We start from the raw sequence: 57671 nt of genomic DNA, 5'->3' as shown, positions 1-57671 counted from the left end.
TCGGGATAGAAACCCTGCATGGACGACGGGCCCGTCGCGAAAACGTAGACGTGCCTGCGGTCTGCGGCGTAAGCGCCGCGGAGCCTGATCGGCTGCGTGAGCGTGAGCGTGGGTTGGGGCGTCATCTTGCCCGCCACCCATGCTTGGTTCCTGGGCTCGACGCCGAAATGAGCGGGAGGCGGCGCCGCTATCGCTTGGCCATTGTAGGGTTCGGCGTCACGAAGCAGAGTCCGCCGCCGCTCCTCTCCCATGTAGTCCCAAATGGCCTCGCCATCTTTCGGGACATAGGCATCGAGATAGACCAGATTGGCGATTTTCTCGGGCGCCGCATCCGCGACGCCCGTAACGATCATTCCGCCGTAGGAGTGGCCGCACAGGATGATTTGATCGAGGTCCTGCCACTTGATCACATTCAGAACGTCCTGAATGTGGGTGTTAAGATCGATCTTGTCGTCCAGAAGGTGCGACCGCTCGCCCAAACCCGTAAGGGTTGGCGTATAGACCTCATGTCCTTTGGACCGCAGCCGCCTTGCCACCAGATCGTAGCACCAACCGCCGTGCCAGGCCCCATGAACTAGTACGAATTTTGCCACTTGGTTTACCGGTTCGTCCTTGATGACACATTTGTGGTTCGAGCTTCGTATGTCGCGTTGCGCCGCGTCTTCAGCGCATGTTGATAAAGCGGTTCTCCAGCGTGCCGATGCCATCGATCTCGATGCGCACGACGTCGCCAGCCTTGAGATATTTCGGCGGATCAAAGCCGATGCCAACACCGACAGGAGTGCCGGTTGCGATGATGTCGCCTGGCTTCAACGTGATGCCTTGCGACAAAGTCGCGATGATTGTCGGGATGTCGAAGATGAGCTGCGATATCCTGGAATTCTGGCGCAGGTCTTCATTTACGAAACAGCGGATGCCGGCAGTCCCTAGATCGAGATCATCCCTGGTCACCGCCCAGGGACCCATCGGGCAGAACGTGTCCTGCGACTTGCCAATCAGCCATTGGCTGTATCTGCCTTGCAGGTCGCGCGCAGTGACATCGTTGACGATCGTGTAGCCCCAGACGTGATCAAGCGCTTCCGCCTTCGATATCCCGCGACCGCCCTTGCCTATGATGACGGCGAGCTCCGCCTCATAGTCGATTGCCGTCGAAACCGAGGCATCGATCATCACATTGGCGTGGTTGGCGACAACCGATTCCGGAACCTTTGAGAAGATGATCGGGTGTTTCGGGATTGCGCCGGCGCCGGCGCTGGAATCGAAGCCGCTGCGCGCAAACTCGTGTGCGTGCTCGTGATAGTTCTTGCCGACGCAGAAGATGTTGCGCCGCGGTTGGGGGATCGGCGCTTCGATCTCGACCTGCGCCAGCGGGATCGGCGACTGCGTGCGGGGCATCCGGGCGCCGTTGTGTTCGATCAGCGCTAGGACGCCGGCCTTGGCCTGATCGGCTGCAAAATCGAAAGGCGCGACGGTCTGGGAATCGAGATCGACCAGGCCTACGCGACGTTCGCCGGCGATCGAAAAAGTCGCGACCCGCATCCATATCCTCCTGAACCTTTTTTGAGCCAATGTTTGGCCCTTTCAATACACGCTAGCGCTGATTGGTTCATGCTTCAAGAGGATTTTGTGCTCCAAATCAACAAATCGTGCCGAATGGCACCATTTTTCTATCTTCGCGCTAGACCGCGTAACGACCTGATGCTAATATTGGCTCAACATTGGATCATAATAGAGCAGTTAGCAAATGCCAAAACTCGTTGCCAACGACATCGCCGCAATGCTCAAAAAGCGGATTTCGTCCGGCGAATGGCTCGAGGATGGCCGAATGCCACCCGAGCGTGATCTCGCAGTCGAATTCGGCGTCGCGCGCAACACAGTGCGCCGCGCCGTCGGTTTCCTGGAGGACGATGGAACCGTCGTCCGGCATGTGGGCCGAGGTACCTTTCTAACGGCAACCAACCCGACGTCGATCGCATCCACGGTCACACGGATGGAAGGCACCAGCCCCGCCGATATGATGGAGATCAGGCAGTTGCTCGAACCGGCAGCCGCGGCTTTTGCCGCGACCAATGCTAGCGCAGCAGAATTGAATGCGGTTCGCGAAGCGCACCAGACCGCATGTGATGCCAGAGACATGCCGGATTTCGAGCATTGGGACGCCGAATTCCATCACCGGGTGTTCGCGTGCTGCCGCAATGACTTCCTGAAAGAGATCCACAACCTCATGCGCGCCATTCGCAACCAGACACCCTGGTTCGAAATGAAGAAGCGCTCTTTCTCGGAGGAGCGCCGTCAAGCGTATTGCGACGAGCACCAGGTGATCCTCGATTGCCTGCTTCGCCGTGATCCGGAAAGCGCGAAGGACGCGATGCTATCGCATCTCAGAACCGTCGAGAGAAATCTCCTGGGGCGATAGGCCCACGCATCTTTGTCACCCGCCTTTCCCCTCTACAACTCCTTCTTGGCCAGTTCCCTGAATTTCGTCCAGCATCGAGCGCGCCGCTTCCAGCGCCATCGTACGCAGCCGACGGCTTCCTTGCCGAAGCGACGAGACTGGAGTGGCAAGATGGCTGATCGAGATCACCCGCTGCTGCGCCGCTCGCCGATGCGGTCGGTTGGGTGTCCCTCCGATCTAGCGAAATGCCCATCTCCCGTTTGCCAACGACGCGCCGGTAAGGTCTTTTGCATAAGGGATTGATGGCTGTGCGCCACGCGAAAGGCAGGCTAGGGCAGCCGCAACATTTGCGCGCTGGACAGCATCCTCCAGGGATGCGCCGAGCGAAAGATCGTGAGCAAGGTAGCCGCAAAATGTGTCACCGGCGCCTACCGTGTCGACAGGTTCTATCTTAAGCGCCGGACATTCAAAAAACGTCTCTGGCGCTGCACAGAGAACCCCTTCGCCACCAAGCGTCACAATGATGGTGCTTCGGAATTTTCGAACATACTCGATCATTCGAGAGCCCCGATCGTTACCGGACAATTGCAACGCGCTACTGTAACGATCAAACTCCGTCTCGTTGGCGACGACGTAGTCCGCTTCGCTCAAGAAGCTCGCCGCTTCCACTCGGAATGGAGCTGTGTTGAGTACAGAGATCGCCTTTGCCTGCCGTGCCGCACGCAAAGATGCTTCCACGGTCGACAACGGGATTTCGTGCTGGAGCAGGATGACATCGCCCTGCCGAAGGTCGGGCAAATCATCTGGCGCGACGGTCGCGTTCGCGCCCGGTACGACAGTGATGATATTTTCGCCCCGCGCATCAACCAGGATAAGCGCGGTTCCGGTTGGCTGAGGGCTCTGGCGAATGCCCGAAAGATCGATGTCCGCTTCCTTGAGCAGTCGCATGGCGTCGCCGGCGAAGCCATCATTTCCGACCGCGCCAATCATGCGTACTTGAGCGCCAGCGCGGGCAGCGGCGAGCGCCTGGTTGGCCCCTTTCCCGCCGCCAGCAGTAACGAAGGCGCTGCCCGGAACCGTCTCACCGGGAGAGGGGAGGCTGTCGACCGACGCAATGAGGTCGAGATTGATGGAACCGATGACCACGATCATGGTATGCACCTTTCGTTTGAATGGGGCTGGAAGCCAGTATTCGCCGCAGATACTTGCAAGCGTCGCCGTAAGGGCTGACGAACCGATCACCCTGGAGGCGATACGTTCATCCGGATTAAAACCAACCTCTTGCGTTTTCGGGATAGGACGGCGGCGGGCCGACTTCGTGATATGTTCGGTTGAGGTAAATAAGGCTGCGTACGTCGTCGCCGCTTTTGATGCCGAGCACTTCCGCGATCAGGATGCTATGTGTGTTGATCTCTAGCGTCTGGACGATCTTGCAATCAAACGAGACCACCGCATCTTCCAACACCGGCGAACCGGTCGCGACAGTCGACCACTGCGCCCTCTGAAACCTTTGCTTCATCTCGAGCTTCCCGACGCCAGAAAATACGCCGGAAAGCTCCTGATGACGCGACGATAAGGTGTTGACGCAGAGAACGCCGTTGGCTTTCAACGGCGTGTTCTGCTGGCTACGCCTGTTCATGCATACAAGCAGGGATGGCGGCTCGTCACTTATGCTGCAGACAGCCGTTGCGGTGAACCCGAGTTGCCCATGCGGGCCATTCGACGTGATTATGTTGACCGCCGCGCCGAGGCGGCTCATCCCCTCGCGAAATGCCTGCAGCGACACGGCATTTTCGGCAGCTCTGTTTTCCGCCGAGGGCTCGCTCATCGACTTCACGCCCCGGGTTGAGTTATGCCGAACTGACCGGCGAACGATCGCGCCACGTTGACGTCTGTAAGTGCTGGAACAATGCTTTCGGGGTGCGGAAAGCCGTAGTAGTAGGCGTCTGCCGCCCTCTCATCGGTTCTCGCCGCATGGAGGACGATCTCCGTTGCCGGCGACGGCGTCTCCAGGAAGATGCGGGTCAAGTCACATCCGCCTCGACCATACTTCTCCCACATGCCCAGATTGACTTCCGTCATCCAGAGTTCGTCAAAAGGCTTGTCCTGGTGCCGGACGATCTCGTGGGCCAGATATTTCGCACTTCGGCTTGCGAAGTTGCCGCCCTGGCCGCAGATCGGATCGAAGGTTATCGCCGTGTCGCCGACAGGCATGATCAGCCCTCCTGAGGGCAGGCGACCAAACGGGCGGCGCACCATGGGAGCGAAACGCCCCACTAGCCAAGCGTGGGGGTCTTCCGACACATATTCGATGTCGTCGACCATGTGATGCTCCCAGGGGGCGAACTCGCGAATGATGTCCCGAGCATGGGCGGTGACCTCTTCACCCGATTTGCATCCAGCAAATCGGTCCATCCGGCTTCCCTCCCTGGCTTCGAACAGGAACCCGTAGGTATGGCCGGCCGTCTTGTGCGTGTAGGGAACGGCGAAATACTCCCCGGAGTCTGCGAAGAAGTCGAACTTGGTCGAACTGTAAGGAATTCGGTCGGAGAACCAGTCCTTGACATGCTTGCCAGATTTGCTCCGCACAATCGTCATAGCGAGGTTGCGCTGAGGGCGGTCGTAGAAGCTGCGATGTTCATCCCTGGGTATGAGCCGCCCCAGATCCGCCTTGCCGGCGGCGAGCACCGTCAGGTCGTTTTCAAGCGCGATCTTGTCGGCGCGTTCCGGCGTCACCCCCTCGATAACAAGGGTGCCGCCCAAACCCTCAAAATCCTCGAGCCAGCGATGGATCCGCATTCGCTGGTCGATCGCGCCTCCGCTCCTGCCATATTCGAGGCGGCCCTTCATGACTGTCGCTTCCGGATCTTGGGCGTATCTGGCGCTCTCGAGCAGAACGCCCTGTGCGGGGAACATGGTGTCGGACCAGAAGTCCATGCCGAGCTCGCGCTCGATGTCGATGACTTCGGCATAAAGGCAAGCTGTGCCCGTGGGAGCGGAGTGACTGAGCCACTGCTCCGGTGTTCTGTCTGAATATAGCGTTACCTGATACCCAGCTTTCACAAGTGCATAGGCCAGGATGCATCCTGCCTGGCCAGAGCCGATGATTGCGATCTTAGACATGAAGACATCCGTGCCTCAAAAACTATGCTCTTGCTTGATGGCTTGGATCAAACGCATGACGCCCTCGCGCAGCGACACCGCCGGCGCGAAACCCAGTTCGCGCCGAGCGGCCTCAATGCTGAGGCGGCCGAGTGTCACATCTTCCGGATCCGCACCCTGTTCGAGCGTGATATCCGCGGACGGGATTACTTCCCGGATTATCGAAGCGGCTTCGTCGATGGTCGGATTGACGCCGCCACTAATGTTGAACCTTCGGGTCGAGGGATCCTTCACGTTGAGCGCGAGCAATATGCCCTCGACAACATCATCGACGTATACCCATTGGCGGGGAAAGCCATTGCCGTAAGGCAGATGGGTAGGCCGTCCAGCAAGGGCGTTTGAGATCATCAAACGCAGCACGCAACTCGTCTTGCGGCGCGGTCCGTAGACACCGGCGATGCGCAGCGAGATCGCATCGACATTGTGCTCCTCCGCATAAGCAGCAACGATCGCTTCGCCGGCAATCTTGCTTGAGGCGTAGCATTGCCGCGCAAGAAGCGGGAAATCTTCGGTGATGTCGTCTGCCGGTTGGTTTCCGTACACCGTCAAAGATGAACAAAACAGGAGCCGGCATCGGCCTGACCGAATAGTGATTTGTCGGGCAACTTCGGCGACGTCCAGCGTCCCGCCGACGTTGACGTCAAACATCAATGCCGGGTTCTCGCGTCCGAGGCTGGGGCCGGAAAAACCGCCACAGTGGATGATGGCGTCGATGCCGTGACGAAATGCAATCTCGTGCAGCTTGTGAACATCGCCGATCTCCAGTTCGAACGCCCGATTGGTGAGAGCCTTTACCTCATTAATTGAGCGGTCGACTGCAACGACTTGCTGGCCTGCGCCAGCGAGCCGCTTGACGACTTCGTAGCCAAGCAGACCGTTGGCGCCCGTGACCAGGATGGATTGACTGGGCATTTGGATGTCTCCGACTGAGCTTAGGAGATGTCGAAGTTCCAGCTACCGTGCCTGCTTCTGCTGCTTGCGGTTCGGATGCCCACGATAACCAGAGCCAGAACGGTAACGATGTAGGGCGTAAGTTGCAGAATCTGCGGAGCGATACCCGTCACGCTGGGAAGGCGTATGGAAAGAGCCGAGGCGGCGCCGAACAGCAACGCCACCACAGCAGTGGCATAGGGATTTCCCTTGGCAAAGATGATTGCGGCGATGGCAATGAGGCCGCGGTCATTTGTCATTTGCTTGGCAAATAGTGTGACATAGCCGAGGGAGAGATACGCACCAGCCAGACCGCAAAAGAACCCGGACGCCAGCATCGTATCGATCTTGATCCGGTTGACGTTGACGCCGGCGGCAGCTGCGGCTTCCTCGGCTTCGCCGACAAACCGCACGCGCAATCCCCATTGGGTTTTGTACAGCAGCCAAGAGACTGCCGGTACCAGGAGATAGGCTACATAGACCAGCAATGTGTGCCCACTCACGATCGGTCCGATAAACGGTATGTCCCGAACGAATGGAATATCGATCTGGGGGAAGGTGGGGATGTCGCTGGACGTGAAAATGCCGTCTTGCCCAAGCACGCTGGCCAGAAGAAGCGCCGTCAAGCCATAGGCGATAAAGGTGACGGCGATACCGGCGATGAAAATGTGCGCTTTGAACCGCAGATTAAAAAGGACCAGAAGCGCCGCCAGGGCTACCGAGCAAGCAACGGCGGCCAGTACGCCCAACGTAAGGCTCCCGGTTGCATAGGCAACAGCGACAGCCGCGAAGGCGGCAATGATCATAAACCCGTCAAGCGCAATGTTCAGTATCCCAGCCTTGAAAGTCAAAAGACCTCCCAATGCCGCTAGCACGAGCGGGGCCGAAATTCGGAGCGTCGAAAATACGAGTTCCTCCATTTTATGCCTCCTTGATGGCCGGTTGCGACAGGCTTTTGGGGGAATTGTTTGAGCGACGCGGCCAGTTGAGGCGCCACGTGAACTGGGCCGCAAGGACAAGAACAATGAGGAACTGAAGAACCTGGACGAAATATTTGCTGAGGCCGGTCGTCATCTGCAGCACCGCGCTGCCGCCATTCAAGACGCCAAACAGGAAAGCGGCAGCGATGACGCCGATCGGGTTGTTCTGCGCCAGCATCGCAACCGCGATTCCGTCGAAGCCGAATCCCGGTGAGAAGTTGTCGTAAAAGGCATGGTATTCGCCTAGAACCTGCTCGGCGCCCGCCAGGCCCGCGACCCCTCCGCTGATGAGCATCACCCAAAGCGCGTTGCCGCGTACGTCGATGCCACCGTAGTGCGCAAACTTCGGATTGAGCCCAATCAGCTTCCAGATGAAGCCGCGGAGCGTGGCCGAGTTGAAAATAGCGAAGGTGATACAAACACCGATGGCAAGGAAAATCCCGGCATTGAGCTGCGAAAAGATCGAGAGACTTGGGAGGAAAGCACTCTCGGCAACATCAGGCAGCTTGTTTGTCGGCCCTGGCGCCTTTAGCGCTCTTGTGGAGATATAGCCGGTCAATAGCAAAGCGATCGGGTTGAGCATCAGGCATATCACCAGCTCATTCACGGCGAGATAGACGCGCAGAAGGCCGGGTATGGCGGCCCATGCCATGCCGCCGAGAAACCCGGCAATGATGCAGATCGGCAGATGGATCGCCACAGGCAACCCGACGATGCCGTAACCTGCGATTGCCGAGGCCATGGCCCCCATTAGCATCTGGCCTTCCGCACCGATATTCCAGAGGCCCGCTCGGAACGCGATTGCCACGGAGAGCCCGGTGAAAAGAAGCGGCGTCATCATCTGCAGGGTGGTAGAGATGTTCGGCCAGCCGGACAGACCGCCGGCAATGAGAACCTGGTACACTGTGAACGGATTTTGGCCGAGGAGAGCGATCAGCACAGCTCCCACGACAAGCGCCGTGGCGACTGCAAACAAGGGGACACTTATTGTCCGTATCAAACGGACAGCTAACGAGTTGGCGTTTCTCAACTGCGTCCTCCCTCGTTGCGTCAGATAGGATTTGCCAGAGACTGTCCCGCAGTCTCAATGGCAGGTTGCCCAGAGGCGATAAGTCCGCCCATATAGCGGCCGACTTCCTCGTACGATGTCTCAGAAGCCAGCAGGTCAGCCACAATCCGTCCGCGGTACATGACCAGTATGCGGTCCGAGAGCGCCATGATCTCATCAAGGTCGGCCGAAACGACAAGGACTGCTTTACCGGAATCGCGCATCGAAACGAGAAGCTTATGGATGGACTCGATGGCGCCAATATCGACGCCTTGGGACGGTTGTTCGGCCACCACGACGTTCGCCTGTCGACTTAATTCGCGGGCGATCTGCACCTTTTGCTGATTGCCGCCCGAAAGAGAGGCGGCAGCGGCGTTTATGCCGCCGCCCCGAACATCGTAGGCGTCAACGAGGCGTTTTGCATGGGCTTGCGCTGCGGAGGAGGAAATGAACGGGCCCCGGGTCACCTCGGTGAAATGCCCGATCATCATGTTTTCCCAGATCGAACTCTGCAGCGAAAGGCCAACGCCGCCTCGGTCCGCGGGGATGTACGCCAAGCCCGCCACCCGCGCGGCGCGAGGGCTGGAGTGCACGGCCTTGCCCGCGAAAGAGATCGTTCCGTTGGCCGGTCTGCGCATGCCCGCGATACATTGGACCAACTCGTCCTGACCATTGCCCTGGACACCGGCCAGGCCCACGATTTCGCCTGCCCGAACGTCCATGGAAAGCGTGTCGACAGCCACCTCGCCGCGATCGCCGAACGATTCCAGGTCCTTCACTGAAAGAAGCTTTTGCCCGTCGAAGGTGCTGGGGGTCTTCTCGACCCTAAGCAGCACCGATCGGCCCACCATCTCGTTCGCGATGTCTTGTGCGGTTACGGCCGCGGCCGGGAATGTCCGTCGTATGCGGCCTCGCCGCATCACAGACACCTGGTCAGCGACTTCGAGTACTTCTCGAAGCTTATGGCTGATGAAAATGATCGAGCATCCGCTTTCCGCCAGGGAGCGCATGGTCTTGAAAAGTTCGCGCGTCTCGTTCGGCGTGAGGACCGCGGTAGGCTCGTCCAGAATGAGGATTTCAGCCTTGCGATAGAGTGCCTTGAGGATTTCGACGCGTTGCCGAAGTCCCACGGGCAGCTTTGCCACGATAGCGGTTGGATCCAGTTCCAACCCGAACCGGCGGCTAAGCTCGAGCGTGTCGCGCTGCGCCTTTTTGAAATCGACGCGACCGTAGCCTTTCAGGGGCTCCGCACCAATGACAATGTTCTCTGCGACGGTGAACGACGGGGACAGCTTGAAGTGCTGATGAACCATGCCGATTGCCGCTTGAATGGCGTCCGCGGGATTTGAGAACTCGACCGGTCTCCCTTTCAGCCTTATTTCGCCGGCGCTTCTTGAGATGAGTCCGTACAGAATATTCATCAGCGTCGACTTGCCGGCGCCGTTCTCACCGACAAGGGCGTGAATCTCACCCTTTTGTATGACCAGAGTGGCGTCCTCGATGGCAACAAGATCGCCAAACTGCTTTTGTATGCCGGTCATCTCGACTACGATATCGGTGGTGCCGGGCATGTCTTTCGTCTCCGTCTGCTATGAATATCCCGGGCACCTACGGTGAAGTGCCCGGGTTCCTTGGGAGGATTAACCGTTTAGTTTGCAGAAGGACGATCGATTGGCGGCTTTCCCATCTGCTTGGCGTTGGGGTCCAGGTCGATGTAGTTCGGGACCACGATCTCGCCGGAAACAACTTTCGCCGTCAGTTCATCCATTTTTGCGAGAGCGGCGTCGGAGATCAGCCCCTTATTGTACTGATCCATCGCTGCTTGGACGCCTCCCTCCTTGAGGCCATACTGTTTGTTGGCACCTCCCTTGAATGTGCCGTCAACAACCGACTTGATAATGTCGTAGGCCAAGACATCGACACGCTTCATCATGGAGGTAAGGACCGTGCCAGGCGCCATGTAGTTCTGGTTCGAGTCCACGCCGATCGCAAAGGTGTGCGTCTGCTTCGCCGCATCGATGACGCCTGCGCCCGTCAGATTGGCCACGGCGAAGTTGATGTCGGATCCGGCGTTGACCAGCGCCAGAGTGTATTCCTTGCCTGCAGCAGGGTCGGTGAAGGAGCCTGAATACCGCTCGAGAACCTTGATGTCGGGCTTCACGGTTTTGGCGCCGTAATAGTATCCGTTGAAAAAGCGGTGGATGACCGGGATGTCCTTGCCACCAACGAATCCGATCGTGCCGGTCTTTGAAGTCATCGCAGCCGCCACCCCGACGATGAACGAGCCTTCCCAGTCCTTTGCGACCCCACCAACCACATTTGGCGCGATCGGATCCGAGCCGACATCGACGATGCCGAATTTCTGATCGGGGAAGGCCGCAGCCGCTTCCTTCATCGGCTGTATCATGTCGAAGCTCGCGCCAAGCACCAGGTCGAAGTTTTTCGCAGCCGCGGCGCGCACGAGCGAGGATTTGAAGTCGGATACCGCGCGAGGCTGGATGACTTCATACTTGATGCCGAGGTCTGTCTTGGCCTTCTTAAGGCCGTCGGCGATCATATCATTGAACGAGTGGTCTCCAAGGCCGCCTTCCGCGGTTACAAAGGCGACCTTGATGCCAGCTTGGGCCATCGACGTCGTTGCGATCAAAGACAAGCTTGCGAAAGATAGGCTGGCGCAAAGCGCCACTTGCTTGAAAAATTTCATCTCACTCCCCTGGAGCTGTTTGCTTCCTGACGCCCGCGATGCCGGAAGGGCACGGATTGATTTTCTTATGCGCCTCCATGCAGGCGATACGATCCTATTGATGATTGTATGAAGCTGTCAATACAAAATTGCCATTTGGTTCATAAAAGAAACGGCCGGCAATGGATTGCCGGCCGAGCTTCGATCAATTCCGAGGCTTCAACGGGTCCCTGGCTTAGGTCCTCGGGCAAAGATCTCGGTGAGCATGTTTATGAAAGCCGAGCGGTTCGCGTGAAATGCGACGTGGCAGTTGGCCGGCCTTGTCGTCCGCTTCTCGTGATCGACTACGGTCCTGCCTATCGTGTATTCGCCGGCGGTTTCGATGACGACATTGACGAATCTCGTATCGACGATGCTCTCATCGACGAGTGCGGCCACGCAAACGGCATCATGGACGGGCGCCGTAAGGGGCGTTCCCGTTGGTTGGTTCGCTTCATATCCCTTGATGCGATGCATTATTATGTCGGCGGCAGCTTCACCGGCGGCGGTGCCGAGGTTCCGGAGATGATCGCATTGGTCACTGGAGACCAGGGCCTCGTGCGTGGCGTCAAGCGGGACAAGTGTAATCTTCTTGAATCCTGCACGAAATACCTGGGCAGCCGCTTCCGGATCAGCCCAAATGTTGAACTCAGCTGACGGCGTAATGTTTGATTTATTGATGGCGCCTCCCATGATAATCAAATGTGATACATTGGAAGGAAAGGCTGGATCGACTGCGATTGTTGCCGCAAGATTGGACAGTGGTCCGACAGCTACCAGAGTTATCTGGTTGGGATTGCTTGCGAATATTTCAGATAGAAAAATTGGTGCTGGCTTGTCTTGCTTCCTGCCTTTCGGCGCAGGCACGGGTAGCACAGCCATGTGAACTTTTGGATCTCGTTTCGTTGCCCTTGGCGTCGGAAAGTCTGGACGGACGATGGGGGTTGCCAGTCCTTCATAGACAGGAATGTCGCCCCGGCCGATCCATTCCAGAGTCCGCAATGTGTTGTCGGTGCATTTCTCGACTTCGATATTTCCGTTGACCGTGGTGACAGCCACCAGATCCAAGGCGGGATGGAGAGCCGCCAACATGATCGCAACAGCGTCGTCCGTTCCCGTGTCGACATCGAGGATGAGCTTATGAACCATCGCGGTGCTCCAGAAAGGTTGTGCGCGGTCGCGCTGTTTCTCCATGATTGCCACCTGATATGCGCGGAAGTCAATACGAAACGATGATAAATCGTATTAGAGATTTTATCGGATACCGTCAGCAATTTTGTTGCGTGCGTTCGGAATCTTGGTTACTAATCGAGCAGCCAGAGGATGCGGAAGAATGAAAGACGCCTTAGAAGTCGCTCAAAAGGAATCGCGAGCAGAGCCGGCTGCGCTTGAGAGCGTTCCAGATGAAATCTACGACACCGTGGTTCGGGCCATTCTCGATCGGGCGCTTGATCCCGGGACCAAACTCCCCGAGGACGTCTTCTGCAATCACTATGGTGTCAGCCGGACGATAGTCAGGGTCGCCATTCACCGGCTGCAACAAGACAGGCTGGTTGAGCTGCAAAGGAACAAAGGCTGTTTCGTAGTCGTTCCCGACCGCAAGGAAGCGATGGACATCCTCGAAGCGCGAAAAGCCATCGAGCCTTATGTCGTTCGCCGGCTGGTCGCGTCAGCCTCGGATGCTCAACTGCTGGCTCTACAGCGGCACGTTGACAAGGAAGACGACGCTTATCATCGCAACGACCAACGAGAAGCGTTGCGTCTATCGGGTCAGTTCCACTTAGTTCTCAGCAGCATCGCCGACAACAAGGTCGTAGAAGCGACCCTGCTCAATCTCGTTTGCAGGTCGGCCCTGGTAATTGCGACTTACAGCGACGTCACAGCCTGTTGCAAAGCGCATGATCATCGACGCCTGGTGGAATTGCTGCGTGAACGGAACGCCGGTGCAGCCGTGGAGCTGATGGAACGTCACCTGAGCGATATAGAGCGCGATCTTCTGCAGGATAAGCCTGCTCAGGAGAAACCAAGTCTCGAAAGCGTCCTCAAGCTCTATGGTGCGGGCGTTAAGGAGCACCCGCTGCGTAAAGCGGGTTGATGGAACATATGACCTTACGAGGCAGGAAGGCGCTCGTCATTGGCGGCGCAGTTGGGATTGGGCGCGCGGTCTGCAAGGCATTTGCGTCGGAAGGTGCTAGCGTCGGCGTCGCCGATCGAGGTTGGCCTGACGAAAAGTCTTCGATTGTAACCGAGTTGGTGGCATCGGGCGTCGATGCCTACTCCGATGAAGTCGATGTCAGGGACGAAGGATCGGTATCCAGAGTCATCCAGCACGCGATAAGTCGCCTCGGCTGGCTCGATATTCTGGTCAACAACGCCGGCATAACCAGCGCTGGCGCTCCCATGCAGCAGCAGGACTCGACGCTCTGGGCAGAGATTTTCGCCACCAATGTCAATGGCGTCGCATTTGGCATGAAGCATGTGTTGCCGCATATGCTTGAGCGAGGCTTCGGACGCATCATCAACACATCATCGCAGCTGGCGCACAAGCCGGTGCCTAACCACGGTGCCTACTGCGCTTCAAAGGCAGCTGTTACGGCTCTCACTGCCAGTGTCGCTCAGGAGGTAGCGCGTGATGGCATCACCGTGAACTGCGTTTGCCCCGGAATGACGGACACTGCGATGCTGTACAAAGGTGGCGAGTCATTCGTTGAGGAGAATCTCAAAGCCCTACCAATCGGGCGACCCGGCAAGGTGTCGGAGATCGCGGCGACTTACGTCTTCCTGGCGTCGGACGCTGCAGCGTTCTTCATTGGCCAGAGTCTTTCGCCTAATGGCGGCGACGTCATGTGGTGACGCGATGTTGAGCGAAACCGTCGCCTTCCTGACCGAGATTGACAGACTCAAGCAGGTCGACCGTCAAACCAAGATCATTGGCGAGAAGCGCCGCGAAAATGCGGCAGAGCATTCATGGCATCTCGCGATGTTCGCCCTCGTACTTGGACCGAGGTTCAGTCGCATCGACCTGTCGCGGGTCATTGGCATGTTGCTCATTCATGACATCGTGGAAATCGACGCTGGTGACGTACCTTTGCATTCAAACAATGTGGATTCCGTGGTGACGCAGCAACGGGAGGCTGACGCTGCTCGGCGGATCTTTGGACTGTTGCCCCCGGCTGACGCTGGGCGGTTTCTGCGCTTGTGGAAAGAATTCGAGGCCGGCGAGACAGAGAATGCTCGGCTTGCCCGAGCATTCGATCGACTGCAGCCTCTCATCTTAAACCTAATGAATGGTGGTGGAACTTGGTCCGAGAACGACGTTAGCGAGGGAGAGATTTCTGATCGTTATGGCCGCGAAATCGAACCGGCATCGCCGGAACTCTGGCAGGAAGCGCGGCACCTTGTGTCGCTCTATTTCGAGCAAAAATCTGTGGGCGATCGCAGGATGCACAAAGGAGGTTGATTTGATCCGTCGTTTCCAATCAGCGGTCAGCGCTTTATTTTCCGTCTGGCTCAATGAATACGCTCAATATGCTATGGCCGCTCCTCCCTTTGGCGCGCTAGCTCAACTGATCCTGGCAGACGCGAACAGCAAATCGCTGCGGAATCCTGTTCCGCGTTGATCGGCCGCGAAGACGAGCTCGTTTGTCGAAAATCCAACTATTGATAGTCACCAGATCGTCGGGCTGCCACTCAGCCTCAAGCCCCTCGTAGCCAAGCCATTGTCTCAGAAAAGTTCGAGGCTTTGTCCTCACCGTCTAGCTTCAGGTCCGCTTCAACATGCTTTAGGTGACGTAGCATTTCACGAGCGGCCGTTTCGCCATTCCCTTCCGCGATTGCGTTCACGATACGGCTGTGCTCGTCGGGAGGGCAGGCTTTATCTTGTTCGGCATAGAGGAGGATGGCCAAACAGGTTAGCGTTTGGAGGCCGGTCATCAAGCGTGTCAGGACATCGTTCGCCGCGACCTCGGCAAGTAGAAGGTGAAACTCCCCCGTTAGCCTGACCAAAGTCCCACGGTCGTCCGAGTTCCTAGCTGCTTTCTCTTTGGCAAGATGAGCGTGCAGCCGATCCAAACCGCCCCCAACAGGACCGGCCGCCAACATTCGAACTATGTCAGGTTCAACCATCTTGCGGACCGCGAGTATGTCTCGCGTCTCTTTGCGTGTCGGAGCTGCCACCGTCGTGCCGATATTCGGCATTTTCACCAGTATGCCGTCTTGCGCGAGTCTCGCTATTGCCTGTCGGACAACGGTCCTACTGACGTCGAAGGTCTCGGCCAACTGCTCCTCGGTCAAACGCTCACCAGGAGGCAGCCTCATCTCGAAAATCGCCTGCAGAATCCGCCGGCGGATTTCAGCTTCGGACTTCCCGTGTGCCTTTTGAAAGCGGGGCAGGCTTGGGTCCAAATGCCGTCTCCTTCAAACAGCTGATCATCCTCGATAGGGGCATTCGCCGCCAAAACGGCGTACCTCATCCTTTATCAATAAAGGACTTTTGAGCTACGTGCCAAAGCATCTGGCGACTGAAAACTTAGGTCAGGCACGCCGTACAGCGTGGTCCTATATAGAAAGCAGATATTGTGCACAACGGCCGACACAATCTCGATTCCCTTCTAATTTAGTGCCGTGTCCCGCAATTGCGAGGTTGCAGGGCAATCGCCCCCAGAGCTGAGGCTGGTGCGACTTCTAAGCTGGATAAGCCAAGCATGACGCAGGGGCATCCACTCCTGGCGTCGATTTTCAATGCCTTCTCCCTTTTCGACACGCGATTCACAACCCGGGTGCGCGGTGGCAACAACTTGGTCGGTCACCAGCGGCACTGCATGCGCGAGCGTTCATCACCTGAAAATTCTGATTGACAACCCGGAAGGAGGCTTGCACACTTCGATTGTACACAATCACGGACTCAATGGAAGCCGGAAGAAGCTCGAGAGGAGGAGCGGATTCCGACGGCGGCGGACCAAGGTCTCGCCAGCACGTCGTTAAACGACCTCCTCTGACAACAGAGACGCCGAGAACCCTAGCGTCCATTTTCAAGGGGAAGAGAAATGCCAATTCGGATATCGAAGGATCTGCCGCTTTTCAGCATTGCCAATATGTCTCGCAGGTCTGCCTCGTTGTTGGTGGGAGCGCTGTTGATGAGCTCTATGCTCGGCGCGGGCCCGGTTTTTGCGCAGGACGCAAAATCGACCCTGGTGGTCGCCGGTCCGCGCACGCCGGAATCCCTCGATCAGGAATACCCGCCGACCGAAGCCGTCCACGAGGTCAGAAGAAACGTCTACGAGCGTCTGCTGGGTTACGCCGCCAAGGAAGACGGCGGGATCAAATACGAAGACTTCAGCAAGTTGGAAGGCTGCCTGGCGGAAAGCTGGGATGTGGCGCCGGACAAGAAGTCAATCACGTTTCACCTGCGCAAAGGCGTGAAAAGCAACCACGGTAACGAACTGAACGCCGACGCCGTCATGTGGTCGTTCGAGCGCGGCTGGAACACAAAGGCCAATTTCTACTGGTACATGACGCAGATCCTGAAGATCACCTCCTTCGAGGACTCCTTCAAGAAGATCGATGACTACACCGTCACGGTCAGCATCCCGAACCCCTCGCCATTGCTTGACCGGCTCTGGGTCAATTCCGACCTTGGCATCATCGACGCCGCCGAGCTCAAGAAGCACGTGACGGATGACGACAAATGGGGTGGCCGCTGGCTCGCCTCCAACTCCGCGTCCTTCGGCCCGTATTTCGTAAGCAAGTACAGCCCCGGCCAGGAGGTCATCTACGAGGCAAACCCGAACTACTATCGCGGCGAAGCCAAGATCAAGAAGGTGATCTTCAAGGAGATGCCGACGTCGGCAAATCGCGTCGCCGCGCTCCAGGCCGGTTCGGTGGACGTCGCCGAGTACCTCTTGCCGCGCGAACTGGCGCTGCTCGAGAAGGCTCCCGGGGTCAAGATCTGGAAGGTCTTCGGCAACTACATCCATCGCGTTGAAATGAACAACACGAGCAAGCCCTTCACCGATCCCAAGGTGCGCCAGGCGCTGAACTATCTGGTGCCGCGCGACGAGATCCTGAAGGCCGTTTATTTCAACACGGCGCGGCCAACCAAGAGCCCGATCTCCGAAATCTATCCGGGCTTCACGGACGAGTACTTCAACTATTTGACGGACGTGGCCAAGGCGAAGTCGCTGCTTGCCGATGCGGGCTATCCGGACGGGTTCAAGACCGAACTCGGCTATCGTACCGGCGACCAGATCGAGGAAGAAATCGCCGTCATCCTCAAGTCGGCCTTCGCCAAGGCCGGCGTCGACGTAACGCTGTCGAAGCTGCCTGCCTCTACTTTGGTCGAGCGGTACACCAAGGGCGAGATCCCGATGTACTTCTTCAGGGACATGGCGATCGTCCCGGACGCCGCCTATGTTGCCAACCTTTGGCTCAACAGCGGCTCCCTGATCGACTACTCGCGTTTCAAGAACGATGAAGTGGACAAGGACATCAACGAAGGCCTCACCACCACGGATGAGTCTTCCCGCCTGGAGAAGATGAAGCGGGTCCAGCAGATAACCATGGAAAACGCCCCTTGGGTGTTCCTTTTCAATCCTGGTTATCAGCTTGCCACGCGTGCCAATGTCGGCGGGTTCTCCTGGTACACGCCGAACGGCAACGCCTGGTACGACTTCTCAAAACAATAAGATTTGCCAACGTCGCCGGCTGGAGAAGAAACCGGCCGGCACGATTTGCCTGAAGGGAGGATGTCATGAAACCGTTCGCGCTCTGGGCGAAGCTGCCCAGACCCCTGCGCATCGTCGGAACCCGGCTGCCGCTTGTGGTGCCTCAGATGTTCGGGGTAATGCTCGTAACCTTCCTTCTGGTGCGTCTGCTCCCGGGCGATCCGGCCCTTCTCATGTTGGGCAACACCGCGACACCTGAATCGATTGCGGCATTGCGCCAGCGGCTGGGACTTGATCTGAGCATATGGCAGCAGTTCCTGCTCTATGTCGGCAACGTCCTGCATGGCGACCTTGGGGTATCCTTGTTCACCTCCAATCCGGTTGTCACGGATCTGGCGGAACGGGCGCCCGCGACGCTCGAGCTCATCACCTACGCAATGATCGTGACCATCATCGTGGGTGTCACAGTGGCGGTCATCGCCGTGGTCAGGAAAGGCGGCATCGTCGATTATTTCAGCCGCTTCTACGGCCTGGCGGCGGGCGCCATCCCGGACTTCTGGGTCGGTCTGCTCCTGATATTCTTCTTCTTCTACATGGCCGACATCGCCGCCGCACCGTTTGGCCGCATCGACGCCCTGATCAACGCGCCGCCGACGGTCACTGGCTTCTACACCATCGACAGCCTGCTGGCTGGCGATCTTGTAGCCTTCAAGTCGTCTGTCGCCAGGTTGATCCTGCCGGTGCTCACCTTGACCATCGTCAATGCCGGCATGCTGATGAAGATGACGAAGACGACGTTCTCCGACATCTACCGCAGCGAGTTCATTCGCCATCAGCGTGCAAGCGGTCTGCCGGAGCGGGTCATCATCAGGAGCGCCCTGCGCAACAGTCTTCCGCCGATCATCACCACAGTGGGGTTTCTCTTCGGCTTCCTGCTCGGCGCGGCCGTGCTCGTCGAGACCATCTTCGCCTGGGGCGGGCTGGGGCAGTATGCCGTGCAAGCGGTGGTCAACAGCGACTATCCCGCCATCCAGGGGTTCGTGCTCGTCGCCGCCGCCTTCATCCTCATCATCTATCTGATCGTCGACGTGCTCTACGAACTGGTCGACCCGCGGATAAAGGTCTGAGACCATGGAAAGCTCAAGCAACTCGTTTTTTCAGGGCCTGCGGCGCCCCGCGGCTGTCATCGGTCTCGTTCTGCTTCTGTTGCAGATCGTCGCGATCGTTTTCGCGCCGCTTCTAGCAACGCACTCTCCAGTGGAGGCCGACCCGCTGGCGTCGCTTCTGCCACCCTCGGCCGAGCACTGGCTGGGTACCGACGTGTCCGGCATGGATATCTATTCCCGCATCCTCTACGCCACGCGCATCAACCTGCTGATCAGCATATCCGCGGTCGCGGTGGCTTTCGTGGTCGGCGTGCCGATTGGCTTGCTGATCGGATATTACCAGAACATCGCGACATCGTTCGCGATGCGGGTGTTCGATTTCATCCAGTCCTTCCCGGTGTTCGTCCTTGGTATGGCGCTGGTGTCCGTCATGGGCCAGGAAATCTGGAACGTGGCGATCGTGCTGGCGGTCCTGTTCATCCCCATGTTTGCCAGGCTGATCCGGGCCGAGGTGTTGTCCTTGAGGCAGCGTCCCTTCATCAGCGCGGCACGCTGCAGCGGCGCGACTGATTTCACGATCATGTTCCATCACATCCTGCCCAACGCGCTGACGCCGGCGATCGTTCAGATCTCGATCTCTATCGGCATGGCCATCCTTCTCACGGCCGGCCTCTCCTTCATCGGCGCAGGCGTTCGCATGCCCGCGCCGGAGTGGGGCCTGATGGTCTCGACCGGTGCCCAGCAGATGATCCTTGGCGTGTGGTGGGTGTCACTCTTCCCCGGCCTGGCGATCGTGATTTCCGTCCTTTGCTTCGCTCTTCTGGGTGACGCCGCCAAAGATATGTTCGACCCGACGACCAGGAGCCGTACATGAACATCGAAACACTTTCCCCGCTTTTGGACGTTCGCGGCCTTTCGGTCTCCTTCGCCGACAAGAAGGTACTGGACGACGTCGACTTCTCGCTAAATCGCAATGAGGTGCTGGGCATCGTAGGGGAAACCGGGGCTGGTAAGTCGATCCTGGCCAGGGCGCTCATCAATCTGCTTCCGTCTGGCGGACGCGTTGTTGGCGGCGATGTGTTCGTAAACGACAAGTCGATCTTCGACCTCTGCGGCGAAGCGGCCAGGCAATTTCGGGGCGGCACGGTTTCGCTGATTGGAACGAACGCGAAGTCCCTGTTGGATCCCGTGCAGACGGTTGGATCTCAGGTGGCGAACGTGTTGCAAGCGCACCGTTCTTGCACCCGCAAACAAGCTTTGGCCGAGACGGCCGAACTCTTCCAACAGGTTGGTATCGTCAATCCTGAGCGGCGCATGGAAGCCTATCCGCATGAACTCTCGGGAGGTATGGCGCAGAGAATCGTGATTGCAATGGCGCTCATAACCCAGCCGGATATCGTCGTCGCCGACGACGCAACGCTGGGGCTGGACGCTACCATCCAGGTCCAGGTTCTCGATCTGTTTGTGAAGCGTGTTCGAGACTTAGGGCTGGGCGCGATCATCATTACTCACGATCTCGGGATCGTCGCTCATTTTTGTGATCGCGTAGCGATCATGAAGGAAGGTCGCATCGTTGAGCTCAAGCCAGTAGGTCAGTTTCTCGTCAGACCTGATGAGACCTACAGCGCCGTTCTGCTTGACGCTGCAAAGGCGCGTCCCGCGCCGATGACGCAGGATGAGCAATCCGTGTCAGGCCGGAAGGCCACACCGCTTTTGCAAGTCGAGAGCCTCTTCAAGTATTTCCCGCTTAGCGGCGGGGAGGTGGTACGGGCCATCGACGACGTGTCGTTCTCGGTAAACCGCAATGAAACCCTTGCGTTGGTGGGCGAAAGCGGGTCGGGCAAGACCACGGTCGGTCAGTGTCTGGTGAAACTGCTGAAGGCGGACAGCGGTCAGATCAGATTCGATGATCAAGACACGATTCCGATGTTAGAGAAGGACTTTCGCCCGCTTCGTCGCCACATTCAGATGGTGTTCCAGGAACCATATGTTGCGCTCAATCCGCGCTGGACGGTTTCTCAGCTTCTCGCTGAACCGCTTGGATTGGAGCCAGGCGTCACGAAGGCGGCGAAGCTCGCACGCGTTCGTGAGTTGCTGGGGCTGGTGCAACTGCCGACCAAGCTGGCGGATTCCTACCCGCATGAACTGACGGCGGGCGAGCAGAAACGGATCGGGATCGCGAGAGCTCTGGCCACAAAGCCGGAATTCGTCGTCTTCGACGAGCCCACGACCGCGCTTGATATTCGTGTTCGTGCGCAGATCATCGACCTGGTGCGTGATCTGCAGCGCGAGATCGGCTTGTCGGCGCTGTTTATCACGCACGACCTGAACTCCGTGCGATCCCTCGCTCACTACGTCGCTGTCATGCGGCTCGGCAAGATTGTCGAGACCGGCGAGACCGAACGCATCTTCGCCAGTCCGCAACACGAGTACACCCAAAAACTGCTGGCAGCCGAACTGCCCATCGAGCAGAACGAAACCCAGCGGGCCCGCGCCGAGGTGCATCAGCTGAAGGTGAGGGCTGCACGATGAGCGCTGGCGCGGTGCTGGTGACCGGAGCAGCCGGGCTGGTCGGCAATGCAGTCAGGGTCATGCTGGAGCAGGCCAGCCGCGATGTCATCCCTGTCGATCGGGTCGCGGCGACCGAAGAGGGACGGCCGATCGTCCAATGTGACGTCACCGAGGTGCACAGGCTCCATGCTGTGGTGCAAGGACGACAACTGGCCGGCGTCATCCATTGCGGCGCGTTCTCAGGGCCGATGGTCGCCCGCGACAATCCTCCGGCGATGGTGGCGGTTAACATTGTCGGCACTGTAAACGTCCTTGAGCTCGCGCGCATCCATGCCGCCTCTCGTTTCGTTTTCTGCTCGTCCACCAGCGCCTACGGCGTCACCGAACTGGACCTGGTACCGGAAGACGTGCCCTTGCGTCCGACAACGCTGTATGGTGCGAGCAAGGTCAGCGGCGAGCAACTCGTTGCGGCCTATCGCTCGCAGTTTGGGCTCGACGGCGTTAGCCTGAGATTGTCCTGGGTCTACGGCCCGCGCCGGACGACGGACTGCATCATCCGGGAAATGGTCACCGACGCGCTTGCCGGAAAGCCTACCCGCCTTGCATTCGGCCGCAACTTTCATCGGCAGTTCATTCACGTTGAGGATGCCGCCAGAGCGTTGGTCACGGCACTCGACCAGCCAAACCTGCCGCGCGACACCTATAACGTCACGGGCGGAAGCTTCCTGACATTTCCCGAGATCGCCGACGCCGTGCGAGCGGTGCTGCCATCCGCTGACATTTCGATCGCCGAAGGCGACGACCCGGTCGATGACCGTCAGACTCGGTTCGATATCGCAGCCGTCGAGCGCGACCTCGGGTTCTCACCACGAATCTCCCTGGTTGATGGCATCCGCAGCTACGCCGATTGGCTCGGCAAAAAGTTCGCAAGCGCGGGGCGCTGACGATGGAAGAGATCTTTTCCCTAAAGGGCCGTCGAGCGCTTGTAACCGGCGGTAGCCGAGGAATTGGCGCGGCAGTTTGTGAGCTTTTTGCACGGCATGGTGCCCAGTTGGCAGTCTTTCATTTCGATGATGAAGCAAATGCCCAGCTGCTTCAAAAGAAGGTGTCGGGGCAGGGCTGTGACCTTCAGAGTTTCAACTGCGATGTTGCGGATGAGGGCGCCGTCTCCAGGGCGGTGGCTGAGGTTCGGAGGCTGCTGGGCGGGATAGACATCGTCGTCAATTGCGCCGGCATCGGTGGAGACAAGCCGTTTCCCGAGATCTCGATCGGTGACTGGGACCGCATGTTGAATGTGCATCTGCGTGGCACGTTTCTGGTTACTCGTGCCTTCTTTCCGGAGATGCTCGAGAGGCGATGGGGCCGGATCATCAACGTCGCCTCGCAACTGGCTTACAAGGGCGCGCCGGGGTTAGCGCATTACTGTGCCGCAAAGGCTGGCGTCGTGGGTTTCACGCGGGCGCTTTCGTACGAGGGCGCTCCCCGAAACGTCATGGTGAACGCCATCGCCCCAGGTCCGGTGGAGACCGACCTACTGATGGGTCTCAGTGAGGACTGGCGCGCGATGAAACAGGCGCAGCTCCCCGTTGGCCGCTTCGGGCGGGTCGAAGAAATAGCCCCGACGGCGCTTCTTCTCGCCTCCGAGGCAGGTGCCTTCTATTCCGGCCAAACGCTGTCGCCAAACGGTGGCGACGTGATGCTCTAGCTTCAAGAAAGTCAGTCAGGAACGACCATGCAGAGATACGATTTGGTTATCCGCGGTGGCACCGTTGTCACCGCAGCCGATACAGTGCGCGCTGATGTCGGCATCAGTGGCGGCCGCATTGTTGCCGTCGGGGAGAATCTGGATCGCTCCGACAACGAGGTTCGGGCGGACGGGCTCCTTGTCATGCCGGGGGGAATAGACAGCCACGTCCACCTGGCGCAGCCGGCGTTTGGCGGACCCGCGATGGCTGACGGATTTGAAAGCGGGACCCGGTCGGCCATCGCCGGTGGAAACACGACGGTCATACCTTTTGCGCTTCAGCCTCGGGGTGCCTCGTTGAGAGCCAGCGTGCTCGACTATCACAAAGAGGCCGACGGCAAGAGCTATTGCGACTATGGCTTCCACCTGATCGTTTCGGATCCCACCCCCAGTGTTCTGGGCCAGGAGCTCCCGTCGCTCGTCAGCGACGGCTATACGTCATTCAAGGTCTTCATGACCTATGAAGACCTTGTACTGAGTGACCGCCAGATCCTGGAAGTGTTCGATTGCGCACGCGGCTGCGGGGCGCTCGTGATGGTCCATTGCGAGGGATACGACGCGATCCGGTTCATGACGGAGAAGCTCGAGCTGGCCAGCAAGAAAGCTCCGTACTACCACGCGGTCTCCAGGCCGGAATCAGTCGAGCGGGAAGCGACCCATCGCGCCATTAGCCATGCCGAGCTTACAGACGTGCCGATCATGATCGTTCACGTTTCCGGCCGCGAGGCCATGGAGCAACTGCGCTGGGCGCAACAGAAGGGACTAAAGGTCTACGGCGAAACGTGTCCCCAGTATGTTGCCCTCACAGCGGATGACCTGAAGGGGCTCAACATGGACGAGAGCGGCGGAAAATACGTCTGCTCGCCTCCTCCGCGCGACACGGCCAGCTGGGCCGCGATTTGGGAAGGCATAAAGTCAGGCGTTTTTCAGACGTTCTCATCCGATCACTGTCCCTTCTTCTACGAGGGGGAGATGGGAAAGCTCAATGCAAAGGCAAGAACCTCTTTCAAGTGGGTGCCCAACGGTATTCCTGGTGTTGAAACCAGGCTTCAAATTCTTTTCTCAAAAGGCGTCGTCGAGGGGCGAATTACGCTAAACGAATTCGTCGCGCTGACTTCCACCAACCATGCCAAGATGTATGGCCTTTACCCTAAAAAAGGGTCGATTGCGCCGGGCTTTGACGCCGACATCGTCCTTTGGGATGCAAACCGCAAAGAGACCATCCGCCAGGAACTCATGCATCACGGCGCCGACTACACGCCCTACGAGGGCATTGAAATCACGGGGTGGCCTGTAATGACGTTCCTGCGAGGGAAAAAGGTTATGGAGAACGGCGAAATCCTGGGTACGCCGGGCGATGGTAATTTCCTTCCTCGCGAGTTGTCGCCGTACGCTGCGCCAGTTGACCGGACCGATCATTGAACAATTGCATCTAGAAGGCGAGGGAGTCGCAGACGACGAAGCGTTTGGTGCTAGGCTCGAAACTGGATCCTCTCAGAATCTATGCTCCAGTCCTCGCGCAAAAGCAGACAAGCCTTCGCGTCAAACCATGGGGTAAGTGGTTTCGGCTTGTTTGATAAATCAGTTAGTTACGATCCTCTGAGGTGAATTATGGAAAAGATCATCCTGGACTGCGACCCTGGGCACGACGACGCCATCGCCATCCTGCTCGCGGCAGGCAACCCGAACATCGACCTCCTCGGCATCACCACGGTTTCGGGCAACCACAATGTCGAGAACACCACTCGCAACGCGCTTTCTGTCTGCACCGCCTATGGCATCAAGGTGCCGGTGGCGAAGGGCTCGCCCGGCCCTTTGATCATCGATCAGGTGCTGGCTGTCGAGATCCATGGCGAGACCGGGCTCGACGGCCCCGTGCTGCCGCCGGCCTCCTTCGAGCTCGTCAGGCGGCATGCCGTCGACTTCATCATCGACACCGTCATGGCGCATGAGCCGAAGACCGTCACGCTGGTGCCGGTCGGCCCCTACACCAACATCGCCCTGGCCATCCGCAAGGATCCGCGCATCATCGGGCGGGTGAAGAAGGTCGTCGCCATGGGCGGCAGCTACACGCGCGGCAACATTACCCCAGCGGCCGAGTTCAACATTTACGCCGATCCAGAGGCCGCTGACGCGGTGTTCCGCGCCAATTGGGACGTCACGATGGTCGGGCTCGATCTGACGCACCAGGCTCTGGCCACCAAGGCACTGCAGGACAGGGTGCGCGCCGTCGGCGGCCCGATTGCCAAATTCGTCCTCGACATCTGGGAATTCATCGCGACCACGCATGGCGGCCTGCTGCAGATCGAATATCCCGCCGTCCATGACGCCTGCTGCGTCGCGGCCATGATCGACGGAAGCGTGTTCACCACCGAGAAGGCCGACATCCGCGTCGAGATCGCTGGACGCTGGACCAAGGGCATGACGGTCTGCAATTTCGAGAAGATGGGCGGCATGCACCATTTCGGCGGCACGGCAAGCGAGCAGGTGAACTTCCGCCACAACGTGGCGATGAAGCTCGACCATCAGAAATTCTGTGATTTGATCGTGGATGCGCTCGAGCGCCTCGCCAGCCAAAAGACGTGAGCCGGACGCTATTTCCGATGCAGGACAAGTCCTTGTCCCAAGGAAATAACCGATATTCCGGGAAATCGCCGCAGCCGACGCTGAAAGCGGAGAAATGCCTTGGACCGTGCGCTGAGCAATTGGCTGGACATCCCCTCGTTTGGCTTGCGATGCGGCAAACTTCAGGATTCAATCCTCGGGGCAGCCGCCAGTCTTGATCGACAGCAGGCGCGAAAGCTGCACCCGGTTGGGTCGAAATTCTCGCGGTGGACGGTCTGGGCTCGGAAAAGCAGATCGTTGAACGGCAGGTCGTAGATTGCCTCGGCTGCTTGCCGGGTCCATTGCGGGGACCCTGGGTTGATCGGCTCACCAGTCGTGTCCACATGTAGCTGCGAGTTCATTCTACCTCCGCTTCAAGGGTTATCCCGGCGGCCAGCAATCCAAAGACCGGCCGCCGAGCCGAATTTCTATTTGGCAACAAGCGCGGGTATGGGCAGTGGCTTGCCAGCGACGTCTAATATCGAAAAACTGTAACCTCCGCTTGCGGTGATCACGACCGAATAGGTCAATCGGTCGACGATGCAATTGTCCTTGTCGAAGGTTAGCACGCGCGGCTTGAGCGCGGTTAGCTCCCTCTCCTGCACATAGACCGAATTGCAGATGATGACCTGATCGCCTGGCTGGCAGGTCCGGGCCGCGGCGCCGTTGAGGATGCAGCAGCGGGACCCTCGTTCGCCAAGGATCACATAGGTTGAGATCCGTGCGCCCGAGTCCTTGTTCCAGATATCGACGAATTCCATCGGCAGGATGCCCGCCTCCTCGCAATGGTCGGGATCGAGCGTGATCGAGCCATGGTAGTTGAGATTGGCCTCGGTGACGTGGATGCCGTGCAGCTTGCCGGCGACGATTTTGCGCATCCTATCCTCCAGAGCTACTTGCAATCCCAACCCGGCCTCTGGTGGTCGTTGGCCGTCTCGGTGCCTATCGTCGTTTCTTCGACTTGAGCGGCTGAGCGCTCTTTCCTGATCGCGTCGCAGGATTCGGTGAAGGCGACGTCCAGCAGATAGCCGAGAAAATCCAGCCCGTGAGACGCAGCCGTCTGGCGCAGTTCGTCGAGGCGGCAGATGATAGAGCTAAGGGCGTCGCCTCGGGCCGTTGCTAGCTCCCTGTCCGTCATTTCGCCCCTCGCCAATTTGAACGGTATCCCTTGGTCGCGTAGTGGTTGCAGGCGCTTTGAGGACGGCACCGGCCACGCCTCCCGCCCGGCGCATTCCGGCGAGTGCGTTTCATTGCCCGTTCCATCAGTTCAAACGTCTGCTGCAATTCCCGTCGACCGGGACATCCAACCCGATGTCGAGGATCGGCGCGCTGTGGGTAAGCCAGCCAACCGAGATCAGGTCGACGCCGGTCGCCGCAATTGCGGCGACGCTCGCCCGCGTCACCCGTCCGGAGGCTTCAGTCACTGCACGACCGCCGACCATCGCCACAGCCTGGACAAGGTCTTCGACCGACATGTTGTCGAGGAGCACGGCGTCCACTCCCACTTCGAGCGCCATTTCCAGTTGATCCAAAGTGTCGACTTCTACCTCGATCTTGACCATATGGCCTATTGCACCGCGCGCTCGCTCTATTGCGGTGCGGATGTCGCCGGCAATGGCGATATGGTTATCCTTGATGAGCACGGCGTCGTCGAGCGCAAAGCGGTGATTGGCGCCGCCCCCTGCACGTACGGCATATTTTTCCAGGACGCGAAGGCCAGGCGTCGTCTTTCGCGTGCAGACGATCTTTGCGTTGTGACCGCGCACCGCCTCGACGAGTGCAGCTGTCGCCGTTGCAATCCCGCTTAAGCGGGAGAGAAAATTGAGCGCGGTCCGCTCGGCTGTGAGCAGGCTACGCGCCGGTCCGCTGACATTTGCAATGGTTTCCCCGGCCGAAACCTTGCCGCCTTCTGGGCACCTTAGCTGCATGCTGATTGCAGGATCGACGAGGAGGAATGCAAACATGACCAGATCGAGCCCGGCAACAACGCCAGCCTGCCGAGCGTTCAACGCAAAGGTCGCTTTGTAGTCGGAGGGTATAATCGCGTCGCTGGTGAGGTCGCCGGCTCTGCCCAGATCTTCCAGAAGGGCGCTGCGCACGATGGGTTCCATGATGATCTGGGGAAGCGGTGCAAGTGAAGTCATATCAACAGCTCCGTTCGGATGTCTGCCAGCTGAGCGCGACGGCATTCTCGGAAGCGGTGGCGAGTGTCAGTCGCGAGGGGAGGGCGGCATTTGCACGGCTAGGGAAATCTGATCGGTAGTGAGAGCCGCGGCTCTCCTCGCGCCGAAGTGCCGCGATCGCGATCAGCAACGCAACCAGCGACGGGTCGGCGGCCGCCCTTTCGCCAACGGCTATAGGCAACAGTGTCGCCACTGCGTCGCGCAGGGCCTTGCCGTTGCGCTTGATGCCAAGCGCATTGGAGACGAGTTGGCGTATAGTTGAAGGGTCGGGTCGCCGGGGAGCCATTGCGGGAAATCTGGGCCACTGCCAGCCGGCGCAAGTGCCCGCGACGCTTGCGGCAACCCAGGCGGCCGTTGTCACTGCTTCGGCAAGCGAGTTGCTGGCGAGCCGATTGGCGCCGTGGAGTCCGGTACGTGCAACCTCGCCGCATGCCCACAGGCCGTTGACGGAACTGCGGCCTTCGGCATCCACTGCCACCCCGCCCATGTGATAGTGCGCGGCGGGACGCACGGGTATCGGCTCCACGGCCGGATCAATGCCGGCCTGCTTGCAAGCCGCCTCGATCGCAGGAAATCGTTTTGCGAATTTGGCGCCGAGGCAGTGCCGCGCATCGAGATAGACACGATGCCCCGCTGCTAGTTGATCCGAAATTGCGCGCGCGACCACATCGCGCGACGCGAGCTCGCCGCCAGGTGTGCCGGCGAGGAAGCGATTACCATCCTCGTCCACCAGCATGGCGCCTTCGCCGCGCACCGCTTCGCTCACAAGCGGCATCGGCCGGCGCGCAACATCGAGCGCGGTGGGGTGGAACTGAACGAATTCGAGATCGGCGAGCTCCGCGCCGGCGCAGGCCGCAAGTGCTAAGCCATGCCCAAACGAGGTAAGCGGGTTGGTCGAGTCGTTAAAGAGACCCCCGATGCCGCCAGTCGCAAGCACCACACGGCGCGTGGGCAACGCGCATAGGTCTCTACGCAGTACTCCTAAAATGCCCACAATTCCGCGCTCCTCCACGACCAGGCGCAGTGCGGTCATGCCTTCCAGGATCTTGATCGAACTTGTCCGGCGTGCCGCGGCGAGCAAAGCGCGGAACAACTCGCGGCCGGTGGCGTCGCCGGCGGCATGTACGACGCGGCGGCGAGAATGGGCGGCCTCCAGGCCAAGCCGAAGCTTCCCGTCCAAATCGCGGTCGAAAGGAGCGCCAAGACGAACAAGGTATTCGATTGCGCAAGGTGTCGCCTCGACAACCCGCCTTGCGATCGATTCATTGCAAAGGCCGTCGCCGGCAGCAAGCGTATCAGTCAGGTGCAGTTCGGGGCTGTCGTCGGATCCGAGACTTGCCGCGAGCCCGCCCTGAGCGAGTGTACTCGAGGTATCGGTGCCGAGCGCGGTTCCGCAGAGGAGCACGACCGGTTGAGGCGCCAGGTGAAGCGCCGTCATCAGCCCGGCGATGCCGGCGCCGACAATGACCGGTGCCCCACCAATGTCCTGGATGTCCGGCTTCATACCGAGAGCATGCGCTCCACCGCCCAGCGCGCCCGCTCAGCGACATGCGGATCGATCGTGACGATGTGTCGATTCTCCTCGAGCGCGGTACGAATGTTGGCAAGCGTGACGCGCTTCATGTGCGGACAGAGGTTGCAGGGACGCACGAAATCGACGTCAGGATGCTCGACCGCGACATTGTCGCTCATCGAGCACTCGGTCATCAGCACCACGCGGGCCGGCTTATGCTGCCCGACATAGTCTGACATGGCAGCCGTCGAACCGGAGAAATCCGCTTCCGCGACCACCTCTGGCGGGCACTCGGGGTGTGCGAGCACGGTCACGCCCGGATGCGCTTCCCGCAGTTCGCGGATATCGGCCGCCGCGAAGCGCTCATGCACCTCGCAGCGTCCCTTCCAGGCGATGATCTCGACCTCCGTCTGCGCCGCGATGTTCCTTGCCAGGTATTCGTCGGGCAGCATAATCACCCGCGGCGCGCCGAGCGATTCCACCACCGCCAGCGCATTGCCAGAGGTGCAGCAGATATCGGACTCTGCCTTTACCGCCGCGGAGGTGTTGACGTAGGTGACGACGGGGACGCCCGGATAGCGCTGCCGCATCAGGCGCACGTCAGAAACGGTGATGGAGTCGGCTAGCGAGCAGCCGGCGCCGAGATCCGGAATGAGCACGGTCTTGCCGGGATTGAGCAGCTTGGCCGTCTCGGCCATGAAATGCACGCCGGCCAGCACGATGATGTCCGCATCGACCGACATCGCTTTGCGGGCAAGCGCCAGGCTGTCCCCGACAATGTCGGCCACGCAATGGAAGATCTCAGGCGTCTGGTAATTGTGCGCCAGGATCACGGCGTTGCGCTCGCGCTTCAGCGCCAAGATCGCGTCGATGTCGCCGGTGAAGGCTGGCCATTCGATCGGCGGGATCACCCGCCGGACGCGATCGTAGAGGGATGCGGCTGTTGGTAACGCGCCAATCATCCGCGCCTCCCAATTATGTTCTGCGTGACTATAAGGGGGATATATCTACGCCGACTATAAAGGCTGTCAAGCCCGCGTCAGCGGCAATTTTGTCCCAGGAACGACGGCACTGTCGTCGAGAACGGCATGGCGAAAGCGATAAAGCTTTGCCGGACGGCCGCCCGTATCGAGAGACGTCTCGCCGGTCTCCTCCACTAATTCCTGCTGCTCCACAAGTCTGCGAAAGTTCGGCTTGTTAATGAGCCTGCCGGCCAATGCTTCCACTGTTCGCTGCAGCTGAAGCAGCGTAAAGGACGTTCGCATCAGCTCGAAGACAACCGGCCGGTATTTGATTTTTGAGCGTAGCCTTGCGATGCCGGTTGCCAAAATACGGCGATGGTCGGCGACCATCGCCTTGCCTGAGACTGCCGCCGGGAGAGTTGTTTTCGCGCCGCCGCCTGCCTCCTCAACCATCGCGGCTTCGTAAAGCAGCTCGTAGCGGTGGAGCGCGAGTTCCTCGTTCCATGGGCGGTCGTCGAAGGCGAAGGCGATCGCCGCGCGTTGGCGGCGCTCGCGCCGGGCGGCAGCACTGCTGGCTTCCTTCGCCCAGGCAATCAGGCGCGGCTGCACGACATTCAACGCCTCCGGGGTGCCGGATCGATGATCTTCCCACGGAAAATAGTCATACCAACTTTTCCAGCGCGACTTTCGCGATACCGCCTTAGCTTCCTGCCGGGTCAGCGCTAGATAGCTTATGGAGATGTTGCGCTGCTCTCGCCCAGTGCTAATCCGGTCACGGTCGGCGAAGGTATACAGCTGTTCAATGTAGCCCAGCGGGTGCCCTGTCTGTTGCTCGACCCAGTCCCGCAGGCCCGATTGCAGCGAACGATGACCGAGCTCAAAGGGACCTGAGGGAAGGGCGTCACGCTGTCCGACCGTGAGAACACAGGGCTCACTCTCGGGGACGGCCGCGACAAGCGCGATCAAGTCCACATTGATGTCGCGACCCTTGCGGCCGGAGCTGTCTTGTTTGGTTCTTGTCGCCCGATCGTGCATGTTTGCATGGGGTCGCGCCGACGAGGCGCGACTAAACCGATTAAATAAACGTGGACTATACGGCGCCACGCGTCAACAGCGTACTGGTAGGATCATTTTGCTCCTTTCGTTTCCCCAGGGCTGTGCCAAACGCGACACTTCCCGAGGCTGACGCGGGGTAAGCAGAGATCCACTGAACTCTGTAGGCAAAAGAGCTTTCCCGTCATGCTTTGGTAGCCTTGCCCGGGCGTGTTTGGTTTCGCCAGCCTCTATGCCCACGCCGGCCTTACCAAAATCGGAAGTGTCTAGCGCTGCGCTTATATACGGCGTCCGCTTAAAGCGAACAGTGTGCTTGGCGTAGTCTGCGGTCAGATGGCGCGCTTGCGGCTCCACTTGAATGAGTGCCCACAACGTCTTACTGTTATGGCTTGACCATTGAGGCATTGGCTTTCATCACCAATCCGATGGTCCGATCTGCCGCCCTCGGGCTTCGAAGAATTAGAACTTAACCAATTGCAGCATCCAATCCTTATGATTCGCGCACTATTGATATGACGAAGCTGTGCGCATATGCAGGCCGAGCGTAACATCGAGTATGGCGCGACCATCTGGGCAAACTCAGCACCGTCTGGCCAATCAAATATTGAATTTGATCCGGGACGCAAAGTTTGAGCCTGGGCACCGCTTGCGCGAACAGCACCTTGCGGATCTACTCGGCTTGTCTCGCACCCCAGTACGCTCTGCGTTGGCACTTCTGTCCAGCTTGGGAATTGTCGAAGCTCGGAAAAATATCGGCTTTGTGTTGGTCAAGCCGTTCGACGCCCTGCAACGAGTTGAAATCGAGATTCCGGCTTCCGCAGATCAGAGGCTTTACGAAACGCTCATTCGCGATCGTCTCGCCGGCAGCCTGCCTGACTCGTTGACACAGACTGACATCGCGCAACGTTATGGAGTCGACCGCGTCGTGATGCTTCGCACACTGATGCGGCTAGCCGAAGACGGATTGGTTGCCAGGAACAAGGGTCACGGTTGGACCTTTCTCCCGACCCTCGATTCGAAACTTGCGCTACATTCTAGCTACGAATTTCGTTCGACTATAGAGCCGGCGATATTTCTGCTGAGTACCTTCAAGTCAGACCCCGCATTGCTCGACCGGGCGCGTATGCAGCACATGTACCTGCTTTCTCACCCTGACGTAGATGCGCTTGACGCAGCCGTGATTTTCGACACTGACGCGTCATTTCATGAAATGTTCGCTGAATTCAGCGGCAATGCCTTTTTCTTACAAGCAGTCCAACAACAAAACCGTTTGCGGCGTACGCTTGAGTTTGGCGGTTATCACAATCGCCGCAGAATGCGTGACTGGTGCAAAGAGCATTTGTCAATCATTGATGCTGTCGTTATCGGGGATTTGGATCGGGCCAGCGAGGTTATGCGTACGCATCTCCAAAACGCCTCTGAGACTATGCTCGCAATCAGAGGCATTAGCGAGACCCGAACATCGCGCAATCGGTGACGGCGTCTATTTGTGTTCGGTCGCTTTCTCGAGAATAGGGGCTCTTAAGATCCTGATAGGCCGGCCTTGCTTCGCCTGTCGGAGCATACAAGCGGCGCTAGCCATAATCTGGCAATCGCCAGTGCGACCTTGGATAGGCTGGCGCAGCGCGATGCATGCGACTGATGAGCTCTAATCTTCTTGTTGAATTCCAAGGTGCCGTGATCCCGCACATTGTGCATTCATTCCAAGACAGTCGCGGGCAGATTGTATTATTGTCGGCCATATAAGCAATTCATGCTGAGGTGAACGGTGGTGGTTTGTCGATCGTCTGACTTCGAACGCCGCTCTTCACGATCTCGAAATTGCTCTGGATAGAGCCTCTGCATGCGGCCTGTTGGATCACAGACGAACGCAGCAAAATTGGATATGGTGGTTTGGATTGTTTAATATGCACATTTATATGCAAAATTTTCTGGACAGATACGGATTCGTCGGTCTAGCGTGCAGTATTGAGGTTCGAAGGTTTCCACCCTGCGGCACCAACTGCCAGGGCCTTGCTCTCTCTGGCAGTGTCGGGTCGGGTCCAGATCGAGAAAAATTGAAGGCCGCGTTGGTTGGGTTCGTTGTGGACCTTCCGGCGGCTGGGGGCTTTGAGGAGTATCATGGCTGTTGCGTCTACGAACGGGCCTATCTGTGACCCCGACATCAATTTGGCCGCTCGCATGCTGGAATTACTCCGAGATGCAACGCGCGACGGCGCAGGTGTCACGCGCGCGGCATACGGTGCCGGCGAACAGCTGGCACATGATATGGTCAAAGAAGAAGCCGTGCGAATGGGGCTCGACGTTGCTATCGATGCCACTGGCAACCTCTACGTGACGATGCGCGGGTCCGATCCGAACGCAAAGACTGTAATCATTGGCTCCCATATGGACTCGGTTCCTATAGGTGGAAACTATGACGGAGCCGCAGGGGTGATCGCGGGACTGGCGGTACTATCCGGCTGGCATCGCGCAGGCTTCCGGCCTCGGTCGAATGTCGCTGTGATGGCCATCCGCGCCGAAGAGAGTAATTGGTTTCCTTATTCGTACATCGGCTCCAAAGGTGCGCTCGGTTTGCTACCGTCCGAGGCACTTGATGTCCAGAGATCAGATACGGGTCGCTCGCTGCGTGATCATATGTTCGAAGCCGGATTTGATCCCGATTCTGTGGCTGCTGGGGTCGCGCACGTAAAAACTGGCGAGACCCTTGCTTACATTGAGCTTCACATCGAGCAAGGTCCAGTACTCATCGGAGCTGACCGACCCGTATCGCTGGTCACCGGCATACGAGGGAGTTTCCGATATAGGCACGCTCGCATTATAGGCGAGTATGCACATTCGGGCGCTGTGCCGCGCGCTTTTAGGCGCGATGCCGTTAGCGCAGCCTCTGAGTTGGTGACGCGTCTCAACGCCGAATGGGTGGCAATGGAGGCTGACGGCGCAGACCTAACGTTCACAGTCGGCATATTTTCAACCGACCCAGTGCAGCATGCTTTCAGCAAGATTGCTGGTGAAGTTTCTCTTTCTATCGACGTAAGAAGCCACGTGCCAGATTTTCTCGAAGATATGCATGAAAGACTTACACGCTGTGCCCGGGAAACAGCAAGGAAATACAATGTCACTGTTGAACTCGGTCCAAAAACGGCCAGTCAGCCGGCCCTCATGGATGAGTCTATCCTTACGACTTTTCGCAAATCTATGTCAGACCTTGGCCTTGACTCATTTGAGATGGCCAGCGGAGCAGGGCACGACGCAGCGGTTTTTGCCAACGCGGGTATCCCGACCATAATGCTGTTTGTTCGAAATCAAAATGGAAGCCACAACCCGGATGAGGCCATGGAAATGGATGATTTTCGGTTGGCGATTAACCTGCTTGCCGCAGGAGTAGAGCGCTTGGTGGATTGAGGACTGATGCGAAAATCATTCAATGCCTGCGGCGGTCCCAGCATTCCGTATTGATCACATCGAGCCGACTTCCTGAAAGCAGCGCAAGAATGTGCTCTGCGGCAGCAACTGCTGTAGCCTCGAGGGCGTCCACAGTGGACCCACCGATATGAGGACTAAACACCGTGTTGGGCGCCGAGAGTATCGGATTGTCTGGCGACATGCTTTCGCTAGAAAACACATCAAGCCCTGCGCCAGCAATCTGACCGGTCTGAAGTGCATTTAGCAGAGCCCTTTCGTCGACGAGAGCTCCGCGAGCCGTATTTATCAGAATGGCCGTCTGTTTCATAAGTCGAAATTCTCTTTCGCCTATTATACCTCTCGTTTTGTCGCTCACGACACTGTGCAAGCTTATGACATCAGACTCTCGCAGTAGGTCATCGAGCAGAGAGGCTTTCTCGTAACCGAGCTCCTCCAAGCTTGCAGCATTTGTATGGTTTGCGAGAACGACGATGCGCATGCCGAAAGCTGCACGTGCCATAGCAGCGACACGTGTGCCAATGGCGCCAAAGCCGATTAAGCCCAAGGTCTTTCCTGATATGCCCCGCAAGTCGCGACGGTATTTGAAATTGAAATCACATTCGCGCACCGCGCGATCGGCGTCTGTAAGAGAACGCAAGGTAGCGAGCATTAGACCGATTGCATGCTCGGCGACGGAGCTACTATTTGCGCCAGGCGTATTGGCGACAGGAATTCCTAGCTTGGTAGCATGGCCTATATCGATGGCGTCCACACCGCTTCCATGAGAAACGATAGCTCGCAGTCGAGGCGCTCTGTCCATCGCGAAGGCTTGAAGACCAGCAGATCGCGTGATCACTGCGTCGACATCTGCGATTTGCTCAAGGACGGTCGCATCGTCGTAAGAAGGACATTTGCATACGATCACTCCACTCTCATTCAATTTCTCGTAGCCGGCGGAATGAATCGGCTGAATCACCAGGACTTTAGGCATCGCTTTGGTTTCTAAAGCGGCTGGTCTCGAATCTATTTGAAAAGAAGTCACGAAATTCTCCCACCGAAAATAGTACGACCACACTCATGGGAAGCCTTGCTGCAGTCTCATCAGAGGATCGTACATTAACCGTCAGATTAAACAATTCAAGTGGAAACTGCCTGTAGGCCACGCTTCGTGATCGCGGCTGTTGGCGCAGTGAATTGGATCCTTAATAGTCCATTCCGCCCTTAATGCTTCGAAGTCGCGTGGGTCTCGAGTCCGTTTAGGTCGACTGATATCGATGATGCCCCAACTGACTTATTTTTTTGAAAATGTACAATTATTTTCTTGATGAGATGCGTGCCGGACAGGAATAGAGCATCGTTGCGAATGGTCTGCCATGCCGGGTTCATTCCTCAATGGTTAAGTGGTTGGTGGATCTACCTGCAGCGCCCTTGCACGCTAAACGACGTCATGTACCCGACGTAAAGCGGCTAACCATCTGTCAACTGGCTAGACATATCGCCGGGGGTTGGACGCCGCGAGCTCACTCAACGTGGTTCTCAGGACAGCACTCCACAAACGCGCGCGTGGTTGCAATCTGTACCCCGGACTTGTTCCAGAGGACGCCTGTCACGCGCCTTTCCGTATGATCAAGTACGATTTTTCGAAGCTTAAGTCCCTCGGGCCATGGCGGAGCCCAGTCAGGTACGATGGAAATGCCAAGTCCACGGTCGACAAGAGCGGCAATCGCGTCAAGGGCGTCAAGCTCCAGCCATTCACGAACCTTGAATCGGTGCCGCCGCAAATACTGGTCGACCAGATGTCCGCCCCATTGATTGCGGTCGTAGCGAATGAAGGGATGTCGCTGGATGGCGGATCGAACGTCCTCCAATGGCATTGCCTGTGGAGCGATCAACACCAATGGTTCGTCCCTGACCGGCAACCAACCGGTGGACTTCGGCATTTGAAACGCCGGGCGTACCAAGAGTGCTGCATCGAGGTCGCCCTGGGTAACCGCGCTATAGAGATCCATCGACGAACCGGGTCGCACGAAATACTCGATCAGCGGGTGGCGTTCGTTGAGCCGCGAAATAATGCCCGGAAGCAACCCCGTTAGGGCAGTGGCTGTTGCGCCGAGCCGCAAGCGTCCCTTTGGTTGATCATTTGCCGCCAGTGCGCGCAAATCTCGAGTGGAATCGACAAGCATTCTGGCGTGCTTGAGGATTGCCAGACCTGATGCCGATGGCTGAACTGTGCGCCCGACACGCGTGACCAACGGATGGCCGACATCGATCTCCAGGGTATGCAGACGCTGTGCCACCGCGGCTGGCGTAAGGCCAAGTCGGCGCGCGGCGGCAGCGACCGATCCATCGTCGACTACAGCTATGAAACTCTCTAGGAAACGGATATCCAAGATAAAGATTTCCTACTGTTTGAACCTGCAAAAAATCATATTTTCTACCGTTCTTCCAGTGCTATTTAGGGGCAGGGCGCGTATGCGCATTTTATCGCCACGGGGCCGAAATCGATGTTCATCGAAACAAAGTTCATGAAGCTGGGCGTAGAGGGTGCTCCCGGTCAGGAGGTCCGGCAGAAGAATGCCGCTACGGATTTAAGCCTTCGCGGCGAACCGTTGAAAGGAAAACGGGTCGACTTCTCCCATGGGGACGTTGACGCTCATAAACCGACGCCGGGCTCGTTCGAGCTTTTCTCAGCGGGTGTCGCGGTAGGTGGCGCCCAGGCCTATACCGAGTATCGCGGTGATGGCGACATTCGCCGCGAGCTTGCGCCCAAATTGGCTGCATTCACCGGCAAGTCTGTCGATCCCGAGGACGGCCTGATCATCACGCCCGGGACACAGGGTGCGCTGTTCCTAGCTGTTGCGGCGACGGTCACGCGGGGAGACAAGGTAGCGATCGTCCAGCCGGACTATTTCGCCAATCGCAAGATAGTGGAGTTCTTCGAAGCCGAGATCATGCCTGTGCGCCTAGACTACGAAGGAGCGACGGATGAGAGGGCAGGGATTGATCTCGACCAGTTGGAAAGTGCCTTTCGGGCTGGCGCGAGGGCCTTCTTGTTTTCCAACCCCAACAACCCAGCCGGCGTCGTCTACTCCGCCGATGAGATTGCAGCGATCGCCTTGCTCGCCAAGCGATACGAGGCCACGGTAATCGTCGACCAGCTCTACTCGAGGCTCGTCTATCCAGGCGTACACTATTCCCATCTGCGCGCCGAGGCGATCGACGCTGATAACGTCGTCACCATTATGGGCCCGTCAAAATTGGAATCGCTTTCCGGCTATCGTCTTGGTGTTGCGTTCGGATCGAAGGAAGTCATTGCTCGCATGGAGAAACTGCAGGCAATTGTCAGCTTGCGCGCGGCCGGCTACTCCCAGGCCGTGCTGCGCTGTTGGTTTAACGAGGAACCGGCATGGTTCAAGAACCGCATTTCACAGCACCTGTTGATCCGCGATGACTTGATCGCCGTTCTACTCGACATCGATGGGGTGGTCGTCCGATCGCCGCAGGCAGGCAGCTATTTCTTTCCGAAACTTCCGAAAATGTCGGTATCGGCTGCCGATTTCGTCAGAATATTGCGACTTCAGGCCGGCGTGATCGTAACGCCTGGCTCTGAATTCAGTCCGCACACGGGAAACAGTGTCAGATTGAATTTTTCTCAGGACCGTGATGCCGCTGTCGAGGCGATAATGCGTTTCGGGTCCTTGATAGAAAGATATCGCTGATGACTGGTGTGCGAGGGCCAAAGCCTCAGGGCGACTATGTTCCTGCAACACGGCAGGGTAACCTAATTTTCACGTCGGGAATGACACCGCGTAAGGACGGAGTACTTACGAAGACCGGACTAGTTCTGCGCGACGCGCCGTTGGACATTTATAGCGAGGCGGTCGAACTGGCTTGCGCCAATGCGCTAGCCGCTGCCCGAACAATGTTGCGAGACGGCGAGAAGATCAAGACGATTGTGGCGCTGACCGTCTATATGGCAGCCGAGCCCGGGTTTACCGCGCATGCGAAACTGGCTGACTTCGCTTCGGCATTTTTGCGCACGGAACTGGGTGACTCTGGGATCGGGAGCCGGGCCGCTATCGGTGTCGCGACGCTGCCTGGCAACGCGCCAGTAGAAATTCAGCTTGTCGCCGCGACTTAAGATAGCTTCCCCGCCTCTGTCGCCGCTCCAACATGACACTGGTCAACAGTAGTGAGAGACATATGACAACCGATTTCGTGATGGCCCCGCAACCTGCGGTCACGCTGGCGGTGGAAGGCAGTCCAGCGCGTTTCCCTACAAACCGTATATTTTGCATCGGGCGAAATTATGCGGCGCATGCCGTCGAAATGGGGCATGATCCAAACCGAGAGCCACCGTTTTTCTTTTTGAAACCGGTTTCGGCCCTTGCGACTGATGGCATCTTTCCTTTTCCGGCAGGCGTTGGAGAGGTTCATCACGAAGTCGAATTGGTCGTGGCGCTGGGAAGTGGTGGCAAGGACATTGCATTGGAAGCCGCGATGCATTGCGTATTCGGCTATGGCATTGGACTCGATATGACATTGCGCGATGTACAGGCTGAAGCAAAGAAGCTCGGCCGGCCGTGGGATGTGGCCAAGGGCTTCGACGGTTCGGCGCCTTGCGGCGCAATTGTACCAGCCACCCGCATAGGGCATCCCACCAAAGGCGAGGTATCACTATCGATCGATGGAATGGAGCGCCAGCGAGGCAACCTCGATCAGATGATCTGGAAGGTGCCTGAGATGATCGCGGCGCTGTCCCGGTCGTTCCAGTTGAATGCGGGTGACTTGATCATGACCGGCACCCCAGCGGGTGTTGGTCCAGTCAAGCCGGGTGACCATCTTTGGGCGCAAATCGAGGGGGTCGGTAACCTGACAGTTCGTGTCGAATAGTCCCGTGGCGCCATGAACTGATCAGGCCGACGCGACACCGCCCAGTAGGTCGATTGTCCACCAATGATCGGGATGGAGCGGGGCGTCCGGATTAGAACGCTTTCTCACCGAGGCAAGCATCGCCTGGATCTCCTGTTCCGTGCTCCTTGCAATGCATTCAGCCGCGTCTGCGTCCACAGCCTCGAAACGCAGCGCCTGTCCCGGTCGCGCTTGCGCTACTTTGCGAAGATCAGCCCCGATGACAGTTGCGATCTTGGCGTATCCGCCTGTTGTTTGCCGATCCGCAAGAAGGATGATGGGCAGCCGCGTGCCCGGCACCTGGATGCTACCGTTGGCAATGCCGTCGGACACGATGTTGAAATCACCGGAATGCTCGATCGCTTCGCCTTCCAATTGGCACCCCATCCGATCGACCTTCGTCGACAGCCGGTATTCCGAATTGAGGAAAGCCGATATTCCTGCTGAGGTGAACAACTCATCCTGCGGGCCGAGCACAACACGAACCGCACCTAAATGAGATGGCATCAGTTGGGGATCCAGTTCCCGGCAAATCACTGGATCTGAAGGCGACCCAACCGGAACGCATTGACCGGTGCGCAGCGCCCCGCCGTCAAGGCCGCCAATATTCGATCTCGTATGCGTGGCGCGGCTACCCAGCACTAGTTGGGATAGGATGCCGCCTTCCACAGCGAGATAGCCGCGCAGTCCGTCGCGCATTGTGCCTATCGTGACGATGGCGCCTTGTTCCGCAATGAAGCTTGTAAAGGGCTCGGCAGGAACTCCATCCACGGTGATCGAGGCAGATGCTCCCGCGTAGGCGATATGGCATGGACCTGCGCGAACCCTGAACGTCATGCCCGTCAGTGTCATCTCAATCGCAGCGGCATTTTCGCCATTTCCCACCAAGGCGTTGGCCGCCCGCAAGGCAACCATATCCATGCCGCCCGACGCAGATATGCCGAAGCGCTGATAGCCGAGCCGGCCCTTGTCTTGGATGGTCGACAAAGCGCCTGCGTCGATGATTTCGAGCTCGTTAGTCACGATGATCCTCACGCTCCGCAACAGGTTCCCCTGCTTCCGCGGCCTGAAGTTGACGGTCATATTCACCCTGCGTCACCGGGTGAAAACGCAGATAGTCTCCAGGTTCAAAGAGGAATGCCCCGGACTGACGCGCCGGATCGTAGGTGCGCACCGCCGTCCTTCCCAGCATGTGCCACCCACTTGGAATTTCCAGCGGTGGCGACACCGCGGTTTGCATGCCACCGACGGATATGCTGCGGGGTGGGGTTTTCAGTCGAGGTTCGGTGCGGCGGCTAGTGTGAAGGAGCGGATCGAGTCCCCCAAGATAGGCGAAACCGGGCGCGAAGCCGATCATATAGATGCGATAAGTAACAGCCGCGTGTCTTGTGACGACCTCTGCTTCATCGATTCCATGTGTGCGGGCGACAAACGACAGATCGATACCGTGATCGCCGCCATAGCATACCGGTATGTGCCAAAGGCTTCCATGCCGGTCGGGCACCTTTGGTGCGCCCCACATGGAGGTGACTGCCTCTTTGAGTTCCGACTTTGAAAGCTGCAACGGATCAAACTGGACGAACAGCGAGCGATATGTCGGGATGACTTCGAGAACTCCGCGGAGTTTTGCTTCCCCCAAGGTCTCAGCGAGCGTCATAACGGCCGCATTTGTCTTGCCGTCGATCGTGCTGCCAAACTCGACGACCAATCCGCCTTCGGCTGCATCGAGGAACCGGAAGTTGCGCTTCGGCATCTCCATGAGAAATCAACCCTCCGACGTGACAAGCTGAGTCAACAAGGCAATCGCTACTCTGAAATTCTCCGGCTGCATCGCTTCGTCGGAGTTATGGTTGTTGCGCACCGAAATCATTGCTGACGGCTCTCAGTGTGGGATCGGCTTCGGAATCAAACATGAAGGCATGGAAACATATTCCTAGCTTTAAAATCCCTCTTGCGTTCCATTGGTATACCAGCGATACTCCAGATATCAAGCCTGACCGGATAAAGTTCGCTGGACTGTTGAAATTACCTTAGGGGAACTCATGACAAGCAAGCTCGACCGACGACTTCGCAAGCCATCTCGAAACGGATTTCGGGACCAACGAGGGCCGTTGTGATCCTCGTTGCGAGGGCCAACACGATTGCCGATGGGATCGTTGACGGAGCCTATGCCAAGCAAATGAAATTGCGGGATTCGATCTTCACGATCGGAGCCGATCCGCACCTCGAAATAGCTTGTCCGCGGATTTCCAACGCGTCCTTTCATAACGGAGTCCGACATATCGTGCGCACGATCGATATTAACTGCGACATGGGAGAGGGTTTCGGCGTCTACAAGCTGGGCGACGATGAAGCGATGATGTCCATCGTGACGTCAGCCAACATTGCTTGCGGATTTCACGCCGGCGATCCCCTGGTCATGCATAGGACGTTGGCTGCTGCAGCGGCCAACGGAGTCAATGCCGGAGCGCATCCGAGCTTTCTCGACCTTTGGGGGTTCGGTCGTCGGCGCATCTTGGATGAGAGCCCTGAGGACATCGCCAAGCAGATAACATATCAGATCGGCGCCTTAGGCGCGTTAGCAGCGAGCCAGGGAATCAAGCTAGCGCATGTCAAGACACATGGCTCCCTGGGGAACATGGCTGCTGAAGATCCGGCTTTGGCTGCTGCGATTACAAGGGCGATAGCGGCGCTGGACAGCAATTTGTCCTTTATCGTCATGCCTGCCATGGCCACGGAAAAGGCGGCGATCAACGCGGGCGTAAAGCCGATACGCGAGATCTACGCTGATCGTGCTTACGCCGACACCGGAAATCTGTTGTCGCGTAAGCTTGCCGGGGCTGTGATCCACGACCCTGACCTCGCAGCTGACCGAGTTCTGCGCATGATCGAAGCGGAAGCTGTGATCTGCGAGTCCGGGAAGCGTATCCCCGGGCGCATAGACAGCGTTTGCGTTCACGGCGACTCGCCCGACGCCGTGTCCATGGCCGGCCGCTTGCGAGAGCGTCTCGAGCAAGCAGGATATACGGTTGCGCCGCCTTCCAAGGTTGATAAGTCCTCATGAAGAACCTTTCTGTCGTGAAAGCAAGTCACGGTCGCGCATTCGCCGTCAGGGCCGGCGACCATATTCGCATTGCCACCCCCGCCGGTACGCAGGTATCGGATACATGGGCGTTCGCCGCAAACGATCTACACGAACATCTTTCGATGGATCATACGCGGTCGGTCAACTCCAACATCTTCGTCGACCTCGGGACGCGTCTTGTCTCCAACCATCGTCGGCTGATGATGACGGTCGTCGAGGACACCACACCGGGACATCATGACACGCTTCTTTGTCCGTGCAGTTCGGAGATTTACCGTGAACTTGGCGGGCCGGCGGATCATCGCAGCTGCACTGGAAATCTGCATGATGCACTGGATGAAATCGGTCTCAAAGTTTCTTTCACCCCTGCGTCGCTCAATCTTTTCATGAATGTGCCGGTGGCGTCCGATGGCAGCGTTGACCGCCTGCCACCTCGTTCGGTCGCGGGCGACTCTGTAGTCCTTCGCGCCGAGATGGACCTGACGCTGGTTATTTCCGCCTGTCCGCAGGACATCACGCCGATCAATGGCGATGCTCGCACGCCGACGGATCTGCATATTGAGATCTGGCCGGGAGACGCCTCATGACGCGTCCCGAACAGGTACAGAACGGCACGCCTCTTCTGAAACTTCAGGACATCGAGAAAAGCTTCGGCGACCTGAAGGTGTTGAAGGGTGTTTCTGTCGAGGTGGCCCGAGGCGAGATCGTCGCTATCATCGGCGGCAGCGGCTCCGGCAAATCGACACTGCTGCGCTGCGTGAACCTGATGGAGGTTCCGACCGCAGGCCGAATCGAGTTCCAGGATTTCGTCGTCAATTTCGGCGAGAATCGGAAGAACAGAATAAGCGGCGAGTATCTTAGGCAGCTACGCGCCCAGATCGGCATGGTTTTCCAAAGTTACAATCTCTGGCCACACAAGACAGTGATAGAAAACGTCATGCACGCTCCGATGATCGTGAAAGGCATCAGCCGTCGCGATGCGGAGGAGCAGGCCGAGCAGCTTCTGGCTCGCATTGGCTTGGCGGAGCGCCGTAATCATTACCCGTCGCAGCTTTCTGGGGGTCAGCAGCAGCGGGTGGCAATTGTGCGCGCACTCGCCATGCAGCCGAAGGCTATGCTTTTCGACGAAGTGACTTCGGCGCTTGATCCCGAACTCGTTGGCGAAGTGCTCAGTCTTATGGCGGAGCTCGCGAACGAGGGAATGACAATGCTGATCGTAACGCACGAGATCGCGTTCGCCCGTGATGTGAGCTCACGTACGTTGTTCTTTGATCGTGGTGTGATTGCGGAATCGGGACCGTCGAAAGAGCTGCTGCGCAATCCCCAGAGCGACCGGCTGCGGCAATTCCTGAGCCGCGTCCTGCATGAAACCTATTGAGGCGCGCGCATGAGCAACAATCTTTGGGTCTATGCCCCGGGCTTTCTGAATGCTGCCTGGATCGTGTTTGCAGTCACAATTCTTGTCATCATCGTAAGCTGGATTTGCGGTCTCGCTGCGGCACTCGGCAGGACTTCGAGCCTTAAGCCGGTACGCTGGCTATGCAGCTTTTACATCTGGTTCATCCGCGGAACTCCAACGCTGATCCAGGTCTTCATCGTCTATTTTGGCTTTCCGCAGCTTGGTTTAAAACTCTCGCCTTTTGTGGCCGGCGTTCTGGCGCTGGGGGTGAATTCGGGAGCCTATGTGGCCGAGATAATTCGCGCTGGACTTTCAGCGATCCCACGCGGCCAGATGGAATCCGCCATGGCTCTCGGGATTTCCCGCCACAAAACGATGACCACAATTATCTTGCCGCAGGTCTTCCGGATCATTCTTCCACCATTGACTAACGAGGCAATTACTTGCTTGAAGAACACATCGTTGCTGTCAACTATAACTGTGATGGAATTAACTTTGTATTCTCAGATGTTGATCGCAACGACATTTCGACCGTTTGAATTCTACATCGCAACGGCCATAATTTACCTGGTCATGACGACTGTTTTGTCACAGCTTTCCGCCTATCTTGAGAGGCGAAATTCGCGAAGCCTCGCCTGATCGAGAGGAAAACATCATGACGAACATGCTCCCCATCGACTCGCTATCTCTTCCGCGCTTCTGCGGTGTGTCAACCTTCATGCGGCTAGAACAGAATGCGAGCCTAGAAGGCATCGACGCCGCCATTCTGGGCATACCGTCCGATTCCGGCGCACCTTATCGTACAGGTGCGCGCTTCGCACCGAATGCAATCCGCGCCATGTCGGTCATGCTGCGCCCAATCAATCCCTACCGCGGCGGCCTACATGTCTTCGAGGAACTGCGTGTCCGTGACGTGGGGGATTGCGGAGTCGTCCCAGGGTATCTTGAGGAAAGCTACAGGCAGATTGAAGAGGCCGTTGCAGCAATCGTCTCGGCGGGCGTGGTGCCGATGTCACTGGGCGGCGATCACTCGGTCACGCTTCCTCAATTGCGCGCCGTGGCCGCAAAACATGGCCCTGTTGCTCTTGTCCATTTCGATTCGCACAGCGATACCTGGGACAGTTATTTCGCCGGCAAACGGTATAGTGCCGGAACCCCGTTCCGTCGCGGCGTGGAAGAGAACATCATCGACACCGCACATTCGATCCAGATCGGAATGCGGGGCTCGCTTTTCTCCCCGACGGATGTCAGCCAATCGGTAGAGTTGGGATATGACGTCCTGACGACGGATGACGTGTTCGCCATGGGGCCTGAAAAGCTGGCAGAACATATTGCTGCCCGAACCACCGGAAGACCGGTATTCCTGACCTTCGACGTAGACTTCGTGGACCCGTCGGCAGCGCCCGCAGTGCAGACGCCCGAGGCGGGCGGATTCTCTGCTCATGAGACGCTGACGATCCTGCGCAAACTGAAAAACATCAACCTAGTCGGCTGCGACGTGGTCGAGGTTAACCCTCTCTATGACGGGCCGGGACAAATCACGTCTTTGCTGGCAGCAACCGTGATGGCCGAGCTTCTGTCCCTTTTGGCGGACTGCCGACGCTCTGGAAGACAATCCATATGAAAGATGGGAATCCTGGGCAGCTGATAGCGGAAATGATTTTGAGGGACGCCAGGTCACTGGAGGCAATCTTGGGAGACAGAAAAAACGGCATTGTTTGGAGGATTTGCTGATGCGCAGTGCGGCAGACACGATACTTCAAACTCCTGAGAAAAGCCTGAGCCAGCAGATCTACGATCGGCTCCTAACCATGCTGATTGAGCGGGAGCTACCTGCGGGTACCGTCCTGCAGGAACGCAAGCTCGCCGAAGCGCTTGACGTATCAAGAACGCCTGCACGCGAGGCGCTAAACCGTCTTGAGACAGAGGGTTTCATTTCCCGCCATCCAGGCAATTCAATGATAGTGCGTGAATTTTCCGCGCGGGAGCTGACCGAGGTCCTGCATGTGCGCGCGCTTTTGGAGGCGGAGGCTGTATCCCTAGCGATTGGCCGCATTCCTGCCAAGGAACTTGATGTCATCGAGACAGGTGTGCGTCGCATTCTGGAAGATCGAGATCCGGATCCGCTGGACGATTGGAAAGTAGATACGCTGCTACATGGCACGATCGCCGAAGCCGCTGGGAATGCGCTTTTGGCGAAAATGGCGCTCGAACTGCGGTTGAAGACACGAATGTTCAACCTGACGCATATGCCGGAGCGGTTTCGAGTAGGCCACCTTGAGCACCTAAGGATCATCGAAGCCATCCGCGCCGAGGACAAGGAGGCCGCCAAAGCCGCCGTTCGCGACCACATAGAGGGCGTCAAAAGCTCGATCATTCGGAAGCTGAGCGAGGTCTGAGCGTAATGCCTGCTGATGCAAAAATCCGCAGACGTTGCGGAGCTACCTGGAAATGACGAGCGCGAAAATGCCCGGAGATGCAGCTATCTGCGCGCGGGACTACCTCGATTTCATTTTCGATGGTTCAGGATGGGAGTGCTTTAGCGAGAGCTTTTGGCATGTCTTGGCCCGTGGGTCGATCGGTGGCGGCGAAGTACTTGCCTTGACGCTTGACGGTACGCGCTCGCCGGTTCCTGGACAGTCTCTGCACACGGTTGCGCGAGAGCTTCGCCGAAACGATAGTGCGCCTTTGATCCTCATTTTGACGCCATGTGAGATTTCTAACGACGCCGATCAGTTCCTGGCCCTCGGCCAACTCCTTGCGGCATTGGCACTGCGCAGAACGCACGGCCCGACAGTAGCTGTCGTTCTCGGACCGCTTATCGGACCGCTCGCCATACTGGCGCAGCTTGCCGACATCAATTGCTTAGGCCCGAGGGGAAGTTTGGCGTTGGCTGATCTTGCGACGACAAAGCGGGTTTCCGTGCAAGGTGAGGCCTCGGTATCAGTCGGCGATTTGAGCTGCACGTTTGGAACGGACGCTGCCGCGCTTCTCGGTCTTCGCCGTATCGCTGGTCTTCTCCAGAAAGGATCCGCACTTCGGATCGAGTTAGATACGTTAGATCGCGACGAAGACATTGCGTTCGAGCGTCTCGCCGGAGCCGACACGACCCAACATGTCGACGAGCGTCGCCTGCTAAGGCGGATTTCGGATGAGAGGGAGTTCGTCGAATTCGATAGTTCTGGCGGTTTGATGGCCTGTCTGGCGAAGATCGGCGGGCAGACAGTTGGTGTCCTGGCGAGTACCGGGACAATGTCAGGCGTGTTGGATGCCGCAGCGCTTGGTCGAGCCAGCAAGCTGGTGGACTTTTGTGGGCGGCAAAAGATGCCTGTCGTTACCCTGGTCGACTGCCCGGGACTTGTTCCCGATGATGCGACTTTGGGGGCGTTTGCCAACCTTGTCTCGACTTGGGCCGATAGCGGTGTCCGCGTTGTCAGCCTCGTAGTCAGAAAGGCTATAGGAGCGGCTGCTGCTGCGTTGATGCCGCCGTCGAACGAACAAGTCCTGTTCTGGGAGGGCGCGCGGGCTGGTCTACTGAAAGACGCCACGGGTACACCTTATGGGCAGGTGGTCGCTGGCCGCGAGACGCGGCGCGCATTGGTCGCGACTCTCGCTTCATTTCGGGAGATATCGGTTTGATCTCCCTGTTTCGCAAAATACTGATCGCCAACCGCGGCGAGATTTCTTGCCGCATTATGCGAACAGCCAAGCGATTGGGTATCGGCACGGTGGCAATCTATTCGGATGCCGACCGCGATGCTGCCCATGTTCAAATGGCGGATGAGGCATATCGCGTAGGGCCGCCACCGGCTGCGCAATCTTATTTGGATATTGGTCGCATCGTCGAAATCTGCCGGGGGGCGGGGGTGGATGCGGTCCATCCGGGATATGGCTTCCTCTCCGAACGGCGCGCATTCGCCGAAGCGCTTCGTGACGCCGGCGTAGGATTCATCGGGCCCAACCCCGAAGCCATAGATGCCATGGGAGATAAGATCACGTCCAAACGTGTGGCAGCCGCAGCTGGAGTTTCCGTTGTGCCGGGCTATCTGGGCACGATTGCAAGCGCCGAGGAAGCGGTGCGCATCGCAGATGAAATCGGCTACCCCGTCATGGTGAAAGCATCGGCGGGCGGCGGCGGCAAAGGCATGCGGATCGCGCACTCGGCAGGTGAAGTCGCGGAAAGCGTAGAGCGTTCCCGCTCGGAGGCGGCGGCCTCTTTCGGCGACGATCGGCTTTTCATCGAGAAATATATCGTCGAGCCCCGGCATATCGAGATCCAAGTGCTCGGCGACAAGCACGGCAATGTCATTCATCTTGGTGAGCGCGAATGTTCGGTTCAGCGCCGCAATCAGAAGGTCCTGGAAGAATCGCCGTCGCTTTTTGTCAACGCTGAGATGCGTGAAGCAATGGGGTCTCAAGCGGTCGCGTTAGCGCGGGCCGTTGGCTATGACAGTGCGGGAACGGTCGAATTCGTTGTCGGGCAGGACCGCTCTTTCTATTTCCTCGAAATGAATACCCGTCTCCAGGTCGAGCATCCGGTCACCGAATTTGTGACGGGACTCGACCTTGTCGAGGAGATGATCCGGGTCGCTTCCGGGGAACCTTTGCGACACCGGCAGGAGGATATCCGCCTGACGGGATGGGCGGTCGAAAGCCGTATCTGCGCCGAAAGTCCGGAGCGCGGCTTTCTTCCTTCGGCAGGCCGATTAGACGTCTATCAGGCACCGAAGGAAGAGCGTGGTCGGCTGCGCATTGATGACGGCGTAAGGGAAGGGGACAACATACCCGCGCTCTACGACCCGCTGATTGCGAAGCTCGTCACATATGCCGATACCCGCAACGAAGCGATAGACCTGCAGGCAAGCGCCCTCGACCACTTTGCTATCGAGGGGGTCGCCACCAACATCGATTTCCTTTCCGACCTTCATCTGAATCAGAAATGGCGTCGGGGCGAACAGTCCACCGCACTGATTGCTGATGAGTATGGCGCATGTTTCGAGCAATCTTCGTGCGGCGGTGACGAGTTGCGGTATCGCGCTGCGGTCGCGGCAACGGCCCATGTTGCGGCCTTCTATGGTCAGGGAGGCGCGAACGGCCGTCTAGCGAATCCGATCAGGCTTTCCCTGCTTTACGGCGACAGCCGAATCGATGTCGCCGTCCTGCCGGAAAACGATAGTGCTGTCGTTGAGCTGGAGGGCCGTCGTCTATCGGTTGCGACGGATTGGCACCCGGGGGAACCTTTTTGGCGGGGCTCGATCGACGGTTCGGACGAGCACTTCAAGATATCAGCAACCGGCACACTTTTCGAAGTCGTACGTCGAGGCGTGCGGACATCCTTGCAAGTGCTGACCCCGCGACAGGCAGACCTCATTGATCGCCTGAACAGGACCGACAATGCGCCGCCAACTGGAGAACTCCTGTCGCCGATGCTGGGTGTCCTGGTCCGGTGGGTGGTTGCGGAGGGCGACCGTTTTGCAGCCGGCGAACCGCTCTGCGTGCTGGAAGCCATGAAAATGGAAATGGTGTTGCGGGCGGAGAGGGACGGTGTCGTCTCACAGCTCGCGGTCGCACCAGGGACGAGCATTCAAGCCGATACCGTCCTGATGCGCTTCGCCTGAATAACAATTTTGAAACTACGGAGATACCCAATGCAAACGCTCTTTCCGGAACCTGCTCGCATATCGCGGCTTCAAATGCCCGAGCGTAAGGCTCAAATCGGCATGTCGCTGCGGCAGGGCGAACGACTTCTAGAGGAGAATTCTTCCAGGCTATCAGGCCTGGTAGATCTCACCTATGCCGATACAAAGCGCTTTCCCGCGCCCGACTATGCGATCGAGGCCTTCACCAAGGCCGCGACTGCTGGAGGCTTGAGTTACACAGCCTATCGCGGAGGCAGGTCCGTTAGGGAAGTTGTTGCTGCCAATGTCAGCGCGTTTGTCGGCATCGAAGTCGATCCAGACCGCAACCTGATCCTAACGCCGGGCACACAGGCCGGACTCTATGCTGCGCTGTCGGCCGTGGTTGAGGACGGTGACAAGGTAGCCATGATGGATCCTGACTATCTAACGAACGAACGCATGTTGCGTTACCTGTCCGCGCACCCGATTCGTATACCGCTGCGGTGGGAAGAAAAACAGGATGACACGATTGACTTCGATGCGCTCGAAGCGGCCTTCAAAAGTGGCGCCCGTGTCTTCGTATTTTCCAACCCCAACAACCCGACTGGTACGGTGCACTCGCCTACGGTGATCAAGAGACTGGCCGAACTGGCCATACGATACAATGTATTCGTAATAGCTGACCAACTCTATGCGCGGCTTGTTTACGACAACCGCCCCTTTTTGCACCTCGCTTCGGTGCCGGGCATGGCCGAGCGCACGGTTACCCTGCTCGGTCCATCCAAGACCGAGTCCATGAGCGGATACCGACTCGGTCTTGCAATCGGACCAGCTGAGATTGTCGACAGGATGGAAGATCTGCAGAGTATCACGGCCCTCCGTGCGCCGGCCTATGCGCAACATACGCTCACGCATTGGCTGGTAGATGACAGGGATCTTGTTGCTCAGCGCATACAGGAATTCCAATCGCTTCGCGATTTGGTCGTCCAAAAGTTCCGGAATACCAATTTTCTTACAGTCGTTGCATCAGGCGGATCTTCTTACATATTCCCGCGCGTTGTTGGGCTGGATCAAAGCGACAAGGACATTGCTTTGGCCCTGCAGAATAAGGCGGGGGTCATAATCAATCCTGGATTTCAATCGGGTCCCGGCGGCATCGGCCACTTCAGGATCTGCTTTGCGCAGGAACAAGGCGTGCTGGAGCGCTGCCTTGATCGAATCGTGTCGGTTCTGGGCGATCTTGCGAAGCGCTGAAGCCACAGATGACGGTGGCCGTTTCCGTGCAACTCAACGAGGAGAACGTCAGGCGGTCGACTGGCGTTCGAACTCAATAAATCGCTGCCGGACTAGAAGCCCTTCGGGCATACTCAAGCGACCTCGATCCAGGACTGTAGACAGTAACTCGTGCTTCCATGGCGTCGGCGCGTCAGTCGAGAATCTTCTCGCTAGCGGCAACGATATCGCCATCCTCTACGGCCTTGAGTTGACGCCTATACTCTGACGGCTTGATCGGGTGAAATCGAATGTAATCCCCAGGACCGAACAGGAAGGGTCTCGTGTTGCGTTGCGCATCGTACGTGCGCACGGCCGTTTGGCCGATCAAATTCCAGCCGCTCGGAATTTCGATCGGCGGTGAAAGCGCTGTCTGCATGCCCCCGATGGAGATGCTGCGCGGCGGCGTTTTGATACGCGGGTCGAGACGACGACTGGTATGAAGAGTACGGTCGAGGCCCCCGAGATAGGCGAAACCAGGTGCAAATCCGATCATGAAGATTCGATAGGTCGGTGCCGAATGCCGTGCGATCACCTCTGCCGTGGTCAGCTCGTTTGTTTGGGCGACTACGGAAAGGTCGATTCCGTGGCCCCCGCCATAGCAAACCGGTATGTGCCACAGATCGCTATGACGCTTCCTGGCGTCGGCGAAAGTCGTCCCCGAAATGGTCTCGACAAGTGAGTCTCGGTGTAGGCGATCCGGATCGAATTGAATTAGCAGCGAGCGGCAGGTGGGAATGACTTTAATCACGCCGTCGAGATTGAGGTCGCGGAGCCGATCGTTGAGCGACAAAACGGCTAGGTTCGTTGGTTCATCTACGTCGTGACCGAGTTCGACGACCAGTCCCCGTCACCGGCATCGAGAAAGCGCGGCGCAAAACGGTCCGTTTGCCTCATTGCCTAGCGCCCCCTATCAGTAGGCGCGTGAGAGTGGTAGCCGCAACGTTCAAACCATCGAGCCGCATCGCCTCATCGCGATTGTGATTGCCATTCTGGGTTCGGTCGAAAATCATGGCCGATGCGATCCGTCGACAACACGGCCGCGTCATGTCCGACTCCGCTTGGTATGCCGGCATCCGTTGGGGCATGCGTGCTGCCGGATCGTGCCCTCCACTCCAAGCGAACACCGCGACTGGATTCGACTGAGCCTCTGAATTGCATCAGGCCGAAAGCACGCTGTTTAACGAGCGGGGTTCAGTGATGCGAACATCAGACAGATATTCCTCTTGCGTTCTTCTGGTATACCAGCGATACTCCAAGCTGCCTCACTTGCCTGGCGAATGCAACCCTAGGCTCCTTGTCAGCAGATGATGGGTCCCGCACGCGATCAATCCAGGGTCTTGGTGCAGGCAAAAGGATGCGATCCGTAAGAACACAACCACAGAGGGTGTCATGAAAATCAAACTGCTGGCGGTCATCGCCGCACTTGCATTTGCAAATGTCGCTGCTTCGAACGGCGAAGATCTCAAGCTGATCCAGCCAGGAAAGATCATGGTTGCCACCGAGGGGACATATCCTCCATTCTCGATGCGCGCCGCGGACGGCGGGGTCGATGGCCTCGAAATCCGCGTCATGAAGGAGATCGGCAAAAGAATTAGTCTTACTTATGAGCCGGTGATCACCAAGTGGGATTCCTTGTTGGTGGGCCTGGCGGCCAACCAGTTCGACGTCATCAGCGCAGCAATGGACATTACAGAGGAACGTCAGAAGGCGGTGCTATTTTCCGACGGCTGGCTGGAGTCTGGCGGTCGCGTGGTCACGACCAAGGACTCTGCCATCAAATCCGCCGCGGATCTCAAGGGCAAAACTGTCGCAGCACTTGTAGCGTCCAACTGGTATAAAATTGCTCAAGAAAAGGGCGCCACGGTCAAGGGATATAAAGCTGAATCAGACGCGCTGCAGGATCTGGTCAACGGGAATGTCGACGCTGTCATTACCGATGCGGTGGCCGCTGGTTATGCGATCAAGCATGCAAACCTTCCGCTGACGATGACAGACGACTTCGTCAGTCATGTTCAGAAAGGGTTCGCGTTCAACAAGGATCGCAGGGAGCTCGTGGTCAAGGTAAACAAGGCTTTAGCCGACATGATCGCAGATGGTACATATGCCAAGCTGACAACTGATCTTGTCGGATTCGACCCTCATCCGGCACAGCCAATCCGCACGCTGCAATGACCGATAAGGCGACGGCCGCCCATTGGGCGGCCTCGCATCTTTGTTGCTTAAGGACGAGGTAGGGGCAGGCGTATCGACCTAAACTGTGACACGGGGGAAGGCTTTGGCCTGCCGTTCTCAAGCCGGCGATACCCTCGCGATGCACCGGACTATACGCGATCATCGGCGGCAGCGGATCTGGAAATCGGACGCTGCCGCGCTGTGTCAATCTGATGGAGCGGCCAAAGCGCGCTAGTATCTAATCGCGAAAGGTACGTCCTGTGACGGCGACACTTTTCCTGGATTCCCTTGAACTTCCGCGATTCTGTAGACTACCAACATTCATGGGGCTAGAGCTAGGCAAGAGTCTCGAGGGCATGGATGCCGCGATCCTAGGCATTCCTTCCGATTCCGCCGCTCCGTTTCGGACAGGCAGCCGTTTCGGGCCTGGCGCGATCCGCAGCATGTCAGCCATGTTGCGCCCGAATGGTTCTTCTCGCGGCGGCGTCAAAGCCTCCGATGCCCTTCGTGTCAAAGATGTGGGCGACTGTAGTGTCGTGCCCGGAAACCTGGAAGAAACCTATAAGCAGATCGAGGCAGCGGTAGGTGCGATCGTTTCGGCGGATGTAGTTCCCATGTCACTAGGGGGCGATCATTCTGTCACCTTGCCGCAGTTGCGCGCCATAGCGCAGAAGCATGGCCCCTTGTCTTTGGTTCGCTTCGATTCGCACAGCGATATCTGGGACAGTTACTTTGCCGGCAAGCGCTACAGCGCTTGCACGCCTTTCCGGCGCGCAGTCGAGGAAGAGATTGTCGACCGTTATCATTCGATCCAGATCGGAATGCGGGGCTCGCTTTTCTCCCCGACGGATGTCAGCCGATCGGTGGAGTTGGGGCACGAGGTGCTGACTAGTGATGACGTTTTTGATCTTGGCGCCGACCGGCTCGCCGAACGCGTCCGGGCTCGAACAGCCGGTCGGCCTGTGTTTCTGAACTTCGATATGGACTTCATCGATCCGGAGTCGGCGCCTGGCGTTCAGACACCTGAGGCCGGTGGGTTTTCGGCCCGTCAAACCATTTCAATCCTGCGAAGGCTGAATGGCATCAATCTGGTTGGTTGTGACGTGGTCGAGACCAATCCCCTCTATGACGGGCCGGGCCAAATGACGGCCCTGCTTGCAGGAACAGTAATGGCCGAGTTGCTTGCATTGCTGGCCGAGGAGCGCAGTAGTCAGAAGGCCAAGGAAAAGACAGCATGAGTTTGGTGGCGTATCGCATGCGTGCACTCTATTTCTCGACACCCCGCCATATTGGCGAAGCCGCGGCTCGTGCCTCTATCGAACAGGAGTTGGTCGGAGCCTGCAAGCGAACTGCCGACGCGATCTCGCGCCTGAAACGCACGAGCCGGAGATTATGATGGCACGTGATTTGGCGAAAGCAATCCGCCAGGCGCCGGACAAGAATCTTAGCCAGCAGATTTACGATCGTCTGCTCACCATGATGATCCAGCGCGAGCTGCCTACCGGCACTGTTTTGCAGGAGCGCAAGCTGGCCGACGCATTGAACGTATCGAGGACGCCGGCGCGCGAAGCGCTCAATCGCCTCGAGACTGAGGGTTATATCTCGCGCCGACCTGGAAATTCCCTGATCGTACGCGAAATCACTGTGCGCGAGCTTGTCGAGATCCTTCACGTGCGCTCCATTTTGGAGTCAGAAGCCATCGCATTGGCAATTGGCCGCGTGCCGAGCGAGGAACTCGACTCGTTAGAGGCAGGTGTGCGCAAGGTTCTTGAGGCGGCAAAGCCTGATCCGGACGACGACTGGGAGATCGACTCCCGCTTGCATGAAACGATCGCACAAGCCGGGAGCAACCTTCTCTTGGCCAAGATGCTTCGGGAACTCAGGCTGAAGACCCGAATGTTTAACATGATCCGCGTGCCAGAGCGATTCCGCGTAGGCCATATGGAACACCTTGAGATTATTGCCGCCCTCAAATCAGGCGACAAAGACCGAGCCAAAGCGGCAGCTCGCAACCACATCGAAGGCGTGAAGGGTGCCATTATTCGCAAGCTGAGTGAGGTTTGAAATCATGACATACGCCATATCAAGCGTAAAACGCGAGGTGGCTACGCGATCTGCCCAGCGCCGTTCGAGGACCAACGGCGAGATTGACGAGGCTAAACACTGATGAAATCGATCCCGTATATTGGCAGTTCGGAACATCATCATCGGGTGCGGACCATCCCTGGCAACATGCAAATGCTGACGGACCTGCCGAGCGGCTGCCCCTTCCGGACACACTGCGCCTACTCGATTGCGGCTGCGCCGAGATCGAACCGGGATTGGAAGCCGTTGCGCCGCAGCACGAGGCGCGCTGCATCCCCGCCAGGGATCTGGAACTGATCGCAAGCCACAGCACCAACGCAATGACCGATGCAACGCCGACCGTCGCCGACGAGCCCCGACTCGGCGCTCGACGTGTCGATCCAATCGCAGGTGAACCTCCTTGAGGACCTGAATGCGCAGCTCAGTCTAACCATGCCTTCATCGCCCACGACCTTGCGATCGTGGTGATGTATCTCGGGCGGGTCATGGAGATCGCCCCGACGCAAGCTCTATTCGAGCCCCAACCATCCCCATACCAAGGCGCTGATGTCGGCGGTCCCGCGGCCGAGGCCGGAGCGACACCGCGAGCGCATCGCGCTGAAGGGCGGTATTCTGAGCCCTGTCGGATCCGCCAAGCGGCTGCGTGTTCCGCACCTGGTGCCCGATCGCCATTCCCGAATGCGCCAAGGCCATCACGCCGCTCGGGGAGTCTCGGCCGGCCATTTCAGCGCCCGTATCCGCACAGCAGGCTGAGGCCGTAACCTTTCCGGCCTAGATTTCGGTGAGCTTCGCTCTCGCCTACCTGCAGCAGGTGGTGCTCGAGGCCGCGCTTTGCTACAGGCATAGTCGGGACTCCGCGTCAATCGTCTCGCTGCGAGGCTGTCTGGATGCCCACCACCTTCTAGAAACGGCAAGGCGGCGCCGAAGCGCCGCCTTCTGCTCGGTCAGGCGACCTTAAGTTGTGCTTTGGCCGCTTCGATTTGCTCACAAAGCTGGTCTACCGTGCGCACTTTGATCAAGCCGCCGTCGGACATGCGTTGCAATGCATCATAGTGGGCGATGTGGGTCGAGGAGGCGCAGGCGTCGCTGACCAGCGTCACGTAGTACCCGCGGTCCGCCGCGTCGCGAGCGGTTAACTCGACACAGCCCTCGGTGACGATGCCGGTGACGAGTAGCCGGTCGATGCCGAGGTTGCGCAGGATCTGGTCGATGGCCGTCGAATTGAAGGTGCCGGCGCTGGTCTTGTCGATGATCACCTCGTCGCCGATCGGCGCCACCATTTCGAGGAAATCGTCGTCACGGGCATCGGACGAGATCGCCTTCTGCTCCTCGGCGAAGGAACGCTGCCCATCGCGGCAGTCGCGGGTGAGATATTTCACCCGGACGTGGATCAGCTCGATTCCGGAGGACCGGCAGGCATCCTGCAGGCGGCGCACGCGCGGCTGGATCTCGTCGACGAAATCCCAGCGTTCCTGCAGCAACTCGGGCTTGCCCTGGGCCTTGGCCAGCCGACCCATCCAGCCGTCGGGGTGAGCGCACATGTTCTGCATATCGACGATAAGAAGCGCGGTGCGCGATGCGTCGAACGGCTTCTCCTTCGGGGCAGGCACAAGCTCATAATAGGGATCGTAGGCCATTCGTCTCGCTCCTCAAGCGTGTTGAAGTTGTGGGGGTAAAGTCGATTCGGCAAGGCGGGCGATGGTCTTGTCGAGATGGTGGCAGGCGACCTGGTGCCCGCCGCCGACGTCCTTCAGCGGCGGCACAGCCAGGCGGCAGATGTCGGTCGCAAGGTGACAGCGGGTGTTGAACCGACAGCCCGGCGGGGGGCGCAGGGGCGATGGCGGCTCGCCAAGGATCGCGACCTGCGCCGATGGGTAGTCGGGGTCGGGCCGGGGCGCGGCGCGCAGCAGCCCCTGCGTATAGGGATGGCGGGGAGCCCCGAAAAGCTGCTCGGTTGGTGCAATCTCGACGATGCGGCCGAGATACATGACGCCGACCCGGTTGCTGACATATTGGACGACGCTGAGATCGTGGGCGATAAACAGCATCGTCAGCCCGAGCCGGTCCCTGAGATCGAGCAGCAGGTTCATGATCTGCGCCTGGACCGAGACATCCACCGCCGATACCGGCTCGTCGGCGACGATGA

Annotated in this window: 56 protein-coding genes and 2 pseudogenes (2 of these 58 only partly in view); 32 read left to right on the top strand and 26 right to left on the bottom strand. The window is 58.2% G+C overall.

Translation table 11 applies throughout. The annotated features are described in order from the left end of the window. Both P9230_RS21180 and P9230_RS21175 read right to left on the bottom strand, forming a co-directional pair. On the bottom strand, positions 1-593 hold the 5' portion of the coding sequence (locus P9230_RS21180; protein ID WP_278120782.1) for an alpha/beta hydrolase. 121 nt of this gene lie to the left of the window's left edge; 593 of the gene's 714 nt are visible here — the first part of the coding sequence; the start codon lies at positions 591-593; its stop codon lies beyond the left edge, outside the window. 70 nt (positions 594-663) lie between these two features. Then, positions 664-1539, bottom strand: a complete 876-nt coding sequence (locus tag P9230_RS21175) for a fumarylacetoacetate hydrolase family protein (protein ID WP_278120781.1) — start codon at positions 1537-1539, stop codon at positions 664-666. A 205-nt stretch (positions 1540-1744) separates the two neighbouring features. Here P9230_RS21175 and P9230_RS21170 point away from each other — a divergent pair, with 205 nt between their 5' ends. Next, positions 1745-2416: an FCD domain-containing protein gene (locus tag P9230_RS21170; protein WP_278120780.1), complete on the top strand. Its 672-nt coding sequence runs from the start codon at positions 1745-1747 to the stop codon at positions 2414-2416. A gap of 216 nt (positions 2417-2632) precedes the next feature. Here the strand turns inward: P9230_RS21170 and P9230_RS21165 are convergent, their stop codons facing one another. The 9 genes from P9230_RS21165 to P9230_RS21125 all read right to left on the bottom strand — a co-directional run bounded on the left by P9230_RS21165 (position 2633) and on the right by P9230_RS21125 (position 12431). Next, positions 2633-3547: a ribokinase gene (locus P9230_RS21165; protein ID WP_278120779.1), complete on the bottom strand. Its 915-nt coding sequence runs from the start codon at positions 3545-3547 to the stop codon at positions 2633-2635. 115 nt (positions 3548-3662) lie between these two features. Next, entirely contained in the window at positions 3663-4223 is a 561-nt protein-coding gene (locus P9230_RS21160) for a flavin reductase (protein ID WP_278120778.1), read from the bottom strand. A 5-nt stretch (positions 4224-4228) separates the two neighbouring features. Next, positions 4229-5518: a styrene monooxygenase/indole monooxygenase family protein gene (locus tag P9230_RS21155; protein WP_278120777.1), complete on the bottom strand. Its 1290-nt coding sequence runs from the start codon at positions 5516-5518 to the stop codon at positions 4229-4231. 15 nt (positions 5519-5533) lie between these two features. Further along, complete coding sequence (locus P9230_RS21150) at positions 5534-6469, bottom strand: NAD(P)-dependent oxidoreductase (protein ID WP_278120776.1); 936 nt, start codon at positions 6467-6469, stop codon at positions 5534-5536. A gap of 20 nt (positions 6470-6489) precedes the next feature. Next, the gene (locus tag P9230_RS21145; RefSeq protein WP_278120775.1) at positions 6490-7407 is read right to left on the bottom strand and encodes an ABC transporter permease; all 918 of its coding nucleotides are present in this window, start codon (positions 7405-7407) and stop codon (positions 6490-6492) included. Between the two features lies 1 nt (position 7408). Next, entirely contained in the window at positions 7409-8497 is a 1089-nt protein-coding gene (locus P9230_RS21140; RefSeq protein ID WP_278120774.1) for an ABC transporter permease, read from the bottom strand. A gap of 20 nt (positions 8498-8517) precedes the next feature. Next, positions 8518-10086 (bottom strand): ABC transporter ATP-binding protein, encoded by a 1569-nt coding sequence (locus tag P9230_RS21135; RefSeq protein WP_278120773.1) that lies wholly within the window; start codon positions 10084-10086, stop codon positions 8518-8520. A gap of 77 nt (positions 10087-10163) precedes the next feature. Continuing rightward, positions 10164-11219, bottom strand: coding sequence for a BMP family ABC transporter substrate-binding protein (locus P9230_RS21130; protein ID WP_278120772.1), 1056 nt, complete (start codon positions 11217-11219; stop codon positions 10164-10166). A 198-nt stretch (positions 11220-11417) separates the two neighbouring features. Then, the gene (locus tag P9230_RS21125) at positions 11418-12431 is read right to left on the bottom strand and encodes a nucleoside hydrolase (RefSeq protein WP_278120771.1); all 1014 of its coding nucleotides are present in this window, start codon (positions 12429-12431) and stop codon (positions 11418-11420) included. A 139-nt stretch (positions 12432-12570) separates the two neighbouring features. Here P9230_RS21125 and P9230_RS21120 point away from each other — a divergent pair, with 139 nt between their 5' ends. From P9230_RS21120 to P9230_RS21105, 4 genes are read left to right on the top strand one after another with little or no spacing between them, the layout of a single operon-like run. Further along, entirely contained in the window at positions 12571-13332 is a 762-nt protein-coding gene (locus P9230_RS21120) for a GntR family transcriptional regulator (protein ID WP_278120770.1), read from the top strand. Next, positions 13332-14090 carry an SDR family oxidoreductase gene (locus P9230_RS21115; RefSeq protein WP_278120769.1) on the top strand — a complete coding sequence of 253 codons (759 nt, stop codon included), beginning with the start codon at positions 13332-13334 and terminating at the stop codon, positions 14088-14090. Before P9230_RS21120 ends, P9230_RS21115 begins: the two co-directional genes overlap by 1 nt. Before the next feature lie 7 nt (positions 14091-14097). After that, the gene (locus tag P9230_RS21110) at positions 14098-14697 is read left to right on the top strand and encodes an HD domain-containing protein (RefSeq protein WP_278120768.1); all 600 of its coding nucleotides are present in this window, start codon (positions 14098-14100) and stop codon (positions 14695-14697) included. Position 14698: 1 nt separating this feature from the next. Then, complete coding sequence (locus P9230_RS21105; RefSeq protein WP_278120767.1) at positions 14699-14857, top strand: hypothetical protein; 159 nt, start codon at positions 14699-14701, stop codon at positions 14855-14857. Between the two features lie 76 nt (positions 14858-14933). Here the strand turns inward: P9230_RS21105 and P9230_RS21100 are convergent, their stop codons facing one another. Then, positions 14934-15641 carry a GntR family transcriptional regulator gene (locus tag P9230_RS21100; protein WP_278120766.1) on the bottom strand — a complete coding sequence of 236 codons (708 nt, stop codon included), beginning with the start codon at positions 15639-15641 and terminating at the stop codon, positions 14934-14936. A 731-nt stretch (positions 15642-16372) separates the two neighbouring features. On the opposite strand from P9230_RS21100, the gene P9230_RS21095 reads away from it, so the two are divergent. The 8 genes from P9230_RS21095 to P9230_RS21060 all read left to right on the top strand — a co-directional run bounded on the left by P9230_RS21095 (position 16373) and on the right by P9230_RS21060 (position 25846). After that, positions 16373-17920, top strand: coding sequence for an ABC transporter substrate-binding protein (locus P9230_RS21095; RefSeq protein WP_278120765.1), 1548 nt, complete (start codon positions 16373-16375; stop codon positions 17918-17920). 65 nt (positions 17921-17985) lie between these two features. Continuing rightward, positions 17986-19026, top strand: a complete 1041-nt coding sequence (locus tag P9230_RS21090) for an ABC transporter permease (protein ID WP_278120764.1) — start codon at positions 17986-17988, stop codon at positions 19024-19026. Positions 19027-19030: 4 nt separating this feature from the next. Next, positions 19031-19879 carry an ABC transporter permease gene (locus tag P9230_RS21085; protein ID WP_347404006.1) on the top strand — a complete coding sequence of 283 codons (849 nt, stop codon included), beginning with the start codon at positions 19031-19033 and terminating at the stop codon, positions 19877-19879. Further along, positions 19876-21537: an ABC transporter ATP-binding protein gene (locus P9230_RS21080; protein WP_278120762.1), complete on the top strand. Its 1662-nt coding sequence runs from the start codon at positions 19876-19878 to the stop codon at positions 21535-21537. The genes P9230_RS21085 and P9230_RS21080 overlap by 4 nt, the downstream gene beginning before the upstream one ends. Beyond that, on the top strand, positions 21534-22460 hold the full coding sequence (locus P9230_RS21075; protein WP_278120761.1) for an NAD(P)-dependent oxidoreductase: 927 nt from the start codon (positions 21534-21536) through the stop codon (positions 22458-22460). The genes P9230_RS21080 and P9230_RS21075 overlap by 4 nt, the downstream gene beginning before the upstream one ends. A gap of 2 nt (positions 22461-22462) precedes the next feature. Next, on the top strand, positions 22463-23221 hold the full coding sequence (locus P9230_RS21070; protein ID WP_278120760.1) for a 3-oxoacyl-ACP reductase family protein: 759 nt from the start codon (positions 22463-22465) through the stop codon (positions 23219-23221). A gap of 27 nt (positions 23222-23248) precedes the next feature. After that, the gene (gene hydA, locus P9230_RS21065; RefSeq protein ID WP_278120759.1) at positions 23249-24682 is read left to right on the top strand and encodes a dihydropyrimidinase; all 1434 of its coding nucleotides are present in this window, start codon (positions 23249-23251) and stop codon (positions 24680-24682) included. A 189-nt stretch (positions 24683-24871) separates the two neighbouring features. Then, positions 24872-25846, top strand: coding sequence for a nucleoside hydrolase (locus tag P9230_RS21060; protein ID WP_278120758.1), 975 nt, complete (start codon positions 24872-24874; stop codon positions 25844-25846). Between the two features lie 171 nt (positions 25847-26017). Here the strand turns inward: P9230_RS21060 and P9230_RS21055 are convergent. From P9230_RS21055 to P9230_RS21025, 7 genes and pseudogenes are all read right to left on the bottom strand, one after another. Next, a pseudogene (locus tag P9230_RS21055) lies at positions 26018-26226 on the bottom strand (biotin synthase); the annotation flags it as partial. A gap of 66 nt (positions 26227-26292) precedes the next feature. After that, positions 26293-26742, bottom strand: a complete 450-nt coding sequence (gene panD / locus P9230_RS21050) for an aspartate 1-decarboxylase (protein ID WP_278120757.1) — start codon at positions 26740-26742, stop codon at positions 26293-26295. 14 nt (positions 26743-26756) lie between these two features. Further along, the gene (locus tag P9230_RS21045) at positions 26757-27002 is read right to left on the bottom strand and encodes a hypothetical protein (protein ID WP_278120756.1); all 246 of its coding nucleotides are present in this window, start codon (positions 27000-27002) and stop codon (positions 26757-26759) included. Between the two features lie 124 nt (positions 27003-27126). Beyond that, positions 27127-28008 carry a carboxylating nicotinate-nucleotide diphosphorylase gene (gene nadC, locus P9230_RS21040; protein WP_278120808.1) on the bottom strand — a complete coding sequence of 294 codons (882 nt, stop codon included), beginning with the start codon at positions 28006-28008 and terminating at the stop codon, positions 27127-27129. A gap of 1 nt (position 28009) precedes the next feature. After that, positions 28010-29551 (bottom strand): L-aspartate oxidase, encoded by a 1542-nt coding sequence (locus P9230_RS21035; protein WP_278120755.1) that lies wholly within the window; start codon positions 29549-29551, stop codon positions 28010-28012. Then, positions 29548-30522: a quinolinate synthase NadA gene (nadA, locus tag P9230_RS21030; RefSeq protein WP_278120754.1), complete on the bottom strand. Its 975-nt coding sequence runs from the start codon at positions 30520-30522 to the stop codon at positions 29548-29550. Before nadA ends, P9230_RS21035 begins: the two co-directional genes overlap by 4 nt. Before the next feature lie 66 nt (positions 30523-30588). Continuing rightward, positions 30589-31557: a hypothetical protein gene (locus P9230_RS21025; RefSeq protein ID WP_278120753.1), complete on the bottom strand. Its 969-nt coding sequence runs from the start codon at positions 31555-31557 to the stop codon at positions 30589-30591. A gap of 574 nt (positions 31558-32131) precedes the next feature. Between P9230_RS21025 and P9230_RS21020 the strand changes: the two genes are divergently transcribed. Continuing rightward, entirely contained in the window at positions 32132-33052 is a 921-nt protein-coding gene (locus tag P9230_RS21020; protein WP_278120752.1) for a GntR family transcriptional regulator, read from the top strand. A gap of 644 nt (positions 33053-33696) precedes the next feature. Beyond that, entirely contained in the window at positions 33697-34980 is a 1284-nt protein-coding gene (locus tag P9230_RS21015; RefSeq protein WP_278120751.1) for a Zn-dependent hydrolase, read from the top strand. A gap of 19 nt (positions 34981-34999) precedes the next feature. On the opposite strand, the gene P9230_RS21010 is transcribed toward P9230_RS21015, so the two are convergent. Both P9230_RS21010 and P9230_RS21005 read right to left on the bottom strand, forming a co-directional pair. Further along, on the bottom strand, positions 35000-36022 hold the full coding sequence (locus P9230_RS21010; protein WP_278120750.1) for a hydroxyacid dehydrogenase: 1023 nt from the start codon (positions 36020-36022) through the stop codon (positions 35000-35002). 478 nt (positions 36023-36500) lie between these two features. After that, positions 36501-37370 (bottom strand): LysR family transcriptional regulator, encoded by an 870-nt coding sequence (locus P9230_RS21005; RefSeq protein WP_278120749.1) that lies wholly within the window; start codon positions 37368-37370, stop codon positions 36501-36503. A 114-nt stretch (positions 37371-37484) separates the two neighbouring features. Here P9230_RS21005 and P9230_RS21000 point away from each other — a divergent pair, with 114 nt between their 5' ends. The 3 genes from P9230_RS21000 (at position 37485) to P9230_RS20990 (ending at position 39873) form a co-directional block, all read left to right on the top strand. Beyond that, positions 37485-38699, top strand: a complete 1215-nt coding sequence (locus tag P9230_RS21000) for a pyridoxal phosphate-dependent aminotransferase (RefSeq protein ID WP_278120748.1) — start codon at positions 37485-37487, stop codon at positions 38697-38699. Continuing rightward, on the top strand, positions 38699-39121 hold the full coding sequence (locus P9230_RS20995) for a RidA family protein (protein WP_278120747.1): 423 nt from the start codon (positions 38699-38701) through the stop codon (positions 39119-39121). The genes P9230_RS21000 and P9230_RS20995 overlap by 1 nt, the downstream gene beginning before the upstream one ends. 62 nt (positions 39122-39183) lie before the next feature. Continuing rightward, positions 39184-39873, top strand: coding sequence for a fumarylacetoacetate hydrolase family protein (locus P9230_RS20990; RefSeq protein WP_278120746.1), 690 nt, complete (start codon positions 39184-39186; stop codon positions 39871-39873). Positions 39874-39894: 21 nt separating this feature from the next. Here the strand turns inward: P9230_RS20990 and P9230_RS20985 are convergent, their stop codons facing one another. Then, positions 39895-40926 carry a biotin-dependent carboxyltransferase family protein gene (locus P9230_RS20985; protein WP_278120745.1) on the bottom strand — a complete coding sequence of 344 codons (1032 nt, stop codon included), beginning with the start codon at positions 40924-40926 and terminating at the stop codon, positions 39895-39897. Then, positions 40907-41650, bottom strand: a complete 744-nt coding sequence (pxpB, locus tag P9230_RS20980) for a 5-oxoprolinase subunit PxpB (protein ID WP_278120744.1) — start codon at positions 41648-41650, stop codon at positions 40907-40909. The genes P9230_RS20985 and pxpB overlap by 20 nt, the downstream gene beginning before the upstream one ends. A gap of 525 nt (positions 41651-42175) precedes the next feature. On the opposite strand from pxpB, the gene P9230_RS20975 reads away from it, so the two are divergent. The 9 genes from P9230_RS20975 to P9230_RS20935 all read left to right on the top strand — a co-directional run bounded on the left by P9230_RS20975 (position 42176) and on the right by P9230_RS20935 (position 51247). Continuing rightward, entirely contained in the window at positions 42176-42955 is a 780-nt protein-coding gene (locus P9230_RS20975) for a 5-oxoprolinase subunit PxpA (RefSeq protein ID WP_278120807.1), read from the top strand. Continuing rightward, positions 42952-43563: an urea carboxylase-associated family protein gene (locus P9230_RS20970; protein WP_278120743.1), complete on the top strand. Its 612-nt coding sequence runs from the start codon at positions 42952-42954 to the stop codon at positions 43561-43563. Before P9230_RS20975 ends, P9230_RS20970 begins: the two co-directional genes overlap by 4 nt. Then, a complete protein-coding gene (locus P9230_RS20965) occupies positions 43560-44354 on the top strand; it encodes an amino acid ABC transporter ATP-binding protein (RefSeq protein WP_278120742.1) in 795 nt (264 codons plus the stop codon). Before P9230_RS20970 ends, P9230_RS20965 begins: the two co-directional genes overlap by 4 nt. 9 nt (positions 44355-44363) lie before the next feature. Continuing rightward, positions 44364-45014: an amino acid ABC transporter permease gene (locus P9230_RS20960; protein ID WP_278120741.1), complete on the top strand. Its 651-nt coding sequence runs from the start codon at positions 44364-44366 to the stop codon at positions 45012-45014. Between the two features lie 16 nt (positions 45015-45030). Further along, positions 45031-45999, top strand: coding sequence for an agmatinase (gene speB, locus P9230_RS20955; protein WP_278120740.1), 969 nt, complete (start codon positions 45031-45033; stop codon positions 45997-45999). Between the two features lie 109 nt (positions 46000-46108). Next, on the top strand, positions 46109-46774 hold the full coding sequence (locus tag P9230_RS20950; RefSeq protein WP_278120739.1) for a GntR family transcriptional regulator: 666 nt from the start codon (positions 46109-46111) through the stop codon (positions 46772-46774). A gap of 52 nt (positions 46775-46826) precedes the next feature. After that, on the top strand, positions 46827-48014 hold the full coding sequence (locus P9230_RS20945; protein WP_278120738.1) for a carboxyl transferase domain-containing protein: 1188 nt from the start codon (positions 46827-46829) through the stop codon (positions 48012-48014). 5 nt (positions 48015-48019) lie between these two features. Beyond that, positions 48020-49993, top strand: coding sequence for an acetyl-CoA carboxylase biotin carboxylase subunit (locus tag P9230_RS20940; RefSeq protein ID WP_278120806.1), 1974 nt, complete (start codon positions 48020-48022; stop codon positions 49991-49993). A 30-nt stretch (positions 49994-50023) separates the two neighbouring features. Continuing rightward, on the top strand, positions 50024-51247 hold the full coding sequence (locus P9230_RS20935) for an aminotransferase class I/II-fold pyridoxal phosphate-dependent enzyme (RefSeq protein WP_278120737.1): 1224 nt from the start codon (positions 50024-50026) through the stop codon (positions 51245-51247). 172 nt (positions 51248-51419) lie between these two features. Here the strand turns inward: P9230_RS20935 and P9230_RS20930 are convergent, their stop codons facing one another. Then, complete coding sequence (locus P9230_RS20930; RefSeq protein ID WP_278120736.1) at positions 51420-52058, bottom strand: allophanate hydrolase subunit 1; 639 nt, start codon at positions 52056-52058, stop codon at positions 51420-51422. Positions 52059-52657: 599 nt separating this feature from the next. Here P9230_RS20930 and P9230_RS20925 point away from each other — a divergent pair. From P9230_RS20925 to P9230_RS20905, 5 genes and pseudogenes are all read left to right on the top strand, one after another. Further along, positions 52658-53440 (top strand): transporter substrate-binding domain-containing protein, encoded by a 783-nt coding sequence (locus tag P9230_RS20925; protein ID WP_278120735.1) that lies wholly within the window; start codon positions 52658-52660, stop codon positions 53438-53440. A 356-nt stretch (positions 53441-53796) separates the two neighbouring features. Then, positions 53797-54678: an agmatinase gene (locus tag P9230_RS20920; protein WP_278120734.1), complete on the top strand. Its 882-nt coding sequence runs from the start codon at positions 53797-53799 to the stop codon at positions 54676-54678. Between the two features lie 157 nt (positions 54679-54835). After that, on the top strand, positions 54836-55504 hold the full coding sequence (locus P9230_RS20915) for a GntR family transcriptional regulator (RefSeq protein WP_278120733.1): 669 nt from the start codon (positions 54836-54838) through the stop codon (positions 55502-55504). 83 nt (positions 55505-55587) lie between these two features. Then, positions 55588-55929 (top strand): hypothetical protein, encoded by a 342-nt coding sequence (locus P9230_RS20910; RefSeq protein ID WP_278120811.1) that lies wholly within the window; start codon positions 55588-55590, stop codon positions 55927-55929. Continuing rightward, positions 55886-56300 (top strand): annotated as a pseudogene (locus P9230_RS20905) (ABC transporter ATP-binding protein); the annotation flags it as partial. The gene P9230_RS20910 and the pseudogene P9230_RS20905, both read left to right, overlap by 44 nt. Before the next feature lie 169 nt (positions 56301-56469). On the opposite strand, the gene P9230_RS20900 reads toward P9230_RS20905, so the two are convergent. Further along, complete coding sequence (locus tag P9230_RS20900; protein WP_278120732.1) at positions 56470-57162, bottom strand: isochorismatase family cysteine hydrolase; 693 nt, start codon at positions 57160-57162, stop codon at positions 56470-56472. A gap of 12 nt (positions 57163-57174) precedes the next feature. Continuing rightward, positions 57175-57671 carry the 3' end of an ABC transporter ATP-binding protein gene (locus tag P9230_RS20895; protein WP_278120731.1) on the bottom strand. The gene runs 1606 nt beyond the window's last position, so the window shows 497 of its 2103 coding nt (coding positions 1607-2103); its start codon lies beyond the right edge, outside the window — the gene reads right to left on this strand; it ends in the stop codon at positions 57175-57177.

The sequence above is a fragment of the Mesorhizobium sp. WSM4887 genome (assembly GCF_029625865.1).
GTDB lineage: Bacteria > Pseudomonadota > Alphaproteobacteria > Rhizobiales > Rhizobiaceae > Mesorhizobium.
Note: the sequence above shows the minus strand (reverse complement) of the source record. Positions and strands in the feature narration are given on the sequence as shown.

Coding starts and splice junctions, on each gene's coding strand:
- nadA (WP_278120754.1), bottom strand. CDS start 30,522: ATGATTGGCGCGTTACCAACAGCCGCATCCCTCTACGATCGCGTCCGG.
- P9230_RS21080 (WP_278120762.1), top strand. CDS start 19,876: ATGAACATCGAAACACTTTCCCCGCTTTTGGACGTTCGCGGCCTTTCG.
- P9230_RS21035 (WP_278120755.1), bottom strand. CDS start 29,551: ATGAAGCCGGACATCCAGGACATTGGTGGGGCACCGGTCATTGTCGGC.
- P9230_RS21085 (WP_347404006.1), top strand. CDS start 19,031: ATGGAAAGCTCAAGCAACTCGTTTTTTCAGGGCCTGCGGCGCCCCGCG.
- P9230_RS20945 (WP_278120738.1), top strand. CDS start 46,827: ATGACGAGCGCGAAAATGCCCGGAGATGCAGCTATCTGCGCGCGGGAC.
- P9230_RS21115 (WP_278120769.1), top strand. CDS start 13,332: ATGGAACATATGACCTTACGAGGCAGGAAGGCGCTCGTCATTGGCGGC.
- P9230_RS21000 (WP_278120748.1), top strand. CDS start 37,485: ATGTTCATCGAAACAAAGTTCATGAAGCTGGGCGTAGAGGGTGCTCCC.
- P9230_RS21170 (WP_278120780.1), top strand. CDS start 1,745: ATGCCAAAACTCGTTGCCAACGACATCGCCGCAATGCTCAAAAAGCGG.
- hydA (WP_278120759.1), top strand. CDS start 23,249: ATGCAGAGATACGATTTGGTTATCCGCGGTGGCACCGTTGTCACCGCA.
- P9230_RS21160 (WP_278120778.1), bottom strand. CDS start 4,223: ATGAGCGAGCCCTCGGCGGAAAACAGAGCTGCCGAAAATGCCGTGTCG.
- P9230_RS20915 (WP_278120733.1), top strand. CDS start 54,836: ATGGCACGTGATTTGGCGAAAGCAATCCGCCAGGCGCCGGACAAGAAT.
- P9230_RS21060 (WP_278120758.1), top strand. CDS start 24,872: ATGGAAAAGATCATCCTGGACTGCGACCCTGGGCACGACGACGCCATC.
- P9230_RS20970 (WP_278120743.1), top strand. CDS start 42,952: ATGAAGAACCTTTCTGTCGTGAAAGCAAGTCACGGTCGCGCATTCGCC.
- P9230_RS21095 (WP_278120765.1), top strand. CDS start 16,373: ATGAGCTCTATGCTCGGCGCGGGCCCGGTTTTTGCGCAGGACGCAAAA.
- P9230_RS21045 (WP_278120756.1), bottom strand. CDS start 27,002: ATGACGGACAGGGAGCTAGCAACGGCCCGAGGCGACGCCCTTAGCTCT.
- P9230_RS20950 (WP_278120739.1), top strand. CDS start 46,109: ATGCGCAGTGCGGCAGACACGATACTTCAAACTCCTGAGAAAAGCCTG.
- P9230_RS21165 (WP_278120779.1), bottom strand. CDS start 3,547: ATGATCGTGGTCATCGGTTCCATCAATCTCGACCTCATTGCGTCGGTC.
- P9230_RS20900 (WP_278120732.1), bottom strand. CDS start 57,162: ATGGCCTACGATCCCTATTATGAGCTTGTGCCTGCCCCGAAGGAGAAG.
- P9230_RS21145 (WP_278120775.1), bottom strand. CDS start 7,407: ATGGAGGAACTCGTATTTTCGACGCTCCGAATTTCGGCCCCGCTCGTG.
- P9230_RS20935 (WP_278120737.1), top strand. CDS start 50,024: ATGCAAACGCTCTTTCCGGAACCTGCTCGCATATCGCGGCTTCAAATG.
- P9230_RS21120 (WP_278120770.1), top strand. CDS start 12,571: ATGAAAGACGCCTTAGAAGTCGCTCAAAAGGAATCGCGAGCAGAGCCG.
- P9230_RS21090 (WP_278120764.1), top strand. CDS start 17,986: ATGAAACCGTTCGCGCTCTGGGCGAAGCTGCCCAGACCCCTGCGCATC.
- P9230_RS20995 (WP_278120747.1), top strand. CDS start 38,699: ATGACTGGTGTGCGAGGGCCAAAGCCTCAGGGCGACTATGTTCCTGCA.
- P9230_RS21175 (WP_278120781.1), bottom strand. CDS start 1,539: ATGCGGGTCGCGACTTTTTCGATCGCCGGCGAACGTCGCGTAGGCCTG.
- P9230_RS20925 (WP_278120735.1), top strand. CDS start 52,658: ATGAAAATCAAACTGCTGGCGGTCATCGCCGCACTTGCATTTGCAAAT.
- P9230_RS21070 (WP_278120760.1), top strand. CDS start 22,463: ATGGAAGAGATCTTTTCCCTAAAGGGCCGTCGAGCGCTTGTAACCGGC.
- P9230_RS21015 (WP_278120751.1), top strand. CDS start 33,697: ATGGCTGTTGCGTCTACGAACGGGCCTATCTGTGACCCCGACATCAAT.
- nadC (WP_278120808.1), bottom strand. CDS start 28,008: ATGACTTCACTTGCACCGCTTCCCCAGATCATCATGGAACCCATCGTG.
- P9230_RS20920 (WP_278120734.1), top strand. CDS start 53,797: ATGGATGCCGCGATCCTAGGCATTCCTTCCGATTCCGCCGCTCCGTTT.
- P9230_RS20960 (WP_278120741.1), top strand. CDS start 44,364: ATGAGCAACAATCTTTGGGTCTATGCCCCGGGCTTTCTGAATGCTGCC.
- P9230_RS21150 (WP_278120776.1), bottom strand. CDS start 6,469: ATGCCCAGTCAATCCATCCTGGTCACGGGCGCCAACGGTCTGCTTGGC.
- P9230_RS21025 (WP_278120753.1), bottom strand. CDS start 31,557: ATGCACGATCGGGCGACAAGAACCAAACAAGACAGCTCCGGCCGCAAG.
- P9230_RS21130 (WP_278120772.1), bottom strand. CDS start 11,219: ATGAAATTTTTCAAGCAAGTGGCGCTTTGCGCCAGCCTATCTTTCGCA.
- P9230_RS21020 (WP_278120752.1), top strand. CDS start 32,132: ATGGCGCGACCATCTGGGCAAACTCAGCACCGTCTGGCCAATCAAATA.
- P9230_RS21155 (WP_278120777.1), bottom strand. CDS start 5,518: ATGTCTAAGATCGCAATCATCGGCTCTGGCCAGGCAGGATGCATCCTG.
- P9230_RS21125 (WP_278120771.1), bottom strand. CDS start 12,431: ATGGAGAAACAGCGCGACCGCGCACAACCTTTCTGGAGCACCGCGATG.
- panD (WP_278120757.1), bottom strand. CDS start 26,742: ATGCGCAAAATCGTCGCCGGCAAGCTGCACGGCATCCACGTCACCGAG.
- pxpB (WP_278120744.1), bottom strand. CDS start 41,650: ATGGAGATGCCGAAGCGCAACTTCCGGTTCCTCGATGCAGCCGAAGGC.
- P9230_RS21075 (WP_278120761.1), top strand. CDS start 21,534: ATGAGCGCTGGCGCGGTGCTGGTGACCGGAGCAGCCGGGCTGGTCGGC.
- P9230_RS20965 (WP_278120742.1), top strand. CDS start 43,560: ATGACGCGTCCCGAACAGGTACAGAACGGCACGCCTCTTCTGAAACTT.
- speB (WP_278120740.1), top strand. CDS start 45,031: ATGACGAACATGCTCCCCATCGACTCGCTATCTCTTCCGCGCTTCTGC.
- P9230_RS21135 (WP_278120773.1), bottom strand. CDS start 10,086: ATGCCCGGCACCACCGATATCGTAGTCGAGATGACCGGCATACAAAAG.
- P9230_RS20990 (WP_278120746.1), top strand. CDS start 39,184: ATGACAACCGATTTCGTGATGGCCCCGCAACCTGCGGTCACGCTGGCG.